The following is a 57112-nucleotide window of genomic DNA, read 5'->3' on the forward strand; positions in this document are numbered from 1 at the left end:
AAATCGCTCAACCACTTCACGTTTTGTTTCTTCTGAATATACTCTCGTTTTCTCCGCCATCTTCTCAACCCCTTATCTATATGAATTGTAGAAGTGCGCTTTATAATTTGTCTACTTTGAAGGTAGTCTATCAATTTCTCCGCCCGCTCTATGATCCCTCGAAACCGCTCTATCCCCCCCAGTTAACCGCTCAATGAAGACCCGCAGCCGCTCTATCCCCCCAGTTAACCGCTCTAACCTCACAAAAAACAAAAAAACCAAGCGGATCGAAGTCCGCTTGGTCGTTTCATTACTATAAAATTACTTCTGAGCTTCTACAGTCTTGTGCATAGTTTTGTTTTTCGCAAGATTCACGTGCCAAGATAGCGCTTCTTCCAAGATGTGTGGAGTTTGTCCGCCAACTTGTTCAACTGCTCTATTGTAATAATCACGTAGCTCTTCCTTGAAGTCAGGGTGAGCACAATTCTCGATCAACAATTCCGCTTTCTGTCTTGGAGCCAAGCCCCGAAGATCCGCGTAACCTTGTTCCGTAACAATTACGTCTACGTCGTGCTCTGTGTGGTCCACGTGAGAAGAGAAAGGTACGATGGATGACACGTCTCCGCCTTTTGCGTAAGACTTCGTAACGAAAATCGCGATGCGTGCGTTACGAGCAAAGTCACCTGATCCACCGATTCCGTTCATCATGCGTGTTCCGCTAACATGTGTAGAGTTAACGTTTCCGTAGATGTCTAGCTCAAGCGCTGTGTTGAATGAAATGATACCCAAACGACGGATAACTTCCGGGTGGTTTGAGATTTCCTGTGGACGGAATACAAGTTTGTCACGGTATTTACTGATATCGTCTTTAAAGCTGTCCAAACGCTTTTTAGAGAGAGTCAATGAAGTAGCAGAAGCGAATTTCACTACGCCGTCATCGATTAAGTCGAAGATTGCGTCTTGAAGTACTTCAGAATAGACTTCGATATCTTTAAACTCGGAAGTTCTCATACCATCAAGTACCGCGTTCGCAACCGAACCAACACCTGATTGAAGAGGCATAAGCGTTTCATCCATACGACCCAATTTGATCTCGTCACGGAAGAAGTTCAACAAGTTGTTTGCGATCTCTTGTGTCTCTTCGTCTGGAGGAACGATAGGGGAAGGAATATCGCCTTTCTCCGTTAGAACGATTCCAACTACCTTTTCAGGATCTACTTTGATTCCTGGTGTACCGATTTTATCTGTTGCACTGTATACAGGGATTTCTTTACGTTGGTTTTGAGCATCTGGGATGTAGATGTCATGTAAGCCTTCAAATTCCATAGGCGCGTTAACATTCAATTCGATGATGACATGCTTCGCTTCTTGAACGAAAATTGGAGAGTTACCAACAGAACCAGTTGGGATGATATATCCCTCTTCTGTAATAGCAGCTGCTTCAATGATTGCATAGTCAATTGGTCCGATTACGCCTTGGCGAATCCATTCAGCTGTATGGGAAAGGTGCTGATCGATATAGAATGAGTCACCTGAGTTGATTTTGCCACGCATTGCTGGGTTACCTTGGTAAGGAACACGTAAGTTGATTACGTCTGCATTGGCCATCAATTCATCAACGTTCGGACCCATTGAAGCGCCAGTGAAAACGTTTACTTTGAAGTCCTCAGTTTTTCCTCGTTCTGCCAATGCCAATGGAACCGCTTTCGCGTCTCCGGACAAAGTAAATCCACTCAGACCTAGAGACATTCCATCCTCGATCCAAGAAGCTGCTTCTTCTGCTGTAACAATTTTATCTTTCAGTGCTTCACAACGAAGTACCTTATTTAATTCGTTTGCCACGGTATCATCCACCTTACCTTTCATTTTGTATATAATTCTATCATTTATATAAATAAAATCAACATAATATTATGAGAACTATACTAAATTTCCCATTAGATAAATAAAAACACTTAAAATTATGAAAATTTTAAAGCGTATTCAGAAGGCGGTATAAAGTGTTTTCCCTTACTTAGAAAGTAAAATAAGGGATTCGTGAAAGGAGAATAGGGAATTCCCTGATAGAAACGAGTAGAGAAAGACGTATAGTTATATAATATAAAGATATTTTATAAGACTTGATAGAAAAGACCTACAATACATTGTAATTAATAGGGAATTCCCTCAGTTTGATTTCAGATTACTTAGATTATTTCGGGGTAAGAAGATTAGTAGACTTGATTCATTTACTGCTACGTTCTAAAAAGGAGTGGAAATGTTCGATGAAAAAGAGATTCGGATTGAATTATTTTAAACCTGTCGAGAGTTATTCTGGAAGTTGGTCAGTGTTAGAAGAGAAAAATCGTGATTGGGAAAACATGTACCGTCAACGCTGGTCGCATGACAAAGTGGTCCGTACGACGCATGGCGTAAACTGTACAGGCTCCTGTAGCTGGAAAGTCTTCGTCAAGAATGGCATTATCACATGGGAAAATCAGCAAATCGATTATCCTTCCTGTGGCCCTGATATGCCTGAATTCGAACCGCGTGGTTGTCCACGTGGCGCATCGTTTTCTTGGTATGAATACAGTCCATTGCGCGTGAAGTATCCTTATATACGCGGCAAGCTGTGGCGCATGTGGAACGAAGCGTTGGAGGAAACGAAAGATCCTATAAAAGCATGGACAGCAATCGTTGAAGACCCTGAGAAAACCAATGAATACAAAAAAGCCCGCGGGAAAGGTGGTCATGTCCGGATTCATTGGCGGGATGCGACGATGCTCATTGCGGCACAACTCATCTATACGGTACAAAAATACGGCCCGGATCGCGTGGCAGGATTCACACCAATTCCTGCGATGTCCATGGTCAGTTATGCATCGGGGGCGCGCTTCATTTCATTACTTGGTGGCGAAATGCTCAGTTTCTACGACTGGTACGCGGATCTTCCGCCATCTTCTCCACAAATCTGGGGTGAACAGACAGACGTTCCGGAATCGAGTGACTGGTTTAACGCAGGCTACATCATCATGTGGGGATCAAACGTACCGCTTACCCGGACGCCGGATGCGCACTTCATGACGGAAGTCCGCTATAAAGGAACCAAAGTCGTTTCCGTCGCACCCGACTATGCGGAAAGTGTAACGCATGCGGATGACTGGATCGCAGCAAATCCGGGAACGGACGCAGCAGTTGCTCAAGCGATGACACACGTCATTTTGGATGAATTCTATCAAAAACGTAAAGAACCAACATTTATAAATTATGCCAAACAATACACAGATATGCCGTTCTTGATTTTACTTGATCCGCATGAAGATTCGTATAAAGCTGGGCGTTTCTTGCGCGCAAGTGATCTTGGTCAGCAGACCGCGCACGCAGAGTGGAAACCTGTGTTATTTGATGAAGCAAAAGAGGAAGTCATTGTTCCAAACGGCACGATGGGGCAGCGCTGGGAAGAAGACGTCAAGTGGAATTTGCAACTGGAAAATGCAGATGGCACACGCATAGAGCCCGCATTATCCATCGAAAAGCAAGCCGAGCAATGGCAAGAAATTCATTTCCCATACTTCGATAACCGAGGAAATGGTACATTCAAGCGTCCGATTCCTGCGATGAAAGTACAATTCGCGGACGGCACGGAGCGTTTAGTTGCGACAACGTACGACGTCATGTTGAGTCAGTACGGTGTGAATCGAATCGACAGTGAGCTAGAGGCGACAGGTTATGACGATGTTACTTCTATCTATACACCAGCTTGGCAAGAAGCGATCACCAACGTTAAACCGGAACTCGTTACGCAAATCGCAATGGAGTTTGCACAAAACGCTATCGACACAGGTGGACGTTCGATGATTATTATGGGAGCGGGAATCAATCACTGGTTCAACAGTGATACGATCTACCGCGCGATTCTCAACCTTGTCACGTTGACGGCTTCACAAGGAGTGAATGGTGGAGGTTGGGCGCATTACGTAGGACAAGAGAAATGTCGTCCAATCGAGGGCTGGAGCACGATTGCCTTTGCGAAAGACTGGCAAGGTCCGCCACGTCTGCAAAACGCCACATCATTTTTCTACTTTGCAACCGATCAATGGAAGTACGAAGAAGCGGGTACGGATACGCTCATGTCACCACTTGGTGGGGAAGCGAGATACCAGCATCCAGCAGACTATAATGTTCTCGCAGCGCGTCTCGGCTGGTTGCCATCTTATCCTCAATTCAATAAAAATAGTTTACTGCTCGCGGAAGAAGCAGCGAAACTAGGCAAGACGGATACGAAAGAAGTCGTTTCGCATGTCGTAGATCAGCTGAAATCTGGCGAACTACAATTCGCAGCAGAAGATCCAGATGCACCGGAAAACTTCCCGCGTTCATTATTTGTCTGGCGTTCGAACTTGATTTCAAGTTCTGCGAAAGGGCAGGAATACTTTATGCGGCACTTACTCGGTGCTTCGGACGGTTTGCTTGCTACGCCGAATGAGGATATGAAACCGAAAGAAATGGTTTGGCGTGATGACGTGGAAGGAAAGCTCGATCTATTAGTGGCACTCGACTTCCGCATGACTGCGACACCGCTATATGCAGATCTCGTTCTACCAGCTGCTACTTGGTATGAGAAAGTGGATCTGTCATCAACTGATATGCACCCATTTGTCCATCCATTTAATCCGGCAGTCAACCCATTATGGGAATCCAAATCGGACTGGGACATTTATCGTGAAATCGCAAAAACGTTCTCGACACTTGCGGAAACGCATTTGCCGGGTGTCTATAAAGACTTGGTTACCTCTCCATTAGCGCATGACTCGGTTCAGGAAATTGCTCAGCCGATGGGCGAAGTGCATGACTGGAGTAAAGGTGAAATTGAAGCAATTCCGGGCAAAACGATGCCGGGTATGACGATTGTAGAGCGAGACTTTACGAAAGTTTACGATAAATATATTACGCTCGGGCCGCTATTGTCGACAGGGAAAACCGGCGCACACGGCGTTAGTTTCTCAGTAGCGGATGAATATGAACTGATGAAAGGTATCAACGGTATTTATGAAGACGACACCGTGAAAGACGGCTTGCCTAAATTGTACACAGCGAAACACGCAGCAGAAGCGATGTTGACACTATCTTCCGCAACGAACGGCCGTGTATCGCAAAAAGCATTTGAAGCCGCGGAGCATGATACGGGCATGGAACTAAAAGACATCTCCGCAGACCGCACAGCAGAGCGATTCACATTCGCAAGTATTACCGCCCAACCACGTGAAGTGATTCCAACACCGGTCTTCAGTGGTTCGAATAAATTGGGCCGACGCTACTCGCCATTTACGACGAATATCGAACGTCTCGTGCCATTCCGTACATTAACGGGTAGACAGCATTTCTACGTCGACCACGAATTATTCCTAGGATTCGGCGAAGCATTGCCAGTCTATAAACCGACGCTTCCACCATTCGTCTTTGCGGATCGTGATGCAGACATTAAAGGCGGACAAGATGCGCTCGTCTTGCGTTATTTAACACCGCACGGTAAGTGGAATATCCACTCGACATACCAAGACAACCAGCACATGCTCACGTTGTTCCGCGGTGGTCCGACCGTGTGGTTATCGAATCTCGATGCAGAAGAGCACGGAATCGACGACAATGCTTGGCTCGAAGTATATAACCGAAACGGTGTCGTCAACGCACGTGCCGTTGTCAGTCACAGAATGCCTAAAGGTACGATGTTTATGTACCACGCACAGGATAAGCATATTCAAATGCCGGGTTCAGAAATCACCGAGCAGCGCGGAGGAAGCCATAATGCACCGACGCGAATTCACATGAAACCGACTCAAATGGTAGGCGGCTACGCACAGCTCAGTTATGGATTCAATTACTACGGACCGATCGGTAATCAACGTGATGTCTACGTCGCAGTCCGTAAGATGAAGGAGGTCAACTGGCTTGAAAATTAAAGCGCAAGTTGCAATGGTCATGAACTTAGACAAGTGTATTGGGTGTCATACATGTAGTGTGACGTGTAAAACGACATGGACGAACCGTGAAGGTGCCGAGTATATGTGGTTCAATAACGTGGAAACGAAACCCGGGATCGGCTACCCGAAACGTTGGGAAGATCAGGAACTTTATAAGGGTGGCTGGCAGTTGCGAAAGGGCAAACTAGAACTGAAATCGGGTTCCAAGCTGTCGAAAATCGCACTCGGCAAAATCTTCTATAATCCCGATATGCCAGAAATGAAAGATTACTATGAGCCATGGACATATGACTATGAAAAACTAACGTCCGCACCGGATCGAGAGCATACACCGGTTGCACGTGCGAAGTCTGTCATTACGGGCGAATACATGGATCCAGAGTGGGGCCCGAACTGGGAGGATCAGTTAGCTGGCGCGCATATTACAGGACCTACTGACCCGAATATCGAGAAAATTGAAGAAGAAATCAAATTCAACTTTGAACAAGCGTTCATGATGTACTTGCCGCGACTATGCGAACATTGCTTGAACCCGAGCTGTGTAGCCTCTTGTCCGTCAGGCGCTATGTACAAGCGTGACGAAGATGGAATCGTTCTGGTCGACCAAGAAGCGTGTCGCGGATGGCGTTACTGTATGACTGGTTGTCCGTACAAGAAAGTGTACTTCAACTGGAAAACGAATAAAGCAGAGAAATGTACATTCTGTTTCCCGCGTGTGGAATCCGGTTTGCCAACAGTTTGTTCCGAGACGTGTACTGGCCGAATCCGCTATCTAGGTGTCTTGCTTTACGACGCAGACCGCGTGCAAGAAGCCGCATCTACACCGGATCCGAAAGACTTGTATCAAGCACAATGTGATTTGTTCCTAGATCCGCATGAGCCGGAAATCATCGAGCAAGCAATGAAAGATGGCATTTCCGAGGACTGGATCGACGCAGCACAAAACTCACCGGTTTATAAGTTAGCGATCGAATACAAGTTGGCCTTCCCATTGCACCCGGAATACCGGACATTGCCAATGGTATGGTACGTCCCGCCGCTTAGCCCGATCATGAACTACTTTGAAGGCAAAGATTCCATCAAAAATCCGGACATGATTTTCCCGGCTATTGAGGAAATGCGAATTCCGCTTCAGTATTTGGCAAATATGCTAACAGCTGGAGACGTGGATATTGTCAAAGGAGGCTTGCAGCGTATGGCGATGATGCGTTCGTACATGCGTGCGGTTTCTTCAGGCAAGGACTTCGACGAAACGAAATTGGAGCGTGTTGGTTTGACTGCGAAACAGACAAAGCAGATGTATCGCTTGCTTGCCATTGCCAAATACGAAGATCGTTTCGTAATTCCCACATCTCATAAGGAAAGTCAAATGAACGTCTACCGCTCACAAGGTTCAGCAGGTTACGACGGTATGGGAACTTACGGTGAACAAGCACCGGCTCAGAATCCGTATTCTTCATTTTCTGTAATGGGCTCGGACGGAGGTTGTGACGGGTGCGGACCTGTAACACCGGGAGCTGCTCCAGTGAAAACGGGCAAGGAAATCTATGAAGAAAACTTCTACGGGGGGATCTGGCGTGATTAATCTGGACCTCTTATATGACAAGAAGCATATCTTCGGCTTTTTCTCCCATCAACTGAACTATCCGGAAAAGCTAACATTCCATCTAGATATGTGGAATGAGTACGTAACGGAAGATGCTGCGGGTTACGCTGACCTGCAGCTGTACTGGCAAGCGATGCAAACATATAGTTTGGATGAAATACAGGAACTGTACACGTACACATTCGATTTCCAGAAAGACGCCACGCTGTTCATGACCTATGTGAAATTTGCAGACTCGAAAGAGCGCGGTCAGACGCTGGCACAATTAAAAGTGTTATACGAAATGTTCGGGCTCGAAATGCCGGATGAAGAACTATCCGACTTGCTTCCGTTAATGTGTGAATTTATTTATGCAGCTGAATGGAAGGGAGTTCCGCGAGCGCAACAAAGCTTTTCCATGTTGCTCGCGGTCATCGAGGATGGTTCCTACTTTTTAATGAAAGCACTTGAAAAGTATGAAAGTCCATGGCTTCATTTGATCCGTGCACTGCGTGAAACATGTAAATCATGTATTCAACGGGAGGTTTCCGCTAATGACTAGTCAATTTCTTTGGGTCATTTTTCCTTACATCTGTATTGCCGTATTTATTGTAGGACATATTTTCCGCTATAAGAATGATCAACTCGGCTGGACCGCGAAGTCGAGTGAGTTTATTGAAAAGAAGCAATTAATGATCGGCAGTTTGCTGTTCCACATCGGTATCTTCCCCGTCATTTTAGGTCATGTGGCAGGACTTGGGATTCCGAAAGAGTGGACACGGGCAATGGGGATCAGCGACCATATGTACCACATCGGTGCAGTTTGGGGTGGCGGGTTCTTTGGTGTAGTGATATTAGCGGGAATGATTATTTTGACGTCCCGTCGTTTCACAAAGAGAAATGTTCGCAAGTTATCTTCTAGGTCGGATTTACTCGTCAATACCTTTTTGCTATTTATCGTTTTCATTGGGGTATATAGCTCATTGATTACAAACACGATGACGCCAGGATTCGATTACCGTGATACGATTTCGGTCTGGTTCAGATCCTTGCTCATATTCCAGCCGGAAGCTGCATATATGGCAGCTGTTCCCATAGCGTTCAAGCTTCATATTTTAACTGGCTTCCTTATTTTCGCGATGTGGCCATTCACACGACTCGTTCACGTCTGGAGTGTGCCATTGAATTATGTAGGTAGAAGTTATATTCTATATAGAAAACATCAGCCGACCAAACAATCACCCCGGTAAGCGAATGATGAATAATAGGAGATTAAGTCTATGACAGGACAAGTAAATAGTAATTTCCAACTGGAGATTGACGAACTGAAAGAAACGCTTCATGCGGATTTCATCGGCTTGGCGTTAGTGGATTTGAAGAAATATCATCACGGCCTTAAGTGGCGATATGTAACGGGGAATATCAGTTTACGCTACCGTAGAATTGTCCTTCAATCAGGAAAAGGTGTGGCAGGAATTGTGTTCAAGACAGGGAAGCCGATGAAGATCGAGAATGTTGAAGCAAGTATAGTGGATGGAGATCTCTATAACTATCCGATTGTCGTATTTGAAAAGCTGAAAAGTTTTGGCGCGATTCCTCTATTCCGTGATGATCATGTGCAAGGCGTACTTTTGATTGGCTATCGTGAAGTGGACCGGTTAACGGCTGACAAGTTTGAGCAATTCAAGCATGCGGTAGGACCTCAATTCGGACCGTTTCACATGAAGGAGCGATTGAAAGATGACTTTATTGAACAATGACCAGTTAACAACTATGCTGCACAAACTATACGATCGTACGACAGAAGCGATGTTTTTTTTCGGCGAGAATGGCAAAATTCTATCCATGAATGAAGCGGCGAAACAAATAATGGAACCTGCTCTCTATGACAAGATGCTGCAAGGCGAGGCGGATGCAATTTGTCTTACATGCCGTGGCTATACAAGTGAAGACGAACAGATGACATGTGTCTCGTGTTTCATGGAGAAACCACAACAAACCGTCTCTTCATTCCAACTCTTTTTGGAGACAAAAGATCTTGGCGTGCAACCATACAGCGCAACCTATCAGGTGTTAGATGAAGAGCAACACGTATCCATGTTGATGTTGCGTAATTTAACGAGACAAACCCAGACATCCGAAGTTCTCCATCAAAGATTACGGATGCAACAAGTCATTTTAGCGCAGGAAAATGAACGCAAACGAATTTCACGCGAGCTACATGATAGCGTGGCGCAGGAAATGCTCAGTTCGCTCGTCGATTTGCGCGTCTTGAAATATATGGGCATGAACGACAAAGCGCTTGAGAAGTTGAGACAAACGGAAGGTTCACTTATGCGTTTACTTGATGAGATCCGCCATCTATCTGTTGAATTGCGACCAGCAGTACTCGATGATTTCGGATTGGAAGCGGCTTTCCGGACGCACATCAAGAATTTGGAGAAGAATTACGGACTGTATGTTCATTTCGAATCGGATGTGAAAGAAAGACGGTATGATGGTGCGATTGAAACAGTTGCGTATCGCATCGGCCAGGAAGCGATTCTCAACTCCATGAAATATGCCCAAGTAGAAGATGTTTTTTTAACTTTAAATGAAGTGGACGGACAGCTACAAATAAAAGTATGCGATGAAGGTGTCGGCTTCAATGTCAATGACTTTACACCGCAAGGCACGGGCCTCGGTCTATATGGGATGAGAGAACGGGTGGAATTAGTAGGTGGCAGTTTAACGATCGTCTCTAGTCAGCTAGAAGGCACGACAGTCCAAGCAAATATTCCGCTGAAGAAGGAGAGAGCAACGAGTGAAAATCATAATAGCTGATGATCATGCAGTCGTCCGCACAGGATTTATGCATATCTTGAATTTTCAAGACGATATGGAAGTCGTAGCAACAGCGGCAGATGGATTGGAAGCATATGAACTAGTTGCGAAGCACAGACCGGATATTATTTTACTGGATCTTAGCATGCCTCCTGGCCAAAGTGGCTTGATTGCGACAGGCAAAATCCATGAAGACTTTCCAGAAACGAAGATCATTATTTTAACGATGTACGATGACGAGGAGTATATGTTCCACGTACTGAAAAACGGTGCAGCGGGCTATATTTTGAAAAATGCTCCTGACGAAGAGTTGCTCCACGCCATTCGTGAAGTGTATGACGGCGGGACGTATGTTCATCCGTCTATGGCTACTTCGCTCGTGAGGGAGTTTGTGAAAAAAGGAACGAATGAGACAGATGAAGATGATCCGTTCAAGATATTATCTAAAAGGGAAATTGAAATTCTGCCGCTTGTTGCAAAAGGTTATGGCAATAAGGAAATAGCAGAAATGCTGTATATTTCCGTCAAGACTGTAGAAGCGCATAAGGCGAAAATGATGGACAAGCTGCAATTGAAGAGCCGTCCGGAACTCGTCGAATACGCTCTACGCAAGAAGTTTCTAAGTTTTTAATGAAGAGGTGAAGGATGATGAGCAATACAGGACTGACGCATACGCTACCTGCCCTACGCGTGCTCGAAAATGAACATCGTTACTTAATGTCTTTGATGGAGCAGTGGCATGCGATTGTGCTAGGTTTTGAGAATGAACGGTTCACGCGTGACGAAGGTCTCGAAGCGCTCAAAAAAATGCGCGAGCTAGTCATCGAGTTCATCGATCCGCTAAAAAACCATACAGAAAAAGAAGAAGCATTCCTGTTTCCGATGCTAGCGAAATATGTAGGAAATGATCAAGGACCGGTTCAAGCAGTGCAAGAAGAACACGATGAAATTGATGCGTATATCGGACATTTCCTCCATCATACAAGAGGGGATCTATCGGAATTTACACTCGCGATGATGCAAGACGTCGTAAAAGACGCAGGTGAAGCGTTTGAAGTCATTATGATTCACTTTGTAAAAGAAGAAAACGTCATCTTTCCGATGGTTCTGTCGGTCTTACGTGCAAAAGAACAAGATGAATTATTCGAACAATTGTATACGTCCATTTTACCTGAGTAACAAACTATAGTAGTTTAAAAGAAAGAGTGTTGGGTAGATTTTCAACTAACTTCAGATGGGATGGATTCCTATGACACAAAAGATTCAATTACCTCTGCAGACGGCAAATCTAGTTGTCGGCTTCATGGTATGGGTCCTGATCTCTTCCTTATTACCATTTATTAGCGAAGATATCAGCATTCCACCAGAGCGTGTAGCCATCATCACAGCAATCCCTGTAGTACTCGGTTCGATTTTGCGAATTCCACTCGGGTACTACGCCAATGTCTATGGCGCACGTATGATGTTTTTCATCAGTTTCATTGTATTGCTATTTCCTGTCTACTACATAAGTGAAACATCAACCGTGACAGGGCTATTAATTGGCGGAACGTTGCTCGGGATTGGAGGCGCGATTTTCTCTGTTGGTGTTACGTCACTACCGAAGTATTATCCTAAGGAAAAGCACGGACTGGTCAATGGTATTTACGGAATGGGGAACATCGGGACAGCGATCACGACGTTTTCAGCGCCGGTCCTTGCGATGAAGTTTGGCTGGTCCATGACCGTCAAAATGTATTTGATTTTATTGCTTGCATTCATCGCATTGAACTTTTTCTTCGGTGACCGTAAGGAAGTAAAAGTGAAAGCCCCGATTATCGAGCAAATTAAAGGTGTCTATAAGAATGAAAAACTTTGGTTCTTCTCGTTGTTCTATTTCATCACATTCGGTTCGTTCGTTGCATTTACTGTGTTTTTACCAAGTTTCCTCGTCAATTACTTTGGACTCGATAAGGTCGACGCGGGACTTCGTACAGCAGGCTTCATCGTCGTCGCGACATTATTACGTCCGGTCGGGGGTTGGTTAGGCGATAAGTTCCAGCCGCTATTCATTTTAATGGGTTGTTTCGCAGGTTTGACGATTGCGTCTATCGTACTGGCATTTTCACCAGATATCGCACTGTACACAGTCGGCAGTATTATGATTGCGGCAGCTGCGGGTCTTGGAAATGGTGTAATCTTTAAATTAGTACCGATGTATTTCAGTAAGCAAGCAGGTACGGTGAACGGGATTGTATCGATGATGGGTGGTCTTGGTGGATTTTTCCCTCCATTATTACTCGCAACGATTTTCTCTATGACAGGTTCCTACTCCATTGGTTTCATGGCGTTTTCACAAGTATCATTAGCCAGCCTTGTATTGGCTATTTGGCTTTACTACATGGATCGTACGAGCTTATCTAAAGAAGTATTTGATTCGACTGGCCAAGGTATTCTCGTGACCAATTCAAAAGGTCTCATTGTTTCGGTCAATCCGGCATTTACGAAACTAACAGGTTATAGTGAAGAGGAAGTACTCGGTCTAAGTCCGAACATCTTAAGTTCAGGCAGACATGATCGTGAATACTACAATGATATGTGGCACACTCTTAATGAACAGGGTGTCTGGCAAGGCGAAATTTGGAATAAGAAAAAGAGTGGCGAAGAGTACTTAGAGTTCCTATCCATCAGTTCGGTGAAAGATGGAACAGGCGACGTCGTTCGCTACGTAGGTTCATTCAGTGATATTAGTCCAGAGACACATGCAGGCAATCGGTCTTAACCGGTTGCCTCGCTTGTTGTTTCATGAAAGGAAGTAGATGAAGTGGAGAATCGATATTCACGGCAAACATTATTTCAACCTATTGGGTTGTTGGGACAGCGGCGGCTATCTGATGCACATGCAGTGATTATAGGCTGTGGTGCGCTCGGTTCGTCGATTTCCGAGACGCTCGTGCGCGCGGGAATCGGTAAAATAACGCTTGCAGACCGCGATTATGTGGAGGCATCTAATTTGCAGAGGCAACAATTATTCGTCGAAGCGGATGCGAAAAATAGTGTGCCGAAAGTCGTAGCGGCAGCACGTCGTTTGCATGCCATTCGTGAAGATGTTGAAATGATCACGGTGCTCGATCATATCGATGGACCGTTGCTCGAAGAAATTGCGGTCGGTGCGGATATTCTACTTGATGCAACCGATAATTTCGAAACGCGTTTGCTGATCAATGACGTCGCGTGGAAACTACATATCCCATGGGTCTACGGCGCAGTCGTTAGCAGTTCAGGTAGCGTCTTTCCTTTCAATCCCGGTAAGACACCGTGTTTCCGCTGTCTACTACCGGTCATGCCAGCGGTCAATGAAACATGTGATACAGTAGGGGTAATTGCGCCTGCAGTACAGATTTCGGCTGCACATCAAAGCGCGGAAGCGATGAAATGGCTGACAGGAAATGAAGAGGCCATGCGCACGAAACTTCTGCATTTTGATGTGTGGAATAATACATCCGTTGAAGCGGGAATCAGCCGGATGAAGAATCCGCAATGCGAAACTTGTGGTGAACATCCAACGTATCCTGCGTTGCATCAAGTGGCGGGCACGCAATACGCTGTGCTTTGCGGACGTGATACAGTGCAAATCATACCCGACGCAGGACGCAAGTTGACAGTGGCGGACGGTGTGAAAGTCGCCCAACAACTAGAATCGAAATACCGGGAGACACCGTTTTTCGTGGAATTTCAGGCGGAAAACTATCGCTGTATTTTGTTCGGTAATGGCAGGTTGTTGATTCATGGATTAAAAGATATGCGAGAAGGACGGAAAATCTATCATTCATTATTCGGCTAGGAGGGGTAGTAAATGGAAGAGACTCATTTACCACAGAAAGCGCGTGATCAATCGGTTGCAGTTGCTGTACTGACAATCAGTGATACGCGGACGAAAGCGGATGACAAAAGCGGCAAGGTGATATGCGATAAGCTACTCGAAGCGGGACATATTGTGAAGGCATACGAAATTTGTCCCGATGAAGCGTCACGTATCGAAGCGCAATTGTCTATTTGGTTGTCCGATTCGTCGATTCAGGCAATGATTTTCACGGGCGGAACGGGGATTGGCGCGCGGGATATTACAGTGGAAACCGTGTCACCCTATTTCACAAAACCGTTAGACGGATTTGGCGAACTGTTTCGCTTTTTGAGCTATACCGAAGATGTGGGATCAAAAGCGTTGCTCAGTCGCGCAACGGCAGGTGGAATCGGATTGCAGGCGGTATTTTTATTGCCAGGCTCTTCGAAGGCCGTGAAGCTTGCGATGGATAAGTTGATCGTGCCCGAGTTGCCGCATATTGTGCATGAGCTTGGAAAGCATTTGGGATAGTGGATGAGGAGTGTGGGGGATAGGGCGGTTAGCTTGGGGTTATGAGCGGTTGCGTGGGGTGATAGAGCGGACAGCGTGGAAGTATGATCGGTTTCGCGGGGTGTTAGAGCGGATGGCGTGAGAGTATGATCGGTTTCGCGGGGTGATAGAGCGGATGGCATGGAAGTATGATCGGCTTCGCGGGGTGATAGAGCGGACAGCGTGGAAGTATGAGCGGTTGCGCGGGGTGATAGAGCGGCTAGCGTGGGGGTATGAGCGGCTTCGTGGGTTGATAGAGCGGCTAGCGTGGGGGTATGAGCGGCTTCGTGGGTTGATAGAGCGGATAACATGGAAGTATGAGCGCACACCCCAAATCCAATCAAAAAAAACGCGCGACATTTAGTCCGCGCGTTGATAATCTCCATTTTTCCCGCCAGATTTATGCTGAAGCATCGTCGGTCCGATGACCATGTCCTTGCCGGCAGCTTTACACATATCGTAAATCGTCAATGCAGCGGCAGAAGCGGCAGTCAGGGCTTCCATTTCGACTCCGGTTACGCCTTTCGTTTTGACTTCGGCTTCGATTAACACATGATAATGGGAAGATTCTTCATCGATATCCCAATCAAATCGGATATCTACGCCCGTTAAAGGAAGTGGATGGCACATTGGAATAATGTTGGACGTATTTTTCGCGGCCATGATGGCGGCGACTTGCGCAACTGCAAAGACGTCTCCTTTTTTATTTGTGCCATGAGTGATTTGCTCGTGAATGGATTTGTTTACCGTAATTGATGATGTAGCGATCGCAGTACGTAGTGTCGTTTCTTTGTCGGACACGTCGACCATTTTGGCGCGGCCTTGTTCATTGAAGTGTGTAAGTTCGGACATGATGATCATCCTTTCGTTTCATTGTACTAGTTAGTATAACAAAAGAAAGTAGGAGATGTACGTGGTGGAAATTCGAAAACCGATTCAAGTGTCGGAAGCTGTAGGACGTGTGATGAAAAATGTACATAAGTTGGGGACGGAAGTTCTTCCGTTAGAAGATACATATGGTCGTGTGCTAGCAGAGCCTATCGTAGCGAAGCATGACGTGCCGCCTTTTGATCGTTCGCCGTATGATGGTTTTGCGATTCGGGCGGAAGATTCGACGGGTGCTTCAGGTAATGATAGAAAAGCCTTTCGTGTGATTGGTGAAATTGGTGCAGGGCATGTTGCGGATCGTCCGATTGAGCTGGGTGAATCGTTTCGCATCATGACAGGTGCATTAATTCCGGAACATGCGGATGCAGTCGTTATGCTGGAGCAAACAGTGGAGAATGATAGCGGGTTTACGTTACGTAAGCCGTTTGAAGCGGGCGAAAATATTTCGCGTCAAGGTGAAGATGCGAAACAAGGAGAGACATTGATCGAAGCAGGAACGATTATTCATCCAGGGACTATTGCGCTACTTGCGACATTTGGCTATGCACAAGTGCGTGTTGCAAAACGGCCGATTGCTGGGGTATTGTCGACTGGGACAGAATTGCTCAATGTCACTGATGAACTGGAACCAGGGAAGATCCGCAATTCTAATGGTCCGATGATTCGTGCACAGTTGACGCGAATGGGGATTGAGTATACATCGTATGGCATGATGGAAGACAATTTGGATGCATGTACCGAAATCGTGGAGAAAGCACTTCAGGAAACAGACTTGCTTATTACGACGGGCGGTGTGTCGGTCGGAGATTACGATTATTTACCTATGATCTATGAGCGTCTGGGTGCGGAAGTATTGTTCAATAAAGTGGCGATGCGTCCTGGCAGTGTGACGACAGTAGCGGTGTTAGGAGATAAATTATTATTCGGTCTATCGGGTAATCCGTCTGCTTGCTTCACAGGATTTGAATTGTTCGCGCGGCCTGCCATTTACTCGATGATGGGTTGCACAGCACCTTATATGCCGCGTATTCAAGCGGTTCTTGGTGATGATTTCAAGAAAGCGAATCCGTTCACACGTTTCGTTCGCGCCAGCTGGTCGATGACAAACGAAGGAATCATAGCGACGCCTGCAGGTTTCAATAAATCCAGTGCAGTGTCTTCTATTGCACGGGGTAACTGTATCATCGTCTTGCCGAGCGGAACTCGCGGCTATGAAAAAGGCATGGTAGTGGACGCATTATTGTTAGGAACGGAACAAGGTGTGGAGCATTGGGAACTATGAAGACGCTACATGTCGTGGGCTTCAAGAACAGTGGAAAAACGACGCTTGTTTCGCACTGGATTACCGTGCTGAAGCATCTTGGTTACGAAGTCGCGGTGCTCAAACATCATGGGCATGGGGGAGCGCCTGAACTGCCGCCAGCGCATACGGATACGGTGCAATTCTTAGAGTTTGGAGCAGTCTCAACCCTTGTCGCCGGGGGGGATATGATACAATTGATACAAAATAAAGAATATTCATTTGTACAGCTAAAGACATTGGCAGCGTTAAGTGAACCAGACGTTTTATTAATAGAAGGCTATAAAAAAGAAGCCGGTGAGAAAGTGGTGCTCATCCGAAACGAAGAAGAACGGGAAGTGCTGGAGTCGTTGTCTGGAATCATTCGAACGGTGAAAACAGCCGAACTTTTTGAAGACATTACACGACTCGACGATTGGTTGAAAGAATGGGTGGAGGCGGGACAATGAAACGATATGAAATTATAGATCAGCCGATTGATGTGCAGAAATACAGCGATCTTGTTTTGCATCCAGCTGCGGGTGCGGTGACGGTATTCACGGGACATGTACGCGAATGGACGCATGGTGTTCGCACATTGTATCTTGCGTATGAAGCCTATGTACCGATGGCGGAAAAAAAGCTCACTGAAATCGGTGCGGAGATGGAAGCAAAGTGGCCTGGAGTTCAAGTCGCTATGGCGCATCGGATTGGCGAGTTGAAAATATCAGACATTGCCGTAGTTATCGCGGTATCGTCTCCTCATAGAAAAGCAGCATATGAGGCGAATGAATATGCAATTGAGCGCATTAAAGAAGTCGTACCGATTTGGAAGAAGGAAATCTGGGAAGACGGCGAAGAATGGATCGGTGCACAGAAGAAATATCCAGAGAAAGGGAGCGAATCATGATGATTACAGTTCATTACTTTGCAAGACTACGCGAGTTGACGGGTAAAGGTGAAGAGTCTTTGGATCGCGCGCCTATGACGGTCGAAGAATTGCTGAACTGGGCAGAAGAGACATATCCAGGTTTCGGTAAAGAGACTATCCATGTGGCGGTGAATGAAGAGTATGCCTTAAAGGATGATGTCATTCAGGCGGGAGATGTCTGCGCGTTTATTCCACCAGTGAGTGGCGGATGAAGACAGTCGGTGTGTTGCTAGCGGGCGGACAATCGCGGCGTTTTGGCTCGCCAAAAGCGTTTGCACTGCATAAAGGTCACTCCTTCTATCATTATTCGTTAGAGGCATTGCGACCGATTTGCGAGGAGATCGTTGTCGTGGCGCGTCCAGAATATAGGGAACAGTTTCCGGATTGCGTGCATGTGACGACGGACCTGGAGGCAGTTTCTGGAATGGGTCCTCTTGCCGGGATTTTATCCGCTATGGAATTAGTGCAAGCTGACCGCTATGTCGTGTTGCCGTGTGATATGCCGTTTATGGAAGCGGGGATCATGAAAAGATTGCTAGCGTTGCATCATGGAGATATTTCGTCTGTAACGGTAGAAGGCAAGCGACACCCACTCGTTTCGGTCTGGAGTGCTAACGTCAAACCGACAATAAAACAAGCGTTACGCGATGGCAATCGTCGAGTGATGCATGTGCAAGCACAACATGAAGGTCGGTGGATTGAAGGCGATTTATTAACCGATACACCCGAAATTTCTTTTAAAAATGTCAACACGCCATGTGAACTGGGAAGGGGATGAAGAAGATGAATGCCATTGTAGATCAACTCGGTCGTCCGATTCGGGATTTGCGAATTTCTGTCACGGATCGCTGCAATTTCCGCTGTACATATTGCATGCCGAAAGAAGTTTTTGGTGATGACTTTTTATTTCTAGCTAAAAATGAATTGCTGTCGTTTGAAGAATTGGAGCGCTTGGCACGGATTTTTGCTCAGTTAGGTGTGAAGAAGCTACGCTTGACGGGCGGTGAACCGCTGATGCGCCGGAATTTACCCGAGTTGATACAGAAGCTTCACGACATCGAAGGGATCGAAGACATCGGACTGACAACCAATGCAGTGTTGCTCGGTCAATACGCACAACCGCTGTACGACGCTGGATTGCGCCGTCTGAACATCAGTTTAGATGCACTGGATCCAGAACTATTCGGACAGATCAACGGCCGTGGCATTTCACCTGAACTCGTTCTCGAAAATATCCAAAAAGCACAAGACATCGGTTTCACCATCAAAGTGAATATGGTCGTACAAAAAGGAGTCAATGAGAGCGAAATCCTCCCGATGGCTACGTATTTCAAAGAACGTGGCATCACATTGCGCTATATCGAGTTCATGGATGTCGGCAATGACAATGGCTGGAGCTTCGAAAAAGTCGTAACAAAAAAAGAGATCTACGACATGCTAGCTGCTGAGTTCGACATGGAGCCTGCGGAAGAAGACTATTACGGTGAAGTAGCAAAACGTTATCGCTATATAGGAACGGATGCACAAGTCGGCTTCATCACATCCGTTTCGGAGTCATTTTGTTCAACGTGTACGCGCTCTCGTCTATCGTCTGAAGGGAAATTATATACGTGTCTTTTCGCATCAGAAGGCTTTGACCTACGAAAATTAATTCGTTCGGATCAAACTGATGAAGAACTATATGAAGCGATTGCTACTGTGTGGAGAGGCAGAAAAGACCGCTATTCCGATGAACGGACGGAGCAGACGATAAAGAACCGGAAGAAAATCAATATGAACTATATCGGTGGCTAAAGGAGTGTTGTCCATGAAACCAACAGTATATATTTGTCGAGAGATGCCAGAAGAACTGATTGCCCCAGTACGCGAACACTATGAAGTACGCATGTGGGAGTCGACGAGTGAAGCCGTTCCTCGTGACGTATTGTTAAGAGAAGTAGCTGACGTGAATGCACTATGGACTGTCATTTCCGATCAAATCGACGAAGAAGTGCTTAACGCAGCCCCTTCATTACAATTAATTGTCAATATGGCAGTGGGCTATAATCACATCGATGTCAAAGCGGCGGCAGCACGGAATATTATTGTAACGAATACACCGGATGTGCTAACAGAAACAACAGCAGACTTGGCGTTCGCTTTATTGATGGCTACGGGCCGTGATTTGATCGGTGCAGAGAACGCGTTGCGCGAAGGGCGCTGGACGTCTTGGGAGCCCCTTGGTTTCACTGGAACTGATGTGTACGGGGCTACGCTTGGTATCATCGGCATGGGCCGAATTGGTGAAGCGGTGTTGAGACGTGCGAAAGGGTTCGATATGGACGTGCTGTATCACAACCGTAACCGCAAGTCAGAAATGGAAGATATGTATGGCTGTCGTTATGCCGAGCTTTCCGAATTACTAGCGTCGTCCGATTACGTGTTGATTTTAGTGCCGTATAGTGAGGAGACGAAAGGTATGATCGGGGAGAAGCAGTTGTCCGAGATGAAAGAGACAGGCATTCTGATCAATGTTGCGCGTGGGGGTATTGTGGATGAAGACGCGCTGTTTGATGCGCTACGTACGAAGAAGATTCATGCAGCAGGGCTAGACGTGTTCGAGACGGAGCCCGTTCCGCTAGACCATCCGTTGCTGACGTTGCCGAATGTGACGGTGCTTCCGCATATTGGTAGTGCGACGGTGAAGACGCGCAAGGCGATGATGAAGCTAAACGTGGAAGCATTGCTTGCATTTGCACAAGGGGAAGAACCGAATCATCAAGTTCGTGGTTGACTCAGGCGAGACATTGGTGACGTGGGGGCGACGTTGATCTGCGTTCCAGGCGGACGCGTTCCGCGGGCACGGCTTCAATCTCCTCGTCCGCTTCGCTCCCTGCGGGGCTTTCAGCTCGCGCTGTTCCCGCTGGAGTCGCCGCCTGGAACGCAGATCAACTAGTTTATTCTACTATCTATAGTGACGTGTAATAATTCGTCTCCACTTCCTAAAGAAGGTGACTGCAGCGGCAGGCGTAGCCAAACGACTGCCAACCTAACACATTTTACTCCCCCAAATTACTCATATTAATACTCAACAATAAATAAAAAGAGACTAGCCAAGTCATACTCGCTGACTTGGCTAGTCTCTTTTTTCATTGAGATTGGTTGATGAACCCCCAAATCGCTGCGGATAATTCGATTGCTTGTAGTTGTAGTTCCGAACCTTCGAACGCTTGACGGAACGAGCGCACAACGGATTCCAGTAAGTAGATCCTCGGTTGTTCAGCGGACAGCTCATCTAGTAAAAACTGGCTATATAACGCCCTTTGACTTCCGTCCTTTGGTAAGTTGCCAACGAATTTTTGCAAATGCTCAATCAACACTTCGCATGTCATCGGATACATCTCTTCGGCCGTTAACATATCTTCCAGCAAGTTCTGTGATAGGAAATGAGCGTCTCGTTTTACGATATCGGGTACGATCACTTCCATTCGTTGCATAACAAAGTCCACTAGTTTCATCGTATCGATTGGCTCGGTAGTTGAACTTTTCCAGATATTAAGCGCATGTTGGATGAAGCCAAAAAGTAACGATGCGCAATCATAGGAGTATGGTTTCACTTCTTCACCGTAGACGTTGACCAGTCGTTTTGCGATCCATGCGAGTTCACGAAAATGCATCTGCTTCACAAATTGACGCAGCTCATCGTCAGGCGAATGAACGATAGTTTCAAACAACGGAAGCAAGTTTTGTTGTCGATTCATCGTCAAACGAATTTCAATTTGTGCTGCGAGCAGGCCAGGGTCTGCCAGGTCTTTGCCAATCGCTAGCTCATTTCTTCGTAAGTAACTTATACAATACGCGTCTTGCAATATCGCCATGAGACATTCATTTTTAGAAGGGAAGTAATTATAGAACGTTCCCTTTGAAATTTGTGCTGCATCCAAAATGTCTTGGATGGATGTTGCATGAAAGCCTTTGTCGATGAATAGTTGTTTTGCGATAAGCAATACGTGCTTTTTGCGGTCATTCATAGATAATCACCTGTGAATTTGAATTTTTATACTCTGTGTATACTATCTATACTATTCCTAAAACATTATTACATCAAGCTTTTAAGGTTTTTGAAATCTTTCAGTTGTAATAAATGTACTGCCGGTATAAAATATACTTCTGACATATTTTTTACATGTTATAGGAGGGTAAAATGGTAGAATCAACAGAAATTAAAAAAATGCATGAGAAACCACCTTATGGCATCATTGCGATATTATTCATAGGTGCGTTCGTTGCGATTTTGAACAATACGTTACTGAATATCGCATTGCCGGTCATTATGAAAGAGTTTTCGATTTCCCCTTCGGCCGTTCAGTGGCTGACGACAGGTTATATGCTCGTCAACGGGATTATGATTCCTGCCAGTGCGTTTTTCATTCAGAAATTTACAAATAGAAGAATCTTCATTACCGCGATGGTGCTTTTCTCGTTAGGGACGTTGATCGCCATCATCGCACCGACATTCTCTTTACTAGTGGTTGCACGTATGATCCAAGCATCCGGTTCCGCACTGATGATGCCGTTATTGATGAATGTAATGTTGACGGCTTTTCCAATTGAAAAACGGGGAGCGGCATTGGGGATGTTCGGTCTTGTGATGTTCACGGCACCGGCAATTGGGCCGACATTGTCTGGTTGGATAGTCGAGCATTATTCGTGGCGGACACTGTTTGAGCTTGTGCTACCGATTTCATTGCTTACACTGGCTCTCGCAATTTTCAAACTCAAAAATATTACACCGAATCGTGATGTACGCATCAATTTCTCTTCATTAGTATTATCGACTATCGGCTTTGGTGGTTTGCTGTATGGTTTCAGTTCTGCAGGTGAACAGGGGTGGAGTTCTCCGATCGTCTATGGCACGATCGCGCTTGGTACGGTATCGCTCGTACTATTCATCCTAAAACAATTACGCATGACAGAGCCCATGCTCGATTTTCGTATTTACAAGCACTCGATGTTTGCCTTATCTTCTGTCGTATCGATGGTGCTGTCTGTGGCGATGTTTTCCGGAATGATTTTGACACCGTTGTATGTGCAAAACGTGCGCGGAATTTCACCGCTAGATGCCGGACTGCTGATGTTACCCGGTGCAGTATTAATGGGAATCATGTCGCCCATCACAGGTCGTTTATTCGATAAATACGGTCCGCGTGTCCTCGTTTACACGGGACTTAGTATTTCGGTATTCACAACGTATTTATTGAGCCAATTGCATATGGATACAGGTTATTATTATTTGATGGGTGTCTATACGCTTCGGATGTTCGGGTTATCGATGGTCATGATGCCGGTTATGACAAACGGAATGAACTCGTTGCCGATGATCTCGAATCCGCATGGTACGGCGATGAATAATACATTGCAGCAAGTGTCTGGCGCGATTGGTTCGGCCTTGTTATTGACGCTCATGACCAAGCGATTGGATGTGTCTGCAGCTACCCAAGTGCAAGATTTGGTCGCATCTGGAGTCGATGTCTCCGCTATGAAAGAAGAGATTGGACGGATGGCGATGCTCGACGGCGTCAATCACGCGTTCTTCATCTCGACCGTGATTACACTCATCGCATTAATCTTATCGTTATTCATAAAACGGGTCATACCAACGACTTCGCCTACTACTGTCGAAGTGAAAGAGCAGTCTGAAAACTAAAACAAGGAGTTTCGTATGCTGCTATGCATGCGGAGCTTCTTTTTAGTATGGTATAGTAAAAAGAAAAGGTTGTGTTCGATGTGATAGGGAATAAAGAAAAATGCCCATGCGGAAGTGGGGATATCGTAGAGAACTGCTGCGGCAAAACAGAGATGCCGGGCACAAATACGGTCCAAGAAGAATTAAGGAAAGTATTAAACAGTTATTATGAAACATCCTTGTCTCCTGCTGAGATTCAATCATTAGAAGGATTATTGAAAGACTGGGCTGGACGCCTTGGTGAGTGGATGGAAGAAGAGGAACTCGTGACGAATGTCAGCGATTACTATTTCTTCATCGTTCGTAAAGATCTATGGAGACGCCACCTTGTGAAAGCGCTCAACCGCACGCAAAATAGGGCAGTACGTGCTATTTTGAGAAGTTGGCAGAATGCTTTCATTACATTCGCAGAAGTGATGAAGGCTGATAAAGATGTCTATCATATGAAAGAAATTCTAGGAGAAGGCGAGTATTTATTGGCAAGAGAAGTAGGTGAGCCTGAAGATGTTCGCGCTGTCATCGCTATCGTCCTGGAAGAGATGCGCAATGAAGAGCGCTGGGTCATGCCAATTTCTGCTATTGCAGTGAATGGTCATATGAGTGATGAACTATTGACGCGTGTGCAGAAACTAGCGGAAACGAGCGAAGAGAAAAACAGCTTCGATTTCTTCAAGAAGCATCTCGTCGACATTTACGAAGTGGTTTGTAAACTGGACGTTCAGACGTTATCTGACGTAGTCGAGCAGAACTTTACACCGCTGCAACGTCAAGTAGTAGAAATCCTGGATGCTCAACTCGAAAAGGAAGAGCTTTATCCGGGTGCGTATGAAATGTTATTGTCCTTGATGGCATACTACTTTACCGATCAAGATCCGAAGTTCCGTAAGCCTGAAGTACTCGCTGCGGCAGCGTTCCAATTGGCAGTCGATACGAATATGATGCCGAATACGTACACGCAAGCGGAAGTGGGTAAACTGTTTGGAGTTTCCGTTTCTTCATTCCGAAAGCATACGGATATTCTGCTAGAGAAGATTGAGGAACTCGAAAAGATGATGGCGGAAGGGAAGCAGGATGCCGCGTATCATATCGGTACCCATCCACTACCGTCTGAGCAAATGAATTGGCAAGTGCATATGTTGACGCAAAAGCATAACTTTGATTCGTTTGAAGAAGCGCAAGCGTATATTCAAGAAGCGATTCAGCAACCATTCGAGCCGGAAAATCAACAACAAGAAGCACAGATGCTGTGTTATATGGCGTACAATGCTGAAACGATCGAACAGCGACACGACTTCGCAGTAGGTGCATATGGCGCTGATCCGACAAATGTCGATGCGTTGTTACTTCAGACGGAGTTGACAGATTCGAAGGACGAGCAGGAGAAGTTCTTTAAACAGGCGATATTCTCTGGTGAAAAGCAGTTTGACCATCGCGCGGAAGATGTGTGGAAGTTCGCACCGAATCGTCCGTATTTGCGTAGCTTGATGCAGTACGGTGTGTGGCTCTATGAGCAAGATCGTTTTGTTGAAGCGAGCGAGATCTTCTTGCGTCTACTGTCGCTCGACCTCTTTGACCATCAAAGTGCAAGGTACTTGGCGATTTCTTCATTGATTCATTCAGGAGAAATAGATCAAGCAACACAGGTGTTAGAAGCATGTGTGGATGTTTCTAAAGAAGACGCTGCGTATTGGTATTTATCTTGGTTGGTAGAGATGGAACGCGCGCAGGGTAAGTCTTCGGAGCGTGCATTGGAGTTGTTTGCTAAGGCGGAACAGTTGAATCCGCATGTTAGCAAGTTAATGGAGATGGCCGTGGAAAAGATGCATTATCCGAAAAGCGTTGCGCTTACACCAGGTAGTCATGAGGAAGCACACTATATCTATTATTTGTTGTAATAAATGCAAGCCGTCATGGCAAGTTGGAATTTCCGACTTGCTGTGGCGGTTTTTTTGCGTAATGAGGCTGGCCATAGTGTTGGGGAGGGGGGCTCAAGGTCAATGCTACGAGCTTCCCGCTCATACCTTCAGCTTAAGCGCTCATATATCCATGGCATCCGCTCATACATCTTTATACGTGCTCTATAAACCTTCTAGTGTGCTCTATCAATCCATTTAACCGCTCTATTACATAAGGTAAGCGCTCTATGCCTGTTATCAATGCCTGCCTATCAAGTTAATTTATTCGGAATATGTCAAGCTTTAAAGGAATAGGATGATATATTGTCGAACAATTCTAATAGAGGCGACGAACGAAAACTATATGGAGCAGAAAGGGGTAATTTTAATGAAGCTAACTAACTACATTGATGGCATGTGGCAAGAGGAAGCCGCTAGTTATACTGCCGTACTCAATCCAGCGAACGGGGAAGAACTGGCGCAAGTACCTTTGTCAACGGATGAAGAGGTTCGGCAAGCGGTTGCCGCGGCGAAAATGGCGCAGAAGAAATGGGCTTTGGTGCCGGCACCGAAACGTGCAGATTATCTCTATGAAATTGGCCGTATTATGAAAGACAAAAAGGAACATCTAGCGCAAGTATTGACGAAGGAAATGGGAAAAGTCATAGAAGAGGCACGCGGTGAAGTGCAAGAGGGAATCGACATGGCGTTCTACATGGCTGGAGAAGGTCGGCGGTTGTTCGGTGAAACGGTTCCGTCTGAGTTGCAGGATAAGTTTGCGATGAGTGTTCGAGCGCCGATTGGCGTTGTCGGTCTAATCACACCGTGGAATTTCCCGATTGCCATTGCTACGTGGAAGTCGTTTCCGGCAATTGTGGCGGGCAATACATTTATTTGGAAACCGGCAACAGAAACACCGTTGATGGCGTATGAAATGGCATGGATTTTTGAACAAGCCGGCTTGCCGCATGGTGTGGCGAATATCGTCTTCGGTTCAGGTGCAGATGTTGGTACTGCGCTGATTGAACATCCCGATGTACGTGTTATTTCATTTACCGGCTCGACGGAAACAGGGTGCCACGTTGCGGAATTAGGTGGTCGTCATTTGAAGAAAGTATCTTTAGAAATGGGCGGCAAAAATGCGGTCATCGTGCTAGAAGATGCAGATATTGAACTAGCGGTAGAAGGTATTTTGTGGAGCGCATTTGGAACGGCAGGACAGCGCTGTACAGCTTGTAGCCGAGTCATCGTTCATCAAGATGTGAAAGAAGAGTTGCAGAAACGTCTGATCGAGAGCATGAAAGAACTAACGATGGGTGACGGTCTGGATGAATCGGTGAAAGTCGGCCCTGTGATCAATGAAAAGGCACTGGAGAAAATCCAAGGCTATATCGAGATCGGCAAAAGTGAAGGCGCAAACCTGGTGGCGGGTGGAAATGTGCTGAATGAAGGCAAATTCGCAAATGGACATTATGTTGAGCCGACATTGTTTGCGGATGTCGCATGGGATAGCCGTCTCGCGCAAGAAGAAATTTTCGGCCCAGTCGTTTCATTGATTACGGTCAGCAGTCTTGAAGAAGCGATTGAAGTGAATAACAGCGTCGTATATGGCTTGTCCAGTTCGATTTTCTCGCAAGACGTCAATAAAGTATTCCGCGCACAACGCGACCTAGATACAGGTATCGTCTATATCAACGCAGGCACAACAGGGGCGGAAATTCATTTGCCGTTTGGTGGAACGAAAGGGACAGGGAACGGCCATCGTGACTCCGGTGTTGCCGCACTGGATGTCTTTACGGAATGGAAGAGCATTTACATCGATTACAGCGGCAAGTTGCAGCGCGCGCAAATCGATACGGAATGAACTTACGGGAAGAAGGGATGAGCAGATGAAAGTAGTGGTATTAGGTGCAGGCTTAATGGGAAAAGAAGTCGTTCGTGATTTAGTGAAGCAGGACGAAGTGAAGAGAGTGTATCTCGCGGACCGTGCGATTCGGCAAGCAGAAGATTTTGCCGAAGAACTAATGAATGAAAAACTCGATATTTTATTGCTCGATGCTACGAATGAAGAGCAACTTAGCGACGTCATTGGATTGGGTGATATTGTCGTCAACGCATTGTTTTATACATTCAATGAAGCCGTCGCTCGCTGTGCAGTAGAACGGGGCGTACACGTTGTGGATCTAGGCGGACATATCGGTGGCGCGACGGAAAAAGTGCTCGCGCTGAATGAACAAGCTATCGCAAAAGGCGTAACGCTGATTCCGGACCTGGGGGTGGCACCGGGCATGATTAATATTCTGGCTGGTTACGGCGCATCGTTGCTAGACGAAACCCAGTCGATCAAACTTTACGTAGGTGGAGTTCCGGTCAAGCCTGAGCCACCACTGAATTATCATGTCGTCTTTTCATTGGAAGGATTATTCGATCATTACACCGATACATCACGCGTTAGGCGAAAAGGCGAAGTGAAGGAATTGCCTTCATTATCGGAAATTGAAACATTGGAATTTGATGGCTACGGCGAAATGGAAGCCTTCCATACATCAGGCGGTACGTCGACGCTGCTTGAGTCATTCCCTGCTGTCGAGACGCTAGAATACAAGACGATCCGTTATCCGGGTCATGCTGAAAAAGTTCAAGTGTTAGTGGATCTCGGTTTACTGTCTAGGGAATCCATGATTCGAGTAGACGGTAGACCGTTACGTGTACGCGACGTTATGCTCGCTCATTTGACGCCGCAACTACGCCTAGGGGATAAATCGGATGCCGTCTTGCTTCGCGTTATAGTGAGCGGTACGAAAGACGGACAGCCGCATACGATTTTGTGTAATATGATTACCGAAAAAGATCAGAACACCAACGAAACGGCTATGGCACTTGCGACGGCCAACACCATTTCAGTTGTAGCGCAAATGATTGGCAATGGCATCATTACGAAAAGAGGCGCGTACCCACCGGAAAAGATCGTGCCTGGTGAATTGTATATCGAAGAAATGAAGAAGCGCGGAGTTGTTATTGACGTACAACAGGCCTGATACAGTATATACTGGTAGGAAAGCGTGGATTTAGATCTCAATAGACCATCTCCTCGTATTTCTAAGGAGTGAAGTGGAATGCAACAACAAACTTTGAATTCATCACAGATGGGATTACAGCATCTCGCAACCAATCGACGGACAGTAAATAGGTTATTCAAATTCATGTCAGTAGACTTCGGATTTCTCGACCATATTCCGTTTCCGATTATGCGCAAAGCACTCAAGAAAAACATCTTGCGTGCAGTCTACTTGACGGACGGTATCAATGTTTACGGCTATGCTATCTATCAAGAAATCCCGAAATATGGAGGTATTCACGTACTCTATTTGGCAATAGCGCCGGAATTCCGTTCGTATGGATTAGGCAGCGTGCTACTTCGCCGTCTGGATGCGTTATCGCCATCGGGAATACTACTCGAAGTGGAAGACCCGGACTTTTCCAAAAACGAAGAAGAATTATCAATCCGAACACGACGTATTGCATTTTACGAACGGAATGGACTGACACTTGATAAAACGTTGAAGCTGACGAATTTTAAGCACCCGTTATTACTGATGACGACTTCGCAACTGCCCGCGTTGAATGAACGTCAGTTTAGGAAGTTTTATCGACAGTTGTATAACCGCGTATACCGTATACCAGTCGGGCAGATTGCGGTGAACGCACGTATCGAAAAAGCCTAGTTTCATTGTAAAGGAGGACACGAAGATGGACTTTACATTTACAGATGAACAGAACATGTTGCGACAGACAGCCAGACAGTTTGTAGATGCCGAAATCATGCCGCATATTGCGAAATGGGATGCCCAAGGAAATTTTGACGGGGGAATTTGGAAACGGCTCGCGGATCTAGGATTCATGGGAGTTTGTGTACCGGAAAAATACGGTGGCAGCGGTATGGATTATAATGCTTTAGCGATTCTATGCGAGGAACTCGAACGTGGAGACACGGCATTTCGCACTGCAGTTTCGGTACACATCGGTTTAAATTGCATGACACTGATGCAGTGGGGAACGAATGACCAGAAACAACGGTACTTGGTGCCACAAGCCAAAGGTGAGAAAATCGGTGCGTTCGGATTGACGGAACCTGGCGCTGGCTCGGATGTTTCTGCCATTCAAACAACAGCGGTTCGTGACGGAAATGACTATGTATTGAACGGTCAGAAAACTTGGATTTCACTTTGTGATGCGGCAGACAATTTTCTCGTTTTCGCCTACACGGATAAATCGAAGAAACACCACGGCATCAGCGCATTCATTGTAGAGCGTACAATGCCTGGATTTTCATCGAAGGCAATTAAAGGGAAGTACGGTATTCGGGCAGGTAACACGGGTGAGCTATTTTTTGAAGACGTTCGCGTACCCGCTGCGAATCTACTGGGCGAAGAAGGCGAAGGGTTTAAAATTGCGATGGCGGCGCTAGATAATGGACGTTTCACGGTGGCAGCAGGCGCAGTAGGCTTATTGTATGCCTGTCTTGAATCAAGCGTAGAGTACGCCACAACGCGTGAAACGTTCGGTAAGAAAATAGGTGAACACCAACTAGTTCAGCAAATGCTTGCAAAGATGGAAGCAGGTTATCAGATGAGCCGTCTTCTCGTTTATCGTGCGGGTGAATTGAAAAATAGCGGCGTTCGAAACACGCGTGAAACATCACTCGCGAAGTGGCAAGCTTGTGATTTTGCCAACCAAGCGGCAGATGACGCAGTGCAGATCCATGGAGCGTACGGCTATTCGGATGAGTATCCGGTTGCGCGGTATTTACGCAACTCGAAAGCGCCCGTCATTTATGAAGGCACGCGAGAAATCCATACGATCATGCAGGCGGAGTATGTGCTTGGAGAGCGTAGCGATAAGAAGTTGAATCGCATGTTGCCTAAGTGGCCGTTTGAAGAATAACAGCGATGCGGTAAGCCAATTAGTGTGGCTTACCGCATCGTTTTTTTGCGTGGAATTTCTAGATGTAAGGCCATAGCGCGGTTACATTTCAACCGCCATTTATTCCAAGTTAAGAACCGACAAAGTCCCCTCCATCCACGTGTATCGTCTGTCCTGTCATATAACTCGAGTCTTTAGAAGCTAAGAAAACATAAGCGGGTGCGTTCTCAGCTGGCTGTCCGCGGCGCTTCATCGGTGTATCGGCTCCATGTTCAGCCACAGTTTTCGCGTCGAATGTAGCGGGGATCAATGGCGTCCAGATCGGTCCTGGTGCTACTGCATTTACACGAATCCCTTTATCCGATACATTTAAGGCTAATGATCGTGTAAAGCTTGTTATGGCTCCTTTTGTCGCGGAGTAATCAAGCAATCCAGGCGATCCGTTATAGGCTGTAATCGAAGAAGTGTTGATTATGCAGTCGCCTTTTTTCATATGTGTTATGGCTGCCTTTGACATAAAGAACAAGCCAAAAAAGTTCGTTTCGAACGTTTCCTTCAACTGCTCTTCGGTAATGTCTTCGATGGACTGTTGAGGAAATTGTTTTCCGGCATTGTTGACCAGTATATTTATCTCACCAAAATCTTTAATAACTTGTCCAATTAGCTGTTTACAGTTTTTGTCGCTACTAATATCCGTTTGATATTTCTTCGCTTTGCCACCATATTTCTCGATTAATTCAATCGTTTTATCCGCATCTTCATCTTCCTGATCAGCCAAATAGGCGATGGCTACGTTCGCTCCTTCTTTCGCATAGGCAACCGCAACGGCACGACCAATTCCGCTATCGCCGCCTGTGATCAGTGCGGTTTTGCCTTTAAGTTTATCTGCACCCTTAAACGTTGGATCATCATAAATTGGGGCGGGATGCATCTCTGCCTCGACACCGGGCTGTGTAGATTGTGTCTGTCCCGTAATATTCTCGTCGATTTTTTCGTATGAATCTTGACTCATGTGACATCCTCCTCAGCATGTAGTTATGAAAAGTATTCCCTGATTGCCGGAGAACAAACATCCAGATGTTCGATAGAAAATTAATCCAAGTGGCCTTTTCGCGTGTTATAATGAAGTCATTACGTACTATATAACAGCTAAGGAGCGTGTCTTCATGAACTTTCAACCTTCCAAAAAAATGTCCATCTTCTCACCAGCGATCTTTGGTGACTTAAAAGCAGCTGCTGAGTTAAAAAAAGCAACAGGTGCCCAAGTCGTCGATTTAAGCCTCGGCAGCCCGGATCTTCCGCCTGACGAGCGTGTACGCCAAGCGTTGTCTGAGCAAAGTGCATTAGCATCTTCTTACGGTTACACACTCGGAGGGACGAAACGATTCCATGAAGCCGTCGCGGATTACTACAAGCGGCGGACAGGTGTCATCATCGATCCCCAGACAGAAATCTTGCAAACGATGGGTTCGCAGGAAGGCCTCGTTCATTTACCTTTTGCGTTCTGTGACGAAGGAGATTACGTTCTGACAACGAATCCTGCCTACGTCGCCTATGACGCGGGAATTAAACTAGCAGGCGCTGTGCCTTATTACATGCCATTGCTTGCGGAGAACGACTTCTTGCCTAATCTAAACGAAGTCCCGGAAGATGTTTTGAAAAAAACGAAACTACTTATCCTGAACTTGCCAGGAAACCCAGTACCCGCAATGCCGAATGAAGCCTTCTTCAAAGAAGTCGTAGCGTTTGCGAAGAAATACGACATTATCGTACTACATGACGCAGCCTACTCGGAATACTATTTCTCAGGCGACCGTCCGGCAAGTTTCCTCACGACACCGGGCGCAATGGAAGTTGGTATGGAAATCAACTCGCTGTCGAAAAGCTTTAGCTTGGCAGGTGCGCGGATCGCTTACTTCGTTGGGAATGCAGAAATGATCAAAGTGCTCCGCGAACTAAAATCCAATCTCGACTATGGAACATTCGGACCGATCCAAGAAGCCGCTATTGTGGCGCTTGATAATGGTGAAGAGATCACGGATCGCCTACGCGCAGAGTTCTCTAAACGCCATCACGCGTTAATGGACGGACTCGCATCACTGGGCTGGGAAACGACGCCATCTGAAGGTGGTATGTTCGTTTGGGCAAAATATCCGTACGACCTAGACGACATAGAATTCGTCTTCGAAGTGATCAAACAAGCGGGTGTCGTCATGGTACCTGGCAGCATCTTCGGCACCGCAGGGAAAGGGTACGTCCGCCTTGCACTCGTGCAAAAAGTGGAATTGATTGAACAAGCGATTGAACAGCTTAAAGAATTATCGATTGTGAGTGTGTAAATAACAACGAGGAAGAGAGATTTTCTGCTCTTCTTTTTTTTATGAAAGAAATGGGTCGAATTTAATTCGATAATAGATGCCTACTGCATACATTAGACTATTACTGTACACTATCCATAGAAATGAAATGTAGAGAGGAGGGATACGATGGACGAACAAGAAAAAGACCAGGGCCGCAAGAAGGAAATCGGGATTCAACCCCGTAGAAAAAAGCAAAGCCTGGTGATCTGGGGGGTTGTCGCAACAGCCACCGTGATGTTTCTGCTACTCGTGCTACCGTTATTACAAAAGTCGAACACTGAAACTGAAAAGGTTGTGCCAGCTGTAGGTCTTTACGAAGATCTAGAAAATGTACAGCTTAAAGTGTTACAAGAAAAAGCGTTGGAAGATGGAAAAATTGAATACCTAATTGAGATAAATAATGACACCAATAGGGTCATTCACCAGCCGACATTAACCTTCAGCTTCGAGGTGAAACTGGAGAAAGGTTGGACAGAGAACCCCTTCAAGTACTCAACTGATCTTGGATTGAAAATCGAACCGGGGCAAAAAATGAAAGTACCGCTACCGGTTGATATCAGTCTCTTCAACAAGGAGAAGATCGATACCGATCATATCATGCTTGAACTCAAGGGATATTTGGACGAACTGAAGCTTGAAAATCTATTTCATATGGGACAATCGATCAGTAACATAGAAGGCGATGGAAAATGGAAAAAGCTGTGACCAAGCTAAAATCACTCTATAAAAAGAGCGTTTTTAGCTTTTTTTAATAGGATGTAACGAAACCAAGAGTTTGCAGTCTACTCTTATACATACTAAACAAGAGGAGATGGAAACGATGAATACAGGGAGATGGCTCATTGTATTGGGTGTAGCTGGAACGATCGGAATCGTTGTACTGATCAGTTTCTTGTTCTGGCCGAAAGTTGGTATCACATCCACGAAGTCCGTACTCGCGGGTCAGTCGCTGAATGTCTACTTTACGAATCCGGTTAGGGAAAACTTGGATGCTTCGAAGTTCCATATTAAGAAAGGTAATAAGAAAACACCTGCCAAGCTTTCGTACGGAAATAAAAACACGTCATTGCTAGTAGGTGGGCTACAGCCAGGGGACTATACATTGCATATCCCATCTAAAAGTTTTGGAATATGGAAACGTGCTGAAGAACAAGTTCTTTCATTCACCGTTCTCGAATCCGTACAGCCCGTCACTTCCATTAAGGAAATAGAGAACTTTTTTGAACGGGTGGAACCTCAGGGACGCAGTGAAATCATGGAGAAGTCTTCTTCGGAAGATAAAGCTTCTACTAGTGGCGTCGCTGATCATTCACAGACCAATCAGCAAGTAGCGGGAGTAGATGAAGCGGATACTGTCAAAACGGATGGTGATTTCCTCTATGATGTCCTAAATGGCGAAGGGCTTATGATCACAGATGTCCGTAATTCAAACGAGATGGTCCGTGCCAGCAAGGTAGCCTTTTCGGATGAGTTTTATGCAAACCAACTGTATATAGAACAAGATAAAGTCGTATTAATTGGTGGCCGAAATCTAGACGCGCCGACATCCAATATGGATTCGAATAGGACGGGAGACCGCATGATGCCGACACAACAAATGTCCGTCATTCGTGTGTATGACGTCACAGACCGTACGAATCCGAAACTTATTCGTGAAACGGGTGCAGAAGGATACGTCATCGGAACACGTAAAATCGGCCAATTCGTTTACATGATCACGAATAATCAGCCATTCCTTTGGTATGATCATCAGATCTCTGTAGAAGATCAGCTAATACCAAAAGTTTATGATTCCGCAGCGGCTCAAAAGGTACAGCCGCTAGCACTCGATAAAATCTCGATTTTGCCAGGCGCCATGGAACCTTCCTACTCGGTCATTACGACACTCGATATCGAGTCGGGAGAAGAGGGAGGAGTGAATACGAAAGCTTATCTGGGCAGTGGTGAACAGCTCTATATGTCTCCAAATCATCTGTATCTGACGTCCACAAACTACCAAAACAATCAGCAAAGTACTAGCGAAGTATTCAAATTCAGTCTGGACAAAACACAAGTGCATTTCTTACAAACTGCCCAACTGAAAGGAACGATTTTAAATCAGTTTTCAATGGATGAGCACAATGGCTACTTCCGTACGGTCACAACAGAAGGGAATCTCTGGGATGAACGCAATAAAGCGAAGAATCATTTATTCATCCTCGATGAAAATATGAAACAAGTCGGTTCAGTCGAGAATCTGGCGGTCAATGAACGAATTTATTCTGCACGATTCCTCGGAGACAAAGCGTATATGGTAACGTTCCGCGAAACGGACCCGCTATTCGTCATGGACGTTGCGGACCCGAATAACCCGAAAGTGCTTGGCGAGCTGAAGATTCCTGGCTTTAGCAACTACTTGCATCCGCTTGACGAAGGCCATTTGATCGGCTTCGGTTATGAAACAATTGCAAAGAAAAATCCGCAAGGCGGCGCACCTATTATTCAAACAGGCGGCATGAAAATTTCAGTGTTCGACGTAACCGATTTTGCCAATCCAAAAGAAACCGCTTCTGAAGTGATTGGCGGGCAAGGCACCTATTCCTCTGTCCAGCATGATCATCACGCCTTGTTCATCCATCCAACACGCCACTTATTCGGCTTTCCAATTTCAGTGTATGAGCAATCCAAGCGTGAAAATATCCTAGATCTTCAAAGCTCTGGCGCAATGATTTACGAAATCACAGCGGAACGCGGCATCGTCCAAACAGCCGATTTGACCAAACACATGACGCATGAATACATGGACTGGGAAAAAGAAATTCAACGGCTGTTGTATAGCGACAATGCCCTCTACACGATGTCCGTAAATGAAGTAAATAGCTACACATTAGACCACTTCGCCCCTCTGGATACGTTGGAAAGAGCTGGCCATACAACGAATAGTGTGCAACCTCTAGAATCGATAGGAAAATAAGGCTTGAGCGCCCACTACAACTACGTGGGCGCTTTATGTTTTCAAGTTCCGCTCAATGAACCCGTTCAAGTGCTCTATCACGTTCGAGATCCGCTCAATCAACCCATTCAAGCGCTCTATCGCGTTCGAATTTCGCTCAACGAACCTGTCCGAGCGCTCTATCACGTTCGAATCCCGCTCAATCAGCCCAGCCTATCGCTCAATCACGCCCGCGCAATCCAGCCATACACCCCCACCATCCAATCAAAAAAGGTTGTCTTTTCAACTCCCGTACAGTAAGCTGTAATCAAACGCACTGAGACGTACCACAACTGAATGAGATAGAAAAAATGGAGCCCTTTCTTTATGAAAGGAGCTCCATCTAATTTGATTGCGATAATTTATTTGATTTCGATTTGCTCAGCGGGCGTCGGCATTCCGATGAAATGACCTTGCATTGCATCAATACCCATTTCTTTCAGCAACTCAAATTGCTGTTCATTGCTGACGCCTTCTGCGATTGTATACAAGTTTAGTTTTTTTGAAAGTTGGATCAATCCTTCGATCAATTTCTGTGTCTTCGGATTGCTCAACAATGTTTCGGTAAAGACGCGGTCAATTTTGACGCTGGTGATTGGCAAATGTTGCAAGTATCGCAACGATGCATATCCGGAACCGAAATCATCGAGAGTGAACTGCAAACCAAGGTTTTGCAGTTCGGACATTTGCGTCAGTACGGATTGTTCTTCCTCCGCTTTGAGCGCGAATTTTTCCGTGAACTCGAGATGAACCTTATTTGCTGGGCAACCTGTTTCATTTAAGATGGAGATCAATCGGTCTTTCCATTGTGGGTTCAAAGATTCACGAATGGAAGAGTTGATGGAAATCCTCATATCATTACCTGCCCGATGCCATTTCGTTACGAACGTCATTGCTTCTTCTGCGACGTATGCACCGATTTCTTCAATCAAACCGTTTTCTTCTGCAATCGGAATCAATTCGTCAGGACTGATGACACCCAGATCTTCATCTTCCCAACGAACGAGCGCTTCGTAGCAAGTTATTTTCTCGCTCGCCACATCAAATTGCGGCAGATAGGCTACATGCAATGAATTGCGATCCAGTGCCGTCAGCATCTTGCGGTCAATTTCCAAACGGCGGTTTAGAATTTTATGAGACTGAGCAGATAATGAAGCGATCCGTCCGCCACCTTGACTAACGACATCGGCTGCCGCAGTCAACGCGACTTTGTATAGTTGTGTGTATGTTTGTTGATCCTCAGGGAAACGTACAATCCCGCCACTAATCGAAAGTGTTTGCGCATTGTGGCTGAGGTAGATCGGCTGTTGTTTTAAGAATTCATAGAAACCTTGAATATACCAATCACCGAAAGCTGTCAACACGACGAAGCTATTCGTATCGATACGCGCGATAGGGCTATCCTGGAAGTAGCGCTTTAATCGGTTGGTGAATTCTTGAATCAGCTGCGTCTCAGATTCTTGAGATTGCAGCTCTTTCATAGTGTAGTAATGATCGATCGTCAAATAAACGAATGAAAAATGCATGGCTTTTGCGATAGATTCATTCACTACTTGTTCTAGCTTGTGACGACTCATCAGTCCGGTTTCTACATCAATGAATGCAATTTCTCCTAAGCGTTCCTGCAAGCGAACGTCTTCCGTAATATCAAGTTCTAAAAAGAACGCAGACTGTAGTTCTCCGGCGTTGGATAGGGTAGGTACGGCAAGTGTATTCACAAAGAACGGTTCACCTATGCGGGTCATTTTTTCTATTTTACCCGCCCATGTTTTCCCGGACAGCAAACAATCCCAAATGGAGTTCGCTATTTCCTGACTGTGGGGTTGATCCGAAAACATTTGCCAAAACGATTTACCTAAGATGCGTTTCGGGGTCCAACCACTAACCGTTAGGTAATTTTGATTGGCATAGGTGATTAGACCTTCGCCATCAGTATGTGTCACTAATTGGTATTTATTTAGACTATCGACCAATGCTTGGTGTTCGCTAATCTCTGGTAACGGAATTGCATGCATAGGGGTACTCCTTTCCACTTCTACTATATGACTATTATAAATGAAGTTTCAGTGTTGTCTACATCTGACATGTGAATTTTATACTATATAAGTAAAAAACAACAATTTAGAAAGGGGTGATGGACCATGTTGCGATTAAAAGGAATTGTGATGATCATTGTAGGTTCCATGTTATGGGGCGCTACTGGACCTATGATGGAGTGGATTTTGGACTATAGTGAGATGTCGGTTTCTATGATGTTAATCCTACGTTTGACCATTGCAGGTGCTGTAGTACTAGCGTTATTAAAAGCAAAAGGCATACAAGTTGGTCGTCCTATGAGACAGAAGTTGTGGTTGCGCAAAATGGTGATGTTTGGCATTATCGGAATGCTTGGGGTCCAGTTCGGATTCGTCCAAACCATTGCATATAGTGACGCGGTAGTTGCCACATTATTCCAGTTCGTTGCGCCGGTCTATATTATCATTCTACTATCCATCCTACAGAAGTCCTTTCCGCCAGGTAGTCAAGTAGTCGGTATGGTCGTGGCGTTATTCGGCTTGTTCTTGCTTTTGACCAATGGTTCATTCTCAAGTATTTCATTAGATAAGACCGCGATTGTGTGGGGAGTAATTGTGGGATTTGCCTTTACTTTTTACACATTATATCCCGCAGTTCTTATGGCGGAGTGGGGTGTGTTACTTGTTGTCGGCTGGGGAATGTTCATTGGCGGCATTACTTTATTCATCCTTAACTTGCCGATGTTCTTCATGAACCTTGGTATTTTGTTCGACGGTCCGTCAATGGGCATGTTGCTACTTGTCATCATAATGGGAACACTGGCATTCATCATGTTTTTGCAAAGCATGACGTATATTTCACCCGTTGAAACGAGCGTCCTTTCCAGTTTCGAACCGCTTACCGCGATGATGATCTCTGTGTTTTGGCTCGGTCAGACGATGGGGGTCTGGCAACTAAGTGGTGCGGCCATCATGCTTGCGGGAGTTATCTGGTTATCGATCGGGGGGAATCGCAAGGAGAAAAACGCTCCGTTCCCAGAGTCCATTCAAGAGTACGATCATAGCGAGGTGTAGCTTTACGTCTGTACACGCGATATTCCTATATGACATAATGAAGGCAATGACGGCACGTAAAGGGTGAATCAGATGAAAACGGTTTTCCGCTATGCACTACCTTATAAATGGCCAATGTTCATCGCCATTTTACTCATGTTACTTGAACTATCAGTCGAATTAATCCAGCCATTGCTGATCGGTAGAATTATAGATGAAGGAATTATGAAAGAGGATTTGAACACGGTTTTGATCTGGGGGAGTGTCATGATGGGACTTGCCTTCGTGGCGTTCTTTTCGGGCGTCGTCAATTCCTATTTCGCTGCACATGCTGCACAAAGTTTTGGCTATGATCTTAGGCAAGCATTATTTCAGCGTGTCCAAACGTTTTCACTTGCAGCATTTTTGCGCTTTCCGACGTCGAGTCTCATTACACGTTTGACAAGTGACGTGACACTCGTCCAAAACGCCCTTTTCATGGGACTACGAATTATGGCACGTGCGCCATTGATGGTGATCGGTAGTCTAATCATGGCATTCGTCGTCAGTCCGAAACTTGCGGTGTTTCTACTGATTGGTGCACCGTTCCTAGCGGTATTTCTCGTTGTCATGGCGCGCAAAGGAGTCCGTTTATTTGGATTAGTCCAGCGCCGTTTAGACGGTGTCAATCATCTCGTACAAGAAAACTTGCAAGCGGTTCGTCTCATTAAAGCCTATTTACGAGGTGTTTTTGAAACGGACCGTTTTTCCAAAGCGGCAAGTGCACTAAAAAAAGATAGTGTACATGCGATGCGCTTAATGGAATTAATCCTGCCAGTGTTATTGTTTATAATGAACGTCAGCTTCATGGCGGTACTTTGGTTCGGTGCAGATGAAGTCCGCAATTCAGATATGCCTGTCGGGGATATCGTGGCGATCGTCAATTACACGATGCGCATGACAAGTGCCTTCTCGATGTTTTCTTTTTTAATTGTCATCTTCTCTCGCGCAAAAGCGTCTTCCGATCGAATGGAAGAACTGCTAGTTGCGGATGCTGATGTCGAAAAGCTAGAGATAGCTGACAATCGCCACCAAGGAGCAGTTTCTGTTCGTTTTGAACACGTTTCTTTCCGTTATCCAGGAACGACTGAAGACGTACTCAAAGATGTATCGTTTGAAGTTGCTGCGGGTGAGAAACTCGTTGTCATGGGCGCGACCGGTTCCGGTAAATCCACGATGATGCAACTACTCCCGCGTATGTTCACAGCGACGAAAGGTACGGTGTGGATAGATGGAAAAAACATCGCAGACTGGCCACTCGATACGTTACGGAATTTAATCGGTTATGTGCCGCAACAATCGATGCTCTTCACAGGTTCGATCGTTGATAATCTGTCATGGGGTAAACCGAATGCCACTGCCGACGAAATCGAAGAGGCCGCTAAAAAAGCACAAATTCATTCGTCTGTCATAGACTTTAGAGATGGCTATGAAACACGTGTCGGGCAGCGCGGTGTGAATTTATCTGGTGGTCAGAAACAGCGCTTGTCGATTGCGCGCGCATTGATTCGTAAACCATCCTTACTGATTTTGGATGATAGCACCAGTGCGCTCGACGTTAAAACGGAGTCGTCATTATGGGACGAATTGCGGGAAGAAGATATGACGATGCTGATTGTCACGCAAAAAATTCAAACTGCTAAAATTGCCGATGCAATTTTATTATTATCAGAAGGCAAGATCGTAGGCTATGGTACGCATGAAGAGCTACTTCAATCGTCTAGCTTCTATCGAGAAATTGCGGAATCGCAACAGAGTGGGGGAGTGGCATGATGCGAAAACCATTTGGCTATGAACCTATTATCCAGAAAGTAGATTTATCAAAAGTACAACGAAAAAAAGTTCGGAAAGCGGGTAACTGGAAGTCCGTGCTCGCACGTATTTGGCGTTTAGTTGATCGGCAACGGGGTTTACTGATCACCGTGTTGACACTTGTTTTAATCAGTTCAGCCCTAGCGCTAATCGGTCCCTTAATGATCGGAAACATTATTGACCACTTCATCATTCCGAAAAAAGTGGATGGGCTCAGTATGCAGATTGGTTTTTTACTGCTCGTGTATGCCGGCTTCTCATTGTCTACGTATTTCCAAAACTACTGGATGGTCGGAATCGCGCAACAGACAGTCTATCGTCTGCGCACGCAATTATTCGGCCATCTACAGAAGCTGCCCATCCGTTTCTTCGATAAACGCCAGCACGGCGAATTAATGAGCCGCGTGACGAATGATATCGAGAATGTCAGCCAAACATTGAATTCCTCATTGATCCAAGTGTTTTCAAGCGTGCTGACACTTATTGGTACGGTATCCATCATGCTGTATCTCAGTCCGTTATTGACGTTGCTGACGATGATCATCGTTCCTTTAATGTTCATTGCAATGCGCTGGATCACTCGGCGTACGGGTATTTTATTTAAAGAACAACAACGTGCAATCGGTGAATTAAACGGCATGATTGAAGAAACGATTTCAGGTCAACGAGTCGTCAAAGCATTCTCGCAAGAACAGAATGTCATGGGAGAGTTCGCACAAAAAAGCGAACGTCTACGTACAACAGGTTTCTGGGCGCAGACGTATTCAGGTTTCATTCCAAAAGTGATGAACACGCTGAATAATCTGTCGTTTGCGATTGTTGCAGGGGTAGGCGGACTGCTGGCGGTGACAGGGTATGGTGGCGTAACGGTTGGAACCATTGTCATCTTCAGTGAGTACGCACGGCAATTTACGCGTCCTCTAAATGACTTGGCTAATCAATTTAACACTGTACTCTCCGCCATCGCGGGTGCAGAGCGAGTGTTTGCCATTATGGACGAACCTGTTGAAAAAGACGAAGCAACGAAGCAGATCGAAACATTACATGGCGATATCGAGTTTCGCAATGTAACATTTGGTTATGAAGAAGAAGCAATTATCAAGAACCTTAGTTTCCATGTTCAATCAGGCGAAACAGCGGCCTTCGTTGGAGCAACAGGAGCAGGGAAGACGACGATCATGCAATTGCTGTCACGTTTTTACGAAGTAGACAGCGGGCAAATTTTGCTCGATGGCATCCCGATTGACGAACTACCGCGTCAAACTGTGCGCAGCCAAATGGCTTTCGTTTTGCAAGATCCATTCCTGTTCGAAGCGACCGTGCGCGAAAACATTCGCTACGGACGACTTGACGCAACGGACGGGGAAGTCGAAGAAGCCGCTAAAAAAGCCAACGCCCATAGCTTCATCAACAAGTTATCGATGGGCTATGATACGGTGCTGACGGCAGGCGGAGAAGAGATTTCACAAGGACAAAAACAACTGCTATCCATCGCCCGTGCGCTAGTAGCCGATCCGACCCTGCTATTGCTTGACGAAGCGACTAGCAGCATTGATACAGTGACAGAGCTCGCAATACAGGATGCGTTGGAACGTCTTATGGAAGGTCGAACAAGCTTCGTCATCGCGCATCGTCTGAACACGATCAAGCAAGCAGACAAAATATTCGTACTGGCGGACGGCGAGCTACTCGAATCGGGCAGTCACGAAGAACTGCTGGAACGTAAAGGCGTGTTTCATGGAATGTTGAATCATGATGGGTAAGTGAAGGGCTGTTGATCACCGGACTCCATTCCCGATCAACTAGTGTCTTTTTCTAATGGTGGAGAGTGGATGACAAAACGTACTTACGTGTTTGTCTATGAAATTGAATAATTACAACATAAACGAGCATCGCATGTAGCGGTGCTTTTTTATATATAAACGTAATAAGAATAACTTTGGGATTTTATGTATAGCTGTAGTAGAGTAAATGAGAGAATGGAATGTGAAGGTCTATACAGAGTTACTTGAATTTAAGGTCTTCGAAAAGACGAACTCTTTCACACGTTATGGACGTATAAATAGTAGAACGGTGGTTGTTCGAGAAATGAGTTAAATAGAAGAAGAGTGGTTTTGGTAAAAGGGGGCATTCTTATGAGAAGGTTTTTTTATTACTTCGGATGGACAATGGTTATAGGGATTATTATTTATTCAGGTGCAAAATATCAGTTCCTGTTGAAACAAGAATATATGAAAAACTTTGAAGTACTATCATTTATTTTGTTTTCATCAATATTTCCTGTTGGTATTGGAATACTGCTCAGGTTGCCAAAACTTATAATTGAGATTAAAGAGAATAGACAATGGACCTTTGATTGGGCTAAATTCATGGGGGTTGGGTTGCCATCCCTTGGTGTATTATCTATGTGTGTACTACTATTTACACCAGCGGGGGAGAGTATTCTTCCATTTGTACCGGAAATAATTTATTCCGGAAATTCAACAATTCAAATAGTAGCTGGTGTGGTATTTGGATTTATCTTGTTAGATAGTGTAAAGAGGTAATAAATTGTTTTTAAATGAACGGGTTCCAACCACAACTGTCAATTAGTAATGGAGTTTGTATAATTTGCTTATTATTTACGTTAAAGCAGTAAATAATAAGCATGTAAAAGGCCGCTAATTCATAAACGAATTAGCGGCCTTTTACGTGCTTCATTTTGCACCGGTGAACAGAATGGATGACATAATCGGATGATTAGCCTGTTCCGCGTTATTACTTCTTCTCATCAATATGAAGGGTCTTATCATCTGCAAACTGTACATCCAATTTGAACTCATCATACGTATCGAGTCCATACCACTGTAAAATGCGATCGATTGCTTCTTCTTTAGTAGTCCCGCTATCAATCAAAATTTCCATAAACATTTTATGCATATCGTCAATGGCCTCATTGCCTTCCAGATTCACGTCCTGGAACTCGTTGACGTACTCTGCATCGTCAGGTTTTACATCTTCATAATCCGTCTCGATTTTCTTATTGTCTTTCTTGATCGTTAAATCGAAATCCGTGAAACCATAACCGTCACCCGTGTTAATGGTACTGCCGTTACTCTCGTCTTCAATGCTGACTGCATCGTCATTGTTTGGTGCCTCGTCTTTTGACGCGCAACCTCCGAGAAGTAGAATAGATGAAACTCCTGCAATAGATAACATTCGCATGAACGACATAAGCGCCACCCTTTCTAAAGTGTATACTACTTGTATTATCACCTTAAAACGACTACCTTAAACAAAAAAATGTTCTATTTGTCGACAGGAGAATGGGAAGATGCCCAATTAATGATACTTTCGCTCCATGATTGAACCGAGCATTTGTCGGATCGGTAAAACTTGTCCGCTTGGTAATCGAACCTTTCCATGATAATAGCCGACATATTGATTAATCGACATCTTCCGTACAATATAATCATCAAGCGTTGGGCATTGGAAAAATGGTTTAAACGTCAACTGGATATCATTCGAAAACTTTGTGTGAATTTTCCATGCGCTTTTCGGGTCTTCTTTATCACTTTCGAATACTACATCTTCATGAAATTTATGCATCGTACCTTCTACGAAGACGGCATTTTCCGTCAACCCCGTACCATCCGTCCAACTACCGCCGAAATTTAAGCCGATCCGTTTGCCGCTTGTCCGCTGGGAAGCCATCGCCCAGTCCCAATTCGTTCTGGCATTCCATACGCCGCGCCCATAATCGCAAATGGCAAAACTGTAATAGGGATTGAAATCAAAGCGTCGATCACCAAAACGTACATATCCGCCGGTCGGCATAATCGAATGTTTGGAAGTGAAATGGAATGAGTCTCGACTTTTCGGAATGACTACATTTAATGATTCATCTTTCTCGGGATGAATAATATGTAAATCTGCATGCAACACTTCATTGTCAAAATCAGGAATGACAATGGACAAATGCGTTTCACCTTGCATATGTACGAATTGAACCGTCATATCGTCATGCGCGAACTTGATACTATCGAGTGCCTCTTCAGGCATTTTAATACGTCTTCCAAAAGGAAGGGTTACATGTTTCTCGTAGAATCGCTGTGTTTCATAGTTGAGTATGTAAATTAGACAAGTCACTTTATGATCCAGGTGTACGATCGAGGCGGTTAATAAAATATCCTCCCCATAGATGCACCAATTGTTCCAGCGCTTCTTCTTCATGAACTGTCCTCTTAAATTGCTCCTCACTAAAGGGCTGCGTGCGTATCCTATTGATTCAGGATTCAGAAGCCCCTTGGAGTCACACAGAGAAACAATTTCAGATAACTCTCTTTCTTCATGCTGCATACCATTAACCACCTTTCTTGCCTATTGTCTTTTAAACGAACAATTGATATACTCTATATTGTATCAGATATGAGGGGCATTAGCTCAGCTGGGAGAGCGTTGCGCTGGCAGTGCAAAGGTCAGGGGTTCGAGCCCCCTATGCTCCATTAAAATAAAGAAGGCAGTTCATTAGAGAAATCTCTAACGGACTGTCGTTTTTTTTTTATCGAGACAGTACTAGTAAACCTATCTTCTCCTTCGCCATGCGTAATGAAACTATTTACTATTGTATAATTATTCATTGTAATGTATATTGAATACTATAGAAAGTAATCGTTATAAGATCTTGTCCAATATATGGAGTATACAAGCAAACGGATACATATACTTGTAGACAGTTGGTAGGCCGTATCTTATAATTGTATTAATTTAGAATATTTATACTAGCAAAGAGAGAGAAGGGGAAATGTATGAAGAAGATGTTTACAGCATTATTGCTAATCCTATTATTGGTCGTTGCGGGATGTAGCAGTAACGATGGAGGGGCAGGCTCAACAGAGAAGTCCACGTTGAAGAATATTAAAGACAACAAAAAATTGGTGGTTGGAATTGCACCAGGTTATTTCCCTTTTGAAATGAAAAGCATTGAAGGCGGTTATGTCGGGTATGATATCGATCTAGCAAACGCAGTGGGTGAAGCGTTAAATACGGAAGTAGAGTTTAAACAATTCGTATTTGATGGCTTAGGACCGGCTTTGCAAATAGGTGAAGTAGATATGGTCATCGCAGGTATGACGATTCGTGGGGATCGTGCATTATCCATTAGCATGTCCAATCCTTACTATAAAACAGGTCAGGCGATCATGGTGCCAGCTGCGAATAAAGGGATCAAATCATGGGAAGAGCTTGACGTCAAGGGGAATAAAATTGCGGTAGGTATCGGGACTACGGGCGCATTGCTTGCGAAGTCTCAGTTCAAAAATGCGGAAGTAGTAGACTTCGAGGATTTCCCGTTAGCAGCTACGACAATGGGTTCAGGACAGGCTGATGCCGTTGTGTATGATGAACCTGCCATTGCTGTTTGGCGTTTGGAACATGAAGGAGAAGTTCATCAAGTAGAAGGTTTGATGTCTGCTGAGAATCTCGGAATTGCAGTAAAGAAAAATGATTTTGAAACGATTCAATGGTTGAATTCATTCTTGCACAGCTATGTGGACAGCCCGGAAGAACTAGCATCAAGAAGTCGTTGGTTTGAAGAAAGCGACTGGCTAGATAAGGTTTCGGGAGAATAATATGGGCGGCTATGAATATGACTTCAGTGTAATATCGCAAAATATGGATATCTTTATTGAAGGGGCGCTGAAAACTCTTGAAATTTCAGCGATCGCATTATTGCTGGCTATTCCGATGGGGATTATTATCGGAATGGGTAGAATTTCCCGCAATAGATTCATCCGTATTCTTTCCTCAGCCTATGTAGAAGTCATGCGCGGCGTGCCGTTGCTTGTACTATTGATTTGGATTTTCTTTGTACTCGGTCAATTTTTAAAGCTCGGTTCTTATTGGGCATCAATTATTGGGTTGGCTGTTTTTACCGCAGCATTCATTGCAGAAATTGTTCGTTCAGGAATACAAGGTGTGCCAAGAGGTCAGATGGAGGCAGCTCGTTCGTCAGGTATGACCTACTGGCAGGCGATGCGTTTGATCGTTTTGCCACAAGCATTCCGAAGAGTTCTACCGCCACTTGCTTCACAATTCATCATGCTAATTAAAGACTCCTCTTTGATCTCGGTCATCGGTGCGACGGAATTGACGTTGAACGCGAAGAATCTCGTGGCCACTAGTATGCGTTCCATAGAAGTATGGACATTCATCGGTTTCGTTTACTTTGCCATGACGTTCACGTTATCCATGATCATTCGTGCGATCGAACAAAAGTTATTAGCGAGAGAAAATTCATAAAGCTTGACGTGAAGGAGTGCCAGATATGATTTCTATTAAACACGTAAATAAAACATTTGGTATGAACCAAGTGTTGACAGATGTCTCGCTTGAAGTACCTAAATCACACGTTGTGGCCATCATAGGCCCAAGTGGAGCAGGGAAGTCTACATTAATTCGTACGATCAATGCGCTCGAACCTATCGATGACGGAGAAATTGTAGTAGACGGCGTTTCCATACACGATAGAAAAGTGAATATTAACAAAGCGCGTTCTGAAATCGGATTCGTGTTCCAAAGCTTTAATCTTTATCCATTTCTCACGGCATTGCAAAATGTCACGCTCGCGCCTATCAATGTAAAAGGGCTAAGCAAAAGCGCTGCGGAAACGCGAGGGAAGGAGTTGCTGACTTCACTCGGTCTTGGAGATAAATTTGATGCGTATCCGAACCGGTTATCTGGCGGTCAGCAACAACGTGTCGCGATAGCGCGTGCGCTCGCAATGGATCCGCAAGTGATGCTATTCGATGAGCCGACTTCCGCACTCGATCCCGAGATGGTCACCGAAGTTCTCGATGCCATCCGTAAACTGGCTGAAAGTGGTATGACGATGGTCGTCGTGACACATGAAATGGGCTTCGCCAAAGAAATTTGTGACGAGATCATCTTCATGGCAGATGGCAAAGTCGTGGAACAGGCATCACCTGCCAAGTTCTTCACGAATCCCGATTCCGAACGCGCCCAGAATTTTTTATCGAAAGTATTACATCACTAATTGAACGTCCCTCGTTGTCATATGATATGGCAAGGAGGGATTTTTTTGTACAATCGACAAGCGGCAGTAGACTATGCAGACACTTGGTGGAATAGCAGAAACCCTGCCTTCCCCAGTTTTGAAGATGACTGTACGAATTTTATTTCACAATGTCTGTTGGCGGGTGGAGCACCGATGCATGGACAACCAAACCGCGAAAAGGGTTGGTGGATGCGTAAAGGCACATGGAGCTTCAGTTATACCGTCGCTCACTCAATGCGATGGTACTTAGCGACTTCTACAAAAGGACTGACTGCAACTCAAGTAAAAACTCCCCAAGAATTACAGCTAGGCGATATCATTTCGTATGACTTCCATGGAGACGGGCGTTTCGACCATACGACGATTGTAACTGCCAAGGACGGAGATACACCGCTCGTCAATGCCCATACGTATAACGCATATCATCGCACATGGGATTATAAGGACTCCTATGCTTACTCGCCAAATGCGAAGTATATCTTTTTTAAAATTAATGATAATTTCTCATAATTATCCAGTTCTGCATCAAAGTGTTTCTCATAGCCTCTAGCAACAGACTACCAAGTTAGGGTATAATGAAAAATAGATACTTATTGCAAAGGAGAAGGTTGAGTGTGAATGAACAAGCATTATCGGTAAGAGAGGCCATTGTTACACGGCGCTCTATTAAGAATTTTAACGGACAACCGATCGAACCAGAGATCATTCCAGAAATTATAGAAGATGCCGTTTGGGCTCCAAACCACGGAAACCGGAATCCTTGGCGATTGATCGTAGCGACAGGTGAACAGTATGAACAGCTTTTGGACGTCTTGAAGGAGTTCGGTGTAGCAAATTGGAAGCAGCTTTCTGCTGAGGATCTTGAAAAACAAATGAAGAAGTTCTCGACTGCCAGTGCAGCTGTATTCGTCATCGTACCTGAAGATGTACGCCAAAAAGAACGGCTGGAGGATTACGCAGCAGCTAGCACGCTAATTCAAAATATTCAATTGCTTGCTTGGGATAAAGGAATTGGTACTTGTTGGAAGACGCCACCGTTCATCGATCACCCGAAATTCCGCGAGCGTTTAGGCGTAGAGACGGGCGAACGCATCATCAGCATGTTGCAGTTCGGCTATTTCGATACGTCACCGAAAGCCTCACCACGTAAGCCGGTAGAAGAAATCATTACGTACTTTGGAAGTAGTGTGGACGAAGAAGAGGAATCTTGAGAGTGGTAAAGTGCCATTTTTCATGTAAATATACGAATGAAATACAAAACAGGCTACCCCATTTGTGGAGTAGCCTGTTTCTTGTATGTGAGAAGGGAGAAGCGCTCAATGGACTCACGCGTCCGCTCTATGCAACGCCACGAGCGCTCAATGCACGCAAGCAACCCATCTATCCGCTCACAAATCACAAATCATAGCCCTAGTTTTTCGATCTCTCCATAATAATTACAGATAACACGCAGTCCTTTATCGAAATTCTCCAAATGGAAGTGTTCATTCGGTGCGTGGAAGTTTTCTGTATCCAGTCCGAAGCCCATCAAGACGACGGGTAAATTTAGAATTTCATCGAATGCAGCGACGATGGGTATGGAGCCGCCACCGCGTGTATAGACGGTAGGTACGCCGTATACTTGCTCGTACGCTCTGCCAGCCGCTTGGATGACTTCGTGATCGTATGGAGTTAAATAAGGTTTACCTTTATCAAATTCAGTAACCGTCACTTCACATCCGACTGGTTCGTGTTTCGCGATGTGCGCGCGTAGTTTTTCTATGATTTCATCCGGCTCTTGATCGGGAACTAGACGGCATGTGATTTTCGCTCCGGCTTCGGAAGGAAGGACGGTTTTGATACCTTCTCCTGAAAATCCGCCGAATACACCGTTAATTTCGAGTGTAGGGCGGGCCCATGTACGTTCTGTGTATGTGTAGCCTGGCTCGCCAGTGAGTTCTTTGACACCGACTTCTTTTTTCACTGCTTCTTTATCGAAGTCGAGAGCAGCCCAACCCGCGCGCTCCTCTTCTGTTAGATCGCGAACTTGATCATAGAATCCGTCGATTGCGATAGTTCCTTCGGCATCACGGAATGAAGCCAAGATTTCGACAAGTGCGTGGATTGGATTTTGAACACCGCCACCATAGAGTCCGGAGTGCAAGTCGCCTTTAGGACCTTTCACATCGATTTGTACGCCGGCTAATCCACGCAGTCCGTAGCAAATGGCGGGCTGCCCAGGGCCGTACATGCCTGTATCTGAAATGACGATGAAGTCTGCCGCTAGCTTGTCTTGATTATTTTGGATATATTCCTCGAGGCTCGGGCTACCGATTTCTTCTTCTCCTTCAATAATTAGCTTGACGTTAACAGGAAGTTTTCCTTCAACATTCATCAGCGCCTCGATTGCTTTACTGTGCATAAACACTTGCCCTTTATCATCGCTTGCTCCGCGTGCATATAATTTATTATCACGGATTGTTGCTTCAAATGGAGGTGTTTCCCATAAGTGAAGCGGATCAACAGGTTGCACATCGTAGTGGCCGTAGATCAGGATGGTTGGCTGACCTTCAGCATGTAACCAGTCCGCATAGACAACGGGTTGTCCAGCTGTTTTTTCAATTGACACGTTTTCCAAACCGATTGTTTCGAATTCATTCGACAGCCATTCTGCTGCTTTTTGCATATCTGATTGATGTTCGGAAAGTGCACTGATGCTTGGAATTGCCAAGAAGCTCGTTAACTCTTCCAAGTGGCGGTCACGGTTGGTTGTGAAATAGTGATCCAATGCTTGTGATGAAGTCATGGTAAACCCTCTTTTCTTTGGATATTTTCTATATCACAGTATAGCAGAAATTCGTGAGGTATTAAGGTTTAGGCACTTACGGGTAAGGGAACTGAATGATAAAAGTATACGTTCTACCTGTATGTTGCATTAACGATTCAGTTTATATATGTGATATACTTATGAAATAAGAAATGTTGGATTCATGGCAATAACATATGATGAATGATGACAAATAAATGGAGAAACGTTGGAGGAGACGCAATTGTTTATTGCACTGGGACTATGTTTATTTTTGTCCTTCTTTTTATCGGGAAGTGAAACGGCGTTGACCGCTATCAATCGAATGAAAGTTCAATTGCGTGCGGATCAAGGAGACATTAAATCGATAAAATTACGAAAATTGATTTCCAAGCCGGACCGTATGATTACGGCCATATTAATTGGGAATAATGTTGCGAATATTTTGATGCCGACGATTGTGACGATGATTGCAATCGATAAAGGATTGAGTATTGGGTTACTGACAGGGATCTTAACGGTTATTTTGATTATATTCGGAGAGGTATTGCCGAAAACGATTGCTGCAACATTTGCGGATCGTATCGCGTATTTTGTAGCACCACCCATTTCGGTGCTCGTGAAGTTAATGATTCCATTGACGTTATTCCTATCATTGTTTACCAATTTCTTCGTTCGCTTAATTTCAAAAGGAACGGTGACGGAAGCCACTTTGACGAAGGAAGATGTGCGTTCCATGGTGGACATTGCATCTACTGAAGGTACATTCGGTCAGGATGAATCAATCCGTCTAAAGGGTATGCTAGATTTTCGGGATAAAGATGTTAGCGACGTAATGGAAACACACCGTACGGATATTATTTCATTGTCGATGGATTCTACGTATGAAGAAGTACGTGACGTCGTATTGCAGTATTTCTATACCCGCTATCCAGTATATGAAGAGAGTATCGACAAAGTGGTCGGTATTTTTTATTCCAAAATGTTGATTGAGTGGTCAATGTTTCCCGAGCGAACGTTTGCGGAGGTAATTGATCGCCAGCCTTTGTTCGTCGTGCAGACCGCAAGTGTTGAGCTTGTGTTTAAGCGTATGTTAACGCAAAAGAAACATATGGCGATTGTGCTAGATGAATATGGTGGGACACTTGGGATCGTCACACAGGAAGATATTATTGAAGAAATGATTGGACAGGATATAGAGGATGAAACGGACGTGGAGGAAGAGTCGATGGTCTTCGAAAAAGAAGAGAATCTTCTAGTCTGTCAAGGACGTTTAGAGATTGAAGACGTGATTGAACTACTCGATATAGAGTTACCTACCGATCACGATACGATCGGTGGATTTGTTTTTCAGGAAGTGGGTCATATCCCTGAAGAAGGCGAGAAGTTTAGTTATAATTCGTTGTTGTTTGAAATTGAAGAAATGGACAGAACGCGAATTTTGCGCCTAAAGATTACCAAGCAGGAACCAAAAGAAGAGGTCGTTGAAGCGTAGAGTTTGTCAAGTAACCTTACACAATTGTAAGGTTACTGAAAGAGAAAGCGATAGCTCGTAATGTGTGTGTCTATGATAATAAGGGTACCAGTTATAAAACGGAGGCTACTTATTATGAAAAACGACTTAAACGCATTATACGAAGAATATGGACGCTATATATATCATTTATGTCTTAAACTGACTCGCAATAAAGAAGAAGCAGAAGATCTCATGCAAGACGTATGGGTAAAAGTAGTGCGCTACAGCGGTGAAATGAGTGAAGTCAACCGTATGAAGGCTTGGTTGACGACGATTTGTATGAACACATTTCGCGACCGTTACAGAAAAAATGTACGTCAGAGTCAATACGTGATGAATCAACCTGATACATTAGACGTTCCGATCTTAGATTTGGTTCCTAGTAATGCGAAAACTCCTGCTGAATTGATGGAACAGAATGATATTTCCGAGCTTGTGCAACAGAAAATCAGCGAGTTGGACGGTATTTACCGAAAAACGATTGAGTATTTCTATGTGAATCAATATTCGTTAGTAGAGATCGCAGGGTTGATGAGTGTGTCGATCGGCACTGTGAAGTCCCGCTTGTTCCGCGCGAAGAAGTACCTGAAAGAGTTGCTCGTACAAGACGAGGCAGCTGAGGAGTATGTTATGGCCTAAGCTCACACTTGCTGTGGGCTTTTTTTATGGAGTAAGAGGGGATTAAATTCTAGGGCGTGTATGTTGAGAGTAAATTTGTAAGCACAAGGGGATTGAGGCTCCAGCTGGGGACGCTCCAACTTCCGCTTCCATCCTACGTGGATAGTGGGGGTACTTTGAATTACTTACTGGAGATGGTGTGTTAATTATTGTTGCAAAGTGAGTAGGTAATACTTTTCGAAGACCTTTGAAGTTCAGATAGTAAGTAGTTCTGAACTTGAACTGTACTTGAATTTAAAATAAGTTCAAAAACAACACGAAGTCAAACACTACCGGCAATGAGTGATCTATTTCTACCTACTATCTGGGTAGGATGGAAGCGGAAGCTAGCGGCGACTCCCGATGGATCAGCGAGAGCCTTGAGACCCCGCAGGGAGCAAAGCGGACGAGGAGGCTCAAGCCGAGCCCATGGGAAAGCGTCCGCTAGCTGGAGCTTCCATCCCCTCACACTCACTAATTCACTAGCCACTCCAACACTCTTACTATTGAACTTAAACATGTTCAATAGACAAGGGATTGGCGCGTAGGAGGGGCGACTCCCGCGGGAATAGCAATTACTTCTGCGATTAAAAGCGAAGCGTTAGGAGCACGTCTTTGCACTTAGCGGACGAGGAAGCTCAAGCCATGCCCGCAGGAAGTCGCCCCCTCCGTAGCGCCAATCCCCACCCCAACCCCACAGCCAGCCGTTCTATATCCAAAAATTACAAAACAACCTCCATCAGCAATACTTGATGGAGGTTGTTCGTATTAATTCGTCGCTTCAGCAAGCTGTTTATTCAAATCCGCGAGACGCTCTTCCATTTTAGAAAGACGCAGCTCCGCGTTTTCAATCATTTTCACATGACCGGTCGACTCCAACTTCTCCATATCTCCTTGCAGGCTGATGTAGTCCATCTTAAGCTCTGCGATCTCTTGTTCCAACTGATCCTTTGTCATAAGGGAAAACTCCTATCATCTGTTTTCCCTTAGTGTAACATATCCTGCCTTGTACGTTTAGGGAACTCCAACAAATAACGGATCGCTTCAAGCACTTTTTCTTCACTATTCCCGATATCGATCTGTAACTGCTTTTTGATCGCGCGTTCCTTACGTGCATCATGTAGCAAAGGTTCCATGATCGCGTTCAGTAAGTTCGACTGAGTTACTTTACGACCGAGGCCGAGATGTGTAAAGCCGTTTCTCTCGGTTGGAAATCCGAGGTTTGATTCGAATTCGTTTTGGGCAAGTACAATACAAGGCACACCGATAACGGCTACTTCATATGGTGTATAACCCGCATCACACAGAATCATGTCGGCTTTTGAGAACAGTTCTGCACGGTTGTCCGGGGCTTGTACGACTTTGGTGTTCGGTCGACTCAATGCCATCATTTGGATTTCACTCACATCATGTTGATAATTCTTTCCGAGTAGTACCAGTACGGACAAAGGAATTTGCAGTTGCTTTAAATGTCGCAACGCACGGAATGTGAGATTGCCCGGATCCTCATCGCCGAATGAAATGACAAGTTGCGAAGAAGACGGGGATTTTCTTTTTAAACCGGCATGCCGAAAAGATTGCAGTGACGCGTCTGCCATGTATGTCTGCGGCCCCACGATATAGTGCTCAGCATAGAGTTCCTGAGTTTCCGGATACAGCGTCTGGATCACCCAGTCTGCCAATTGTCCACCATCACCGAAATCGTCGAAATGTAAAATACTTGGTACTAGTTCATGAATTTTGGTCATTTCCTCTTTATAGCTTGGACCACTGTCACGAATCAAAAGATCAGGCTGAAGCTTACCTATTAATTTAATTAAGGAGGAAGGACCAATTACTTTATGGCACGTGAAATGTTCGCTTGGAACTGGCGTTTCTTGGTCGTATAAAAAGATGACTTGTGCTTCGTTTTTTAAAGTATTTGCCAGTAGTAGTGCACGTCGTAAAGGATAACTTCCTTTGCCTTCTGTTATGGAAAGATAGATCGCGATTGTTTTTTTGACTTGTTTTTCGATTGGAACCACCCTTTCTGAAACTACTTGTTCCCCTTACCCTATGAAAAATGGGAATAGTTTATTACAATGAGAAGAAAGCGATTTAGAAAGGTTTCAAAGAGGGAAGGAGGCGGCCTACCTGATGTTCAATTCGTTGGTTATGGATTTAATGTTGGTCGTGTTAATTGGTGTAGCGTCGCAATGGGTAGCGTGGCGTACAAGAATGCCAGCGATTGTCGTGATGGCAATTGCGGGACTACTAGTTGGACCGATTTTCGGTTTGATTAATCCGCAACAATCAATGGGGGATCTATATTCACCCATCATTACATTCGCAGTGGCTATTATCTTATTTGAAGGCAGTTTGAATCTCGATTTTAAAGAAATTAAAGGATTTGGACGTCCCGTTGCGAGAATCGTAACGTTCGGTGCATTTATTGCGTGGATTGCTGGTTCACTTGCGGCTCACTATATCGCAGGATTGTCATGGGAAGTGGCATTCATTATTGGCGGCCTATTTATCGTCACAGGTCCTACTGTAATCTTGCCTTTACTTAGACAGGCGCGTTTAAAGCCCCGTGCGGCCGCGATATTAAAGTGGGAAGGAATCGTCGTTGATCCGTTCGGTGCACTTCTAGCCGTATTTGCATTTGAAGTCATCAAATTCGTCAATAGTGAAGTAACGGCCAAAGCGATGTTGCTGTTTTTTGGTGCTTCATTGTTCTCCGTACTTCTTGGTTGGGGAACGAGCCGGATTCTAGGCACAGCATTTGAAAAGGGCTGGGTACCGGAATATTTAAAAGCGCCAATCTTATTCGGCCTCGTGTTATTTGTCTTCGTATTATCGGATGAAATCATGCATGAGACTGGTTTATTGGCAGTCACAGCGATGGGGATGACGATGGCGAATATGCATCTGACTACTTTAGAAGACATTCGCAATTTCAAAGAGAATATTTCAGTATTGCTCATATCGGGAATATTCGTCATGTTGACGGCATCGTTAAATCCACATATTTTGATTGAAATATTGAATCCAAAAATTATTCTATACGTACTCGCGATGTTATTTGTCGTTAGGCCGCTATCGATTTGGGTATCAACAATCGGCACGGATTTAACGAATCGTGAAAAAACACTCATCGGTTGGATTGCGCCACGGGGGATAGTGGCACTGACTGTATCAGGCTATTTTGCGACCATATTGCTTGAAAACGGTTATAAAGATGCGGAGCTTTTAACCGCGTTGACTTTCGCACTCGTATTTGCGACTGTCATCTTACATGGCTTCTCGATTGGCTGGCTTGCCAAGAAACTGAATTTGGCCACGCCGATTGAATCGGGCGTAGTACTAATCGGCAGTACAAGATTTGTAGCGGAACTTGCGAAGAATATTAGTACTGCTGGTCACAAAGTTTTAGTTGTGGAAGACTCTTGGGGTGGCTTGTCTAATGCGCGAAAACTCAGCATACCAACTTTTAAGGGAGATATTTTATCCGAGCATACAGGCTATCACTTAGATTTAACGCCATACCGTTATATTTTGGCCATGACTAAGACGGATACCTATAACTCACACGTATGTGCCGATTTTACGCCAGATCTAGGAAGAGACTTACTGTTTCAAACGACCACACATAAACGAAGTGCAGATCAACAGTTCAACCTAGCGACAGGGCAATTCCTGTTCACACCGAACTTGACGATTCATGAACTGGATGAACGTATCAATCAAGGGCACGTATTCCGGAAGACGTTGTTGACGAAACAATATAGCTACACGCAGTACTTACGCGAGCGCGACGATCAATCGATATTGTTGTACATCATCCGTGCAAATGGAGACATGGAGTTCTACACGGCAGAGAAAGAACTGCAAGCACAAACGGGGGATACAATCGTAGCGCTTTCGACGTTAAACAAAACGATCGAGCGGACAATTGACCGACTGGAAGAAAAGAACGGCAAAGCAAGTGTACCGAAAGAAATCGTAGAGACAAAGTTCTTGGAAGATCCACCCCAAGAAAAACCAGCGATTCCAGGAGAAACACCGCCGAAGATCATGAAAGATTGAGTTAATAGATGTGGATTGTGTTGCAATAGTGTTGGGGCTAGGGATTGCGCTTCGGTGGGAACGTTTTCCGGAGTCCCCATCCTACGCGTCAATCCCTCGTAATATGAGTGGTTGATACGTATTGTTGTACAGTAAAGTTAGGATTGTAATCGTTTCTATATATATGAACCAAGCCCTTGAACCTAAACAGGTTCAAGGGCTTTACTAATTCAAATACTACCGATAGTAAGTGATTAGAAATTGAATTTGATCATCACTTGAACTTAACTAAGTTCAAAGTCAACAACAATTCATACACTATCTTCAGTGATGAATCTCCGTACCTCAACTATAAACGTAGGATTGAAGCGGAAGCTGGGGCGACTCCCTCTTGGAAATACGATAGTGACAAGGTTTATCGCGTTCTAAGTATGACCAAAAAA

Annotated in this window: 49 protein-coding genes and 1 tRNA gene; 40 read left to right on the top strand and 10 right to left on the bottom strand. The window is 45.1% G+C overall.

Going from position 1 to position 57112, the window contains the following annotated elements; genetic code table 11:
* Positions 1–300: 300 nt before the first annotated feature.
* Complete coding sequence (locus CSV60_RS13595; RefSeq protein WP_369823645.1) at positions 301–1845, bottom strand: succinyl-CoA:acetate CoA-transferase ScpC; 1545 nt, start codon at positions 1843–1845, stop codon at positions 301–303.
* A 398-nt stretch (positions 1846–2243) separates the two neighbouring features.
* Here CSV60_RS13595 and CSV60_RS13600 point away from each other — a divergent pair, with 398 nt between their 5' ends.
* From CSV60_RS13600 to CSV60_RS13650, 11 genes are all read left to right on the top strand, one after another.
* On the top strand, positions 2244–5918 hold the full coding sequence (locus CSV60_RS13600) for a nitrate reductase subunit alpha (RefSeq protein WP_099637366.1): 3675 nt from the start codon (positions 2244–2246) through the stop codon (positions 5916–5918).
* Positions 5908–7524 (top strand): nitrate reductase subunit beta, encoded by a 1617-nt coding sequence (narH, locus tag CSV60_RS13605; RefSeq protein ID WP_099637367.1) that lies wholly within the window; start codon positions 5908–5910, stop codon positions 7522–7524. The genes CSV60_RS13600 and narH overlap by 11 nt, the downstream gene beginning before the upstream one ends.
* Complete coding sequence (gene narJ / locus CSV60_RS13610; RefSeq protein WP_099637368.1) at positions 7517–8086, top strand: nitrate reductase molybdenum cofactor assembly chaperone; 570 nt, start codon at positions 7517–7519, stop codon at positions 8084–8086. Before narH ends, narJ begins: the two co-directional genes overlap by 8 nt.
* Positions 8079–8774, top strand: a complete 696-nt coding sequence (narI, locus tag CSV60_RS13615; protein ID WP_099637369.1) for a respiratory nitrate reductase subunit gamma — start codon at positions 8079–8081, stop codon at positions 8772–8774. Before narJ ends, narI begins: the two co-directional genes overlap by 8 nt.
* 30 nt (positions 8775–8804) lie before the next feature.
* Entirely contained in the window at positions 8805–9284 is a 480-nt protein-coding gene (locus CSV60_RS13620) for a GAF domain-containing protein (RefSeq protein ID WP_099637370.1), read from the top strand.
* Positions 9265–10347, top strand: a complete 1083-nt coding sequence (locus tag CSV60_RS13625) for a sensor histidine kinase (RefSeq protein WP_099632104.1) — start codon at positions 9265–9267, stop codon at positions 10345–10347. Before CSV60_RS13620 ends, CSV60_RS13625 begins: the two co-directional genes overlap by 20 nt.
* Positions 10328–10978: a response regulator gene (locus CSV60_RS13630; RefSeq protein ID WP_099632103.1), complete on the top strand. Its 651-nt coding sequence runs from the start codon at positions 10328–10330 to the stop codon at positions 10976–10978. Before CSV60_RS13625 ends, CSV60_RS13630 begins: the two co-directional genes overlap by 20 nt.
* Before the next feature lie 14 nt (positions 10979–10992).
* Positions 10993–11526 carry a hemerythrin domain-containing protein gene (locus tag CSV60_RS13635; RefSeq protein WP_233189633.1) on the top strand — a complete coding sequence of 178 codons (534 nt, stop codon included), beginning with the start codon at positions 10993–10995 and terminating at the stop codon, positions 11524–11526.
* 70 nt (positions 11527–11596) lie between these two features.
* Positions 11597–13108 (top strand): MFS transporter, encoded by a 1512-nt coding sequence (locus tag CSV60_RS13640; protein ID WP_099632102.1) that lies wholly within the window; start codon positions 11597–11599, stop codon positions 13106–13108.
* 42 nt (positions 13109–13150) lie between these two features.
* Entirely contained in the window at positions 13151–14170 is a 1020-nt protein-coding gene (locus tag CSV60_RS13645; RefSeq protein WP_099632101.1) for a ThiF family adenylyltransferase, read from the top strand.
* Positions 14171–14182: 12 nt separating this feature from the next.
* The gene (locus tag CSV60_RS13650; RefSeq protein ID WP_099632100.1) at positions 14183–14701 is read left to right on the top strand and encodes a MogA/MoaB family molybdenum cofactor biosynthesis protein; all 519 of its coding nucleotides are present in this window, start codon (positions 14183–14185) and stop codon (positions 14699–14701) included.
* 378 nt (positions 14702–15079) lie between these two features.
* Here CSV60_RS13650 and moaC read toward each other — a convergent pair whose 3' ends face one another.
* Positions 15080–15571, bottom strand: a complete 492-nt coding sequence (moaC, locus tag CSV60_RS13660) for a cyclic pyranopterin monophosphate synthase MoaC (protein ID WP_099632099.1) — start codon at positions 15569–15571, stop codon at positions 15080–15082.
* A 61-nt stretch (positions 15572–15632) separates the two neighbouring features.
* Between moaC and CSV60_RS13665 the strand changes: the two genes are divergently transcribed.
* Genes CSV60_RS13665 through CSV60_RS13695 form a run of 7 tightly spaced genes read left to right on the top strand, consistent with a single transcriptional unit; the run spans position 15633 to position 20590 of the window.
* Positions 15633–16889, top strand: a complete 1257-nt coding sequence (locus CSV60_RS13665; RefSeq protein WP_099637372.1) for a molybdopterin molybdotransferase MoeA — start codon at positions 15633–15635, stop codon at positions 16887–16889.
* A complete protein-coding gene (gene mobB / locus CSV60_RS13670; RefSeq protein ID WP_099637373.1) occupies positions 16886–17356 on the top strand; it encodes a molybdopterin-guanine dinucleotide biosynthesis protein B in 471 nt (156 codons plus the stop codon). The genes CSV60_RS13665 and mobB overlap by 4 nt, the downstream gene beginning before the upstream one ends.
* Entirely contained in the window at positions 17353–17796 is a 444-nt protein-coding gene (locus CSV60_RS13675) for a molybdenum cofactor biosynthesis protein MoaE (RefSeq protein WP_099637374.1), read from the top strand. Before mobB ends, CSV60_RS13675 begins: the two co-directional genes overlap by 4 nt.
* Positions 17796–18029 carry a molybdopterin converting factor subunit 1 gene (moaD, locus tag CSV60_RS13680; RefSeq protein ID WP_099632189.1) on the top strand — a complete coding sequence of 78 codons (234 nt, stop codon included), beginning with the start codon at positions 17796–17798 and terminating at the stop codon, positions 18027–18029. Before CSV60_RS13675 ends, moaD begins: the two co-directional genes overlap by 1 nt.
* The gene (locus CSV60_RS13685) at positions 18026–18595 is read left to right on the top strand and encodes a molybdenum cofactor guanylyltransferase (RefSeq protein ID WP_099632095.1); all 570 of its coding nucleotides are present in this window, start codon (positions 18026–18028) and stop codon (positions 18593–18595) included. Before moaD ends, CSV60_RS13685 begins: the two co-directional genes overlap by 4 nt.
* Positions 18592–19611, top strand: a complete 1020-nt coding sequence (gene moaA, locus CSV60_RS13690) for a GTP 3',8-cyclase MoaA (RefSeq protein WP_099637375.1) — start codon at positions 18592–18594, stop codon at positions 19609–19611. The genes CSV60_RS13685 and moaA overlap by 4 nt, the downstream gene beginning before the upstream one ends.
* A 13-nt stretch (positions 19612–19624) precedes the next feature.
* Positions 19625–20590 (top strand): 2-hydroxyacid dehydrogenase, encoded by a 966-nt coding sequence (locus CSV60_RS13695; RefSeq protein WP_099637376.1) that lies wholly within the window; start codon positions 19625–19627, stop codon positions 20588–20590.
* Positions 20591–20945: 355 nt separating this feature from the next.
* Here CSV60_RS13695 and CSV60_RS13700 read toward each other — a convergent pair whose 3' ends face one another.
* Entirely contained in the window at positions 20946–21827 is an 882-nt protein-coding gene (locus CSV60_RS13700) for a TetR/AcrR family transcriptional regulator (RefSeq protein ID WP_099637377.1), read from the bottom strand.
* A gap of 173 nt (positions 21828–22000) precedes the next feature.
* Between CSV60_RS13700 and CSV60_RS13705 the strand changes: the two genes are divergently transcribed.
* The 6 genes from CSV60_RS13705 (at position 22001) to CSV60_RS13730 (ending at position 30381) form a co-directional block, all read left to right on the top strand.
* Positions 22001–23503, top strand: coding sequence for an MDR family MFS transporter (locus CSV60_RS13705; RefSeq protein ID WP_099637378.1), 1503 nt, complete (start codon positions 22001–22003; stop codon positions 23501–23503).
* 80 nt (positions 23504–23583) lie between these two features.
* Entirely contained in the window at positions 23584–25437 is a 1854-nt protein-coding gene (locus CSV60_RS13710; RefSeq protein WP_099637379.1) for a tetratricopeptide repeat protein, read from the top strand.
* Positions 25438–25825: 388 nt separating this feature from the next.
* Positions 25826–27301 (top strand): aldehyde dehydrogenase family protein, encoded by a 1476-nt coding sequence (locus tag CSV60_RS13715; protein WP_099637380.1) that lies wholly within the window; start codon positions 25826–25828, stop codon positions 27299–27301.
* Positions 27302–27326: 25 nt separating this feature from the next.
* On the top strand, positions 27327–28475 hold the full coding sequence (locus CSV60_RS13720; protein ID WP_099632088.1) for a saccharopine dehydrogenase family protein: 1149 nt from the start codon (positions 27327–27329) through the stop codon (positions 28473–28475).
* A 78-nt stretch (positions 28476–28553) separates the two neighbouring features.
* Entirely contained in the window at positions 28554–29162 is a 609-nt protein-coding gene (locus tag CSV60_RS13725; RefSeq protein ID WP_099632087.1) for a GNAT family N-acetyltransferase, read from the top strand.
* Between the two features lie 25 nt (positions 29163–29187).
* Positions 29188–30381, top strand: a complete 1194-nt coding sequence (locus CSV60_RS13730; RefSeq protein WP_099632086.1) for an acyl-CoA dehydrogenase family protein — start codon at positions 29188–29190, stop codon at positions 30379–30381.
* Between the two features lie 109 nt (positions 30382–30490).
* Here CSV60_RS13730 and CSV60_RS13735 read toward each other — a convergent pair whose 3' ends face one another.
* The gene (locus CSV60_RS13735) at positions 30491–31372 is read right to left on the bottom strand and encodes an SDR family oxidoreductase (RefSeq protein WP_099632085.1); all 882 of its coding nucleotides are present in this window, start codon (positions 31370–31372) and stop codon (positions 30491–30493) included.
* 154 nt (positions 31373–31526) lie between these two features.
* Between CSV60_RS13735 and CSV60_RS13740 the strand changes: the two genes are divergently transcribed.
* The 3 genes from CSV60_RS13740 to CSV60_RS13750 all read left to right on the top strand — a co-directional run bounded on the left by CSV60_RS13740 (position 31527) and on the right by CSV60_RS13750 (position 35673).
* The gene (locus CSV60_RS13740) at positions 31527–32699 is read left to right on the top strand and encodes an aminotransferase class I/II-fold pyridoxal phosphate-dependent enzyme (RefSeq protein ID WP_099632084.1); all 1173 of its coding nucleotides are present in this window, start codon (positions 31527–31529) and stop codon (positions 32697–32699) included.
* Between the two features lie 147 nt (positions 32700–32846).
* Entirely contained in the window at positions 32847–33425 is a 579-nt protein-coding gene (locus CSV60_RS13745) for a hypothetical protein (RefSeq protein ID WP_099637381.1), read from the top strand.
* Positions 33426–33540: 115 nt separating this feature from the next.
* Complete coding sequence (locus tag CSV60_RS13750; RefSeq protein WP_158233185.1) at positions 33541–35673, top strand: beta-propeller domain-containing protein; 2133 nt, start codon at positions 33541–33543, stop codon at positions 35671–35673.
* 380 nt (positions 35674–36053) lie between these two features.
* Here CSV60_RS13750 and CSV60_RS13755 read toward each other — a convergent pair whose 3' ends face one another.
* Positions 36054–37706, bottom strand: a complete 1653-nt coding sequence (locus tag CSV60_RS13755) for a sensor domain-containing protein (protein ID WP_099637383.1) — start codon at positions 37704–37706, stop codon at positions 36054–36056.
* A 126-nt stretch (positions 37707–37832) separates the two neighbouring features.
* Between CSV60_RS13755 and CSV60_RS13760 the strand changes: the two genes are divergently transcribed.
* The 4 genes from CSV60_RS13760 to CSV60_RS13775 all read left to right on the top strand — a co-directional run bounded on the left by CSV60_RS13760 (position 37833) and on the right by CSV60_RS13775 (position 43156).
* Entirely contained in the window at positions 37833–38780 is a 948-nt protein-coding gene (locus tag CSV60_RS13760; protein WP_099637384.1) for a DMT family transporter, read from the top strand.
* A 72-nt stretch (positions 38781–38852) separates the two neighbouring features.
* Positions 38853–40571 carry an ABC transporter ATP-binding protein gene (locus CSV60_RS13765; RefSeq protein WP_099637385.1) on the top strand — a complete coding sequence of 573 codons (1719 nt, stop codon included), beginning with the start codon at positions 38853–38855 and terminating at the stop codon, positions 40569–40571.
* Positions 40568–42373, top strand: coding sequence for an ABC transporter ATP-binding protein (locus tag CSV60_RS13770; protein WP_369823646.1), 1806 nt, complete (start codon positions 40568–40570; stop codon positions 42371–42373). Before CSV60_RS13765 ends, CSV60_RS13770 begins: the two co-directional genes overlap by 4 nt.
* Before the next feature lie 372 nt (positions 42374–42745).
* Positions 42746–43156 carry a hypothetical protein gene (locus tag CSV60_RS13775; RefSeq protein WP_099632078.1) on the top strand — a complete coding sequence of 137 codons (411 nt, stop codon included), beginning with the start codon at positions 42746–42748 and terminating at the stop codon, positions 43154–43156.
* 211 nt (positions 43157–43367) lie between these two features.
* Here CSV60_RS13775 and CSV60_RS13780 read toward each other — a convergent pair whose 3' ends face one another.
* Both CSV60_RS13780 and CSV60_RS13785 read right to left on the bottom strand, forming a co-directional pair.
* A complete protein-coding gene (locus tag CSV60_RS13780) occupies positions 43368–43823 on the bottom strand; it encodes a YusW family protein (RefSeq protein ID WP_099632077.1) in 456 nt (151 codons plus the stop codon).
* Between the two features lie 108 nt (positions 43824–43931).
* Complete coding sequence (locus tag CSV60_RS13785; protein ID WP_099632076.1) at positions 43932–44948, bottom strand: DUF2804 domain-containing protein; 1017 nt, start codon at positions 44946–44948, stop codon at positions 43932–43934.
* A gap of 73 nt (positions 44949–45021) precedes the next feature.
* On the opposite strand from CSV60_RS13785, the gene CSV60_RS13790 reads away from it, so the two are divergent.
* The 6 genes from CSV60_RS13790 (at position 45022) to CSV60_RS13815 (ending at position 48875) form a co-directional block, all read left to right on the top strand.
* A tRNA-Ala gene (locus CSV60_RS13790) sits at positions 45022–45094 on the top strand.
* 303 nt (positions 45095–45397) lie between these two features.
* Positions 45398–46219 carry a transporter substrate-binding domain-containing protein gene (locus CSV60_RS13795; RefSeq protein ID WP_099632075.1) on the top strand — a complete coding sequence of 274 codons (822 nt, stop codon included), beginning with the start codon at positions 45398–45400 and terminating at the stop codon, positions 46217–46219.
* A gap of 1 nt (position 46220) precedes the next feature.
* Positions 46221–46889, top strand: coding sequence for an amino acid ABC transporter permease (locus CSV60_RS13800; RefSeq protein WP_083034879.1), 669 nt, complete (start codon positions 46221–46223; stop codon positions 46887–46889).
* Positions 46890–46914: 25 nt separating this feature from the next.
* Positions 46915–47643, top strand: a complete 729-nt coding sequence (locus CSV60_RS13805; RefSeq protein WP_099632074.1) for an amino acid ABC transporter ATP-binding protein — start codon at positions 46915–46917, stop codon at positions 47641–47643.
* A gap of 45 nt (positions 47644–47688) precedes the next feature.
* Positions 47689–48174 (top strand): amidase domain-containing protein, encoded by a 486-nt coding sequence (locus tag CSV60_RS13810; RefSeq protein ID WP_233189635.1) that lies wholly within the window; start codon positions 47689–47691, stop codon positions 48172–48174.
* Between the two features lie 104 nt (positions 48175–48278).
* Positions 48279–48875: a nitroreductase family protein gene (locus tag CSV60_RS13815; RefSeq protein ID WP_099637386.1), complete on the top strand. Its 597-nt coding sequence runs from the start codon at positions 48279–48281 to the stop codon at positions 48873–48875.
* Between the two features lie 191 nt (positions 48876–49066).
* Here the strand turns inward: CSV60_RS13815 and CSV60_RS13820 are convergent, their stop codons facing one another.
* Positions 49067–50449 (bottom strand): dipeptidase, encoded by a 1383-nt coding sequence (locus CSV60_RS13820; RefSeq protein ID WP_099637387.1) that lies wholly within the window; start codon positions 50447–50449, stop codon positions 49067–49069.
* A gap of 244 nt (positions 50450–50693) precedes the next feature.
* Between CSV60_RS13820 and CSV60_RS13825 the strand changes: the two genes are divergently transcribed.
* Both CSV60_RS13825 and CSV60_RS13830 read left to right on the top strand, forming a co-directional pair.
* Positions 50694–51944 carry a hemolysin family protein gene (locus CSV60_RS13825; RefSeq protein WP_099632071.1) on the top strand — a complete coding sequence of 417 codons (1251 nt, stop codon included), beginning with the start codon at positions 50694–50696 and terminating at the stop codon, positions 51942–51944.
* 114 nt (positions 51945–52058) lie between these two features.
* Positions 52059–52604 (top strand): RNA polymerase sigma factor, encoded by a 546-nt coding sequence (locus CSV60_RS13830; protein ID WP_099632070.1) that lies wholly within the window; start codon positions 52059–52061, stop codon positions 52602–52604.
* Positions 52605–53390: 786 nt separating this feature from the next.
* Here CSV60_RS13830 and CSV60_RS13840 read toward each other — a convergent pair.
* Positions 53391–53579 carry an SE1832 family protein gene (locus tag CSV60_RS13840; protein WP_029053516.1) on the bottom strand — a complete coding sequence of 63 codons (189 nt, stop codon included), beginning with the start codon at positions 53577–53579 and terminating at the stop codon, positions 53391–53393.
* 29 nt (positions 53580–53608) lie between these two features.
* Entirely contained in the window at positions 53609–54646 is a 1038-nt protein-coding gene (locus tag CSV60_RS13845) for a glycosyltransferase family protein (protein WP_099637389.1), read from the bottom strand.
* A 112-nt stretch (positions 54647–54758) separates the two neighbouring features.
* On the opposite strand from CSV60_RS13845, the gene CSV60_RS13850 reads away from it, so the two are divergent.
* The gene (locus CSV60_RS13850; protein ID WP_099632651.1) at positions 54759–56690 is read left to right on the top strand and encodes a cation:proton antiporter; all 1932 of its coding nucleotides are present in this window, start codon (positions 54759–54761) and stop codon (positions 56688–56690) included.
* Positions 56691–57112: the final 422 nt, after the last annotated feature.

It is taken from the genome of Sporosarcina sp. P7, assembly GCF_002743425.1.
Taxonomy (GTDB): Bacteria; Bacillota; Bacilli; order Bacillales_A; family Planococcaceae; genus Sporosarcina.

What these genes read in the sequence shown, in the direction of transcription:
- CSV60_RS13730 (WP_099632086.1), top strand. Translation starts at nt 29,188, where the DNA reads ATGGACTTTACATTTACAGATGAACAGAACATGTTGCGACAGACAGCC.
- CSV60_RS13760 (WP_099637384.1), top strand. Translation starts at nt 37,833, where the DNA reads ATGTTGCGATTAAAAGGAATTGTGATGATCATTGTAGGTTCCATGTTA.
- moaD (WP_099632189.1), top strand. Translation starts at nt 17,796, where the DNA reads ATGATTACAGTTCATTACTTTGCAAGACTACGCGAGTTGACGGGTAAA.
- CSV60_RS13830 (WP_099632070.1), top strand. Translation starts at nt 52,059, where the DNA reads ATGAAAAACGACTTAAACGCATTATACGAAGAATATGGACGCTATATA.
- CSV60_RS13770 (WP_369823646.1), top strand. Translation starts at nt 40,568, where the DNA reads ATGATGCGAAAACCATTTGGCTATGAACCTATTATCCAGAAAGTAGAT.
- CSV60_RS13685 (WP_099632095.1), top strand. Translation starts at nt 18,026, where the DNA reads ATGAAGACAGTCGGTGTGTTGCTAGCGGGCGGACAATCGCGGCGTTTT.
- CSV60_RS13735 (WP_099632085.1), bottom strand. Translation starts at nt 31,372, where the DNA reads ATGAGTCAAGATTCATACGAAAAAATCGACGAGAATATTACGGGACAG.
- CSV60_RS13600 (WP_099637366.1), top strand. Translation starts at nt 2,244, where the DNA reads ATGAAAAAGAGATTCGGATTGAATTATTTTAAACCTGTCGAGAGTTAT.
- CSV60_RS13780 (WP_099632077.1), bottom strand. Translation starts at nt 43,823, where the DNA reads ATGTCGTTCATGCGAATGTTATCTATTGCAGGAGTTTCATCTATTCTA.
- CSV60_RS13765 (WP_099637385.1), top strand. Translation starts at nt 38,853, where the DNA reads ATGAAAACGGTTTTCCGCTATGCACTACCTTATAAATGGCCAATGTTC.
- CSV60_RS13800 (WP_083034879.1), top strand. Translation starts at nt 46,221, where the DNA reads ATGGGCGGCTATGAATATGACTTCAGTGTAATATCGCAAAATATGGAT.
- CSV60_RS13715 (WP_099637380.1), top strand. Translation starts at nt 25,826, where the DNA reads ATGAAGCTAACTAACTACATTGATGGCATGTGGCAAGAGGAAGCCGCT.
- CSV60_RS13850 (WP_099632651.1), top strand. Translation starts at nt 54,759, where the DNA reads ATGTTCAATTCGTTGGTTATGGATTTAATGTTGGTCGTGTTAATTGGT.
- CSV60_RS13675 (WP_099637374.1), top strand. Translation starts at nt 17,353, where the DNA reads ATGAAACGATATGAAATTATAGATCAGCCGATTGATGTGCAGAAATAC.
- mobB (WP_099637373.1), top strand. Translation starts at nt 16,886, where the DNA reads ATGAAGACGCTACATGTCGTGGGCTTCAAGAACAGTGGAAAAACGACG.
- CSV60_RS13795 (WP_099632075.1), top strand. Translation starts at nt 45,398, where the DNA reads ATGAAGAAGATGTTTACAGCATTATTGCTAATCCTATTATTGGTCGTT.
- CSV60_RS13745 (WP_099637381.1), top strand. Translation starts at nt 32,847, where the DNA reads ATGGACGAACAAGAAAAAGACCAGGGCCGCAAGAAGGAAATCGGGATT.
- moaA (WP_099637375.1), top strand. Translation starts at nt 18,592, where the DNA reads ATGAAGAAGATGAATGCCATTGTAGATCAACTCGGTCGTCCGATTCGG.
- CSV60_RS13695 (WP_099637376.1), top strand. Translation starts at nt 19,625, where the DNA reads ATGAAACCAACAGTATATATTTGTCGAGAGATGCCAGAAGAACTGATT.
- CSV60_RS13640 (WP_099632102.1), top strand. Translation starts at nt 11,597, where the DNA reads ATGACACAAAAGATTCAATTACCTCTGCAGACGGCAAATCTAGTTGTC.
- CSV60_RS13620 (WP_099637370.1), top strand. Translation starts at nt 8,805, where the DNA reads ATGACAGGACAAGTAAATAGTAATTTCCAACTGGAGATTGACGAACTG.
- CSV60_RS13650 (WP_099632100.1), top strand. Translation starts at nt 14,183, where the DNA reads ATGGAAGAGACTCATTTACCACAGAAAGCGCGTGATCAATCGGTTGCA.
- CSV60_RS13720 (WP_099632088.1), top strand. Translation starts at nt 27,327, where the DNA reads ATGAAAGTAGTGGTATTAGGTGCAGGCTTAATGGGAAAAGAAGTCGTT.
- CSV60_RS13700 (WP_099637377.1), bottom strand. Translation starts at nt 21,827, where the DNA reads ATGAATGACCGCAAAAAGCACGTATTGCTTATCGCAAAACAACTATTC.
- CSV60_RS13775 (WP_099632078.1), top strand. Translation starts at nt 42,746, where the DNA reads ATGAGAAGGTTTTTTTATTACTTCGGATGGACAATGGTTATAGGGATT.
- narI (WP_099637369.1), top strand. Translation starts at nt 8,079, where the DNA reads ATGACTAGTCAATTTCTTTGGGTCATTTTTCCTTACATCTGTATTGCC.
- CSV60_RS13820 (WP_099637387.1), bottom strand. Translation starts at nt 50,449, where the DNA reads ATGACTTCATCACAAGCATTGGATCACTATTTCACAACCAACCGTGAC.
- CSV60_RS13725 (WP_099632087.1), top strand. Translation starts at nt 28,554, where the DNA reads ATGCAACAACAAACTTTGAATTCATCACAGATGGGATTACAGCATCTC.
- CSV60_RS13755 (WP_099637383.1), bottom strand. Translation starts at nt 37,706, where the DNA reads ATGCATGCAATTCCGTTACCAGAGATTAGCGAACACCAAGCATTGGTC.
- CSV60_RS13595 (WP_369823645.1), bottom strand. Translation starts at nt 1,845, where the DNA reads ATGAAAGGTAAGGTGGATGATACCGTGGCAAACGAATTAAATAAGGTA.
- CSV60_RS13625 (WP_099632104.1), top strand. Translation starts at nt 9,265, where the DNA reads ATGACTTTATTGAACAATGACCAGTTAACAACTATGCTGCACAAACTA.
- CSV60_RS13805 (WP_099632074.1), top strand. Translation starts at nt 46,915, where the DNA reads ATGATTTCTATTAAACACGTAAATAAAACATTTGGTATGAACCAAGTG.
- moaC (WP_099632099.1), bottom strand. Translation starts at nt 15,571, where the DNA reads ATGTCCGAACTTACACACTTCAATGAACAAGGCCGCGCCAAAATGGTC.
- CSV60_RS13750 (WP_158233185.1), top strand. Translation starts at nt 33,541, where the DNA reads ATGAATACAGGGAGATGGCTCATTGTATTGGGTGTAGCTGGAACGATC.
- CSV60_RS13785 (WP_099632076.1), bottom strand. Translation starts at nt 44,948, where the DNA reads ATGCAGCATGAAGAAAGAGAGTTATCTGAAATTGTTTCTCTGTGTGAC.
- CSV60_RS13705 (WP_099637378.1), top strand. Translation starts at nt 22,001, where the DNA reads ATGGTAGAATCAACAGAAATTAAAAAAATGCATGAGAAACCACCTTAT.
- CSV60_RS13840 (WP_029053516.1), bottom strand. Translation starts at nt 53,579, where the DNA reads ATGACAAAGGATCAGTTGGAACAAGAGATCGCAGAGCTTAAGATGGAC.
- CSV60_RS13635 (WP_233189633.1), top strand. Translation starts at nt 10,993, where the DNA reads ATGATGAGCAATACAGGACTGACGCATACGCTACCTGCCCTACGCGTG.
- CSV60_RS13740 (WP_099632084.1), top strand. Translation starts at nt 31,527, where the DNA reads ATGAACTTTCAACCTTCCAAAAAAATGTCCATCTTCTCACCAGCGATC.